We start from the raw sequence: 56618 nt of genomic DNA, 5'->3' as shown, positions 1-56618 counted from the left end.
CCAGGGCCCCAGGAACGCGGCGGCCCAGCGCAGTTCGGCGGCGACCGTGGGGCGGGCCGCCCGGTCGGGCGGCAGCGGGTGCGTCCAGGAGTCGTCGCTGCCCGGCAGGCCGAGGGCGTGCGCGAGCGAGGCGGCGATCCGCTCGTGACCGAGCGGACTGGCGTGCAGCCGGTCCGCGCTCCACAGCCGGGGGTCGGTGACCACGGGATGGTGTCCCGTCTCGACGACGACCGCTCCGTGGCGCCCGGCGGCCGTGCGGATCCGGTCGTTGAGGGCGCTCACGCGCGGGGCGAGCGGGCGGGCGAGCGGGGTGATCCGCGCGAGGTCCGGGAAGGTCAGCGTGAGGACCCGGGCGCCTTGGGCGGTGAGCGCGGCGAACATCGCCTCCAGGTGGCCGGCGACCTCGTCGGCGTCGAACCGCGGCCGCAGCACGTCGTTGACCCCGGCGACCACGGTGGCCAGGTCGGGGCGCAGGGCGAGCGCGGGGCCGAGCTGTTCGGCGCGGACCTGCCCGGCGAGCCGGCCGCGGACGGCGAGGTTGGCGTACCGGACGCCGGGGTCGTGGCGCGCGAGGTGCTCGGCGAGCCGGTCGGCCAGCCCCCGCAGGCCGGTGGTGTCGTCGCCGTCCCCGAGTCCCTCGGTCTGGCTGTCGCCGAGGGCGACGTACCGCTGGTACGGGTGCTCAGCGCGCGGCACGGGCCGCCTCCCGTTCCCGCAGGACCGCGATCGTGCGCTCGCACCAGTCGCGGTTGCCCTGCTCGAAGGCGAGACCGCGCAGGCAGGTCAGGTACGGGCCGATGCGCTCGCCGTGCCGCAGAAAGTCCTCCTCGGAGCGGTCGCGGCGCATGGTGCGCAGCAGGCCGCCGAACAGGTCGACCTTGGCCCGGGCGAAGGCGGCGCGCTCGGTGAGCTGCGCGACGAGCGTCGCGGTGTCGACGTGGTCGGCGGCCTGGACCTTGACGATGAGGTCGTCGCGGATGGAGGAGGGCTTGGTGGCGGAGGCGGTGAACCGCTCCAGCTCGGCGAGTCCGGCGCCGGTGACGGTGAACAGGCGCTTGTTGGGCCGGCTGTCCTGGACCACTTCCCGGCCCGTGATGAGGCCGTCCTGCTCCAGCCGGGTCAGCTCGGCGTAGAGCTGCTGCGGGAGCGCGTGCCAGAAGTTCGCGACGCCGAGGTCGAAGGCCTTCGCCAATTGGTACCCGCTCAGCTCCTCGTCCAGCAGCGCCGCCAGTACGGCGTGGCGCAAAGCCATCGGTTCTCCTCCTTCTCGCCCCTGTTTCCGGGGTCGCCCCTGTGCACGGACACCCTTCGCATGATACTCAAGAAACTGACTAATCACATTGATGAGTAGAAGACCCTCAGGGAGAAGCCGTGACCGCAGCAGACCGCTTCCGCGCCGCCGTCGACAGCCGTGACCTCGCCGCCCTGGAGGCCCTGTTCACCGAGGACGTGCGCCTGTACAGCCCCGTGAAGTTCACGCCGTTCGAGGGGCGGCCGATGGTGCTGGGGCTCTTCGGGGTGCTGCTGCGCACCTTCGAGGACTTCCACTACGTCGGGCAGTACGCCGGCAGCGCCGAGACGAGCGTCGACGGCTCCGTGGCCCCGTCGGAGGTCCTGCTGTTCCGGGCGACGGTGAACGGAAAGGCGATCCACGGCATCGACCTGCTGCACTTCGCCGACGACGGCCGGATCAAGGAGTTCACGGTGATGGTCAGGCCGCAGTCCGCGGTGCACGCCTTGGGCGAGGCGGTCCTCGCCGGGCTGGTCGCCGACGGTCTGGCCCCGGCTCCGGCCGGGGGGTCCGCCCCTCGTTAGGCTGCCGGGGCAGCCAGCGCCCGTGACGCACGCCCGGAGGAACCGGTGGACATCCGCTCGGCCCAGCAGCTCGCCTGGGACAACAAGCTCGCCAAGGGCTTCAACACCACCGACGTGCCGCTGGAGTTCGGGCTGCTGACGGCCGAGGTCGGCGAGGCCTTCACCGCCTGGCGCAGGAAACTGCCCGACTTCGGCGAGGAGCTCGCGGACGTGCTCCTGTACCTCGTGGCGCTCGCCGAGATGAACGGCATCGACCTGGAGTCCGAGGTGGAGCGGAAGCTGGCCAAGAACCGCGACCGCGTCTACGTACGGGACGAGCGGGGCGTCCTGCTGCGCGTCGAGACGCCGGGCGGCGCCGGCGGCACGGGCGAAGAGACGGGGAGTTGCTGATGACCGGCACGACGAGAGTGGCCCTGGCCACGTCGGCCCCGGGCCTGGCCTGGGACTCCGACCTGCCGCTGATGCTCGAAGCACTGCGCGCCCGCGGGGTCGACGCCGTGGCGGCGGCCTGGAACGACCCGGACTTCGACTGGTCGCGGTGCGCGGCGGTGGTCATCCGCTCCACCTGGGACTACGCCGCGCGCCGGGCGGAGTTCCTGGCCTGGGCCGACGCGGTGCAGGGCGCGACGCGGCTCGACAATCCGGCCGCTCTGGTGCGCTGGAACACCGACAAGCGGTACCTCGGGGAGCTCGCCGGCCGCGGCGTCCCCGTCGTGCCCACCCGGTTCATCGCCCCCGGCGAGGCCCTCGTCCTGCCCGGGGACGGCCAGTTCGTCGTCAAGCCGACCGTCTCGGCCGGCGCCCGCGACACCGCGCGGTACGCGGAGCACCACCACGAGGCGGCCGCCGGGCACGTCGCGGCGCTCCACGCGGCCGGATCGACCGCGATGGTGCAGCCGTACCTGACCCGGATCGACGAGGGCGAACGGGCGCTCGTCTTCCTCGGCGGCTCCTTCAGCCATGCGATCCGCAAGGGGCCGGTCCTGACCGACGTCGGGGGCGTCGACAACGACCGCGTGCCGCATCCGGACCTGGTGCCGCACCGGCCGTCCGCGGCCGAACTGGCCCTGGCCGAGGCCGCGCTGGCGGCCGCGCAGGGGGCGCGGGCCCTGCTGTACGCGCGGGTCGACATCGCGACGGCGGACGACGGGGCGCCGGTCGTGATGGAGCTGGAGCTGGTGGAGCCCAACCTCTTCCTGGGCCACGGCGAGCACGGGCTGCGGCGCTTCACCGACCTCGTCCACGAGCGCGCCACGTGATGTGAGCGGCGACGGGCAGGTGGTCGCTGCCCGTCGCGGGCAGCGACCGGATCCGTGTGACGGTCGCCGAGCGGGTCAGGACCTGGTCGATCCGGGCCACTGGCAGCGAGGCGGGCCAGCTGAACGCGAAGTCCCGGCTCGGCGGGTCCATGCGCGAGGTGACGGGTTCCAGTCCGCGGTCGTCCACGGTGCTGTTGAGGTCCCCGAGCAGGATCAGCGGGTCAGTCGGCTCGGCGGCGATCACGGCGCCGAGCAGTGCGGCGCTCTCGTCGCGGCGTGCGGAACCGAAGCCGTGCGCCGGGCTCAGGCGGACGGAGGGCAGGTGCGCCACGTACACGGCGACTTCGCCCCGCGGTGTGCGCGCGGTGGCGCGCAGCCCGCGGTTCCAGTCCTCCCCGAGGCCGGCCGGCCTGATGTCCACCGGCCGTACGTCCGCCAGCGGGTGCTTCGACCAGAGTCCGACCGTGCCCGACACCGCGTGGTACGGGTACCGCGTTGCCAGCACCGCCGCGTACGCCGGCTCGGCGGCGGGCGTCAGCTCCTCCAGCGCGAGGAGATCGGCGCCGGTACCGGCCAGGGCGCGGGCGGTGCCGGCCGGGTCGGGGTTCTCGTCGCTGACGTTGTGCTGGACGGCAAGGAGACCGGGTGCCCGGTCGTCGCCGGGGAGCAGGTGGCCGCCGAACAGGGCGAGCCAGGCGGCGGCGGGCAGCAGCGCCGCGAGCCCGGCCACGGCCGAGCGGCGCAGCAGTGCCAGGGCCGCGAGGACCGGCACGGCCAGGCCGAGCCAGGGCAGGAACGTTTCGAGCAGGCTGCCCGGACGGCCCGGCAGCGCATCGGGCACCGCGCCGTGGAAGACCAGCAGGCAGGCGAGGAGGACCGCGGCGCCCGCGAGGACCCGCCCCCGGCCGCGCCGCGACCGTGACCACGACCACGACCGCGGCCATGACCACGCCCCGGCCCCCCGACCCGCCCCCTGCTCGGCCACGCGCCCCGCTCCCTACCGGCTCCCCGTCCCAGGTCGCACGGCTACGACGACGCCCTGCGCCGTGATCCGGTTCCCGTACCCGGCGTGCGGCCGGGGACCGCGCTGACCCGGGCGAGGACCAGGACCGTGTCGTCGGTCGCCGCATCGGGCAGCAGATTGGCGAGGATCCGGTCGGCCCCCTCCTCCAGCGAACCCAGCGGCGCGCGCAGTTGATCGCGCAGGGCGTCGATCCCGGTGTCGATGTCCTGGCCGCGGGCCTCGACGAGACCGTCGGTGTACAGGGCCACGGTGGCACCCTCGGGAATCTCGACCTCGATCGCCCGGTACGGTACGCCGCCCACCCCGAGCGGCACCCCGAGCACGTCGCCGATGGCGTGCACGGTCCCGTCCCGGTGCCGTACCAGGGGCGGCGGGTGGCCGGCGTTGGCGATGCGGGCGCGGCCGGTGTGGGGGTCGTACAGGAGGTACAGGAAGGTCGCCCACTCGATGCCGGCCTCCTGCGCGCAGGCGTCGAGTTCCTGGAGCAGGGCGGCGGGTTCGGCGGTGTGCCGGGCGAGCGTCTTCGCGGTGATCCGCAGCCGGCCCATGGCCGCCGCGGCCGGTACGCCGTGTCCCATCACGTCGCCGACGACGAGGGCCACCCGGTCGTCGGACAGGGTGATCGCGTCGTACCAGTCGCCGCCGACCTCGGTGCCGCGGCTGCCGGGCAGGTAGCGGTGGCTGATGTCCACGTACGGGCCCGCCGCGGGGGCGCTGGGCAGCAGGGCCCGCTGCAGGGTGAGGGCGATGTCCCGGACCCTGCCGTACAGCCGGGCGTTGTCCAGGCACAGGGCGGCCCGGGAGGCCAGTTCGCCGGCGAGGCCGAGATCCTCCTCGGCGTAGGCCGGGCGGGCGGCGGAGCGGCCGAACATGGCGATGCCCTGCACCGTGCCGCGCGCGATGAGCGGTGCCATGAGGATGCAGGTGAGCCCGCTCTCCAGCAGCAGCTGCGCGCGCTCCTGGTGCACCACGGTCCGGGTGGCGAAGTCCTCGTCGACCGTGAAGCAGACGGGGCGGCCCGTGCTCAGCATCTGGTGGATATTGGATCCTGGCGGGTACGTGACCTCCTCCAGACCGCTGACGAGTTCGACGGCGGGTTCGGGGAGGGTGGTGCCGGAGGCGATCCGGCGGGTGGTCACGGGAAGCGCCGGGTCGAAGGCCTCGTTCTCGTCCATCCACTCCACGAGTTCGACGACGGAGGCGTCGCAGAACTCCGGGACGACCGCGCCGACCAGCTCGCGCGCGGTGGTGTTCAGGTCCAGGGTGGTGCCGATGCCCGCCGCCGCCCGGTCGAGCAGGGCCAGGCGCTGCCGGGCGGCCGTCGCCTCCAGGATCGCCTGCTCGCGGTCGGTGACGTCCAGCAGCAGTCCGCCCACTCCGCGCCGGGTGTCACCCGCGCCGGTGAGCGGGAAGAAGCTGACCGAGCGCACCTGGTCGCGGTCGGGGTGGCCCGGTGTGCGCAGGCCCACGAGGGTGCCGACGACGGTCCGGCCCTCCTGCGCGACGGACCGCAGCATGCGCTGGTACTCCCCGCCGTCCGAGGTGATCATGACGTCCGCCATCCGGCGGCCCAGGTGCGCGTCGAGCGGGATCCCGTCCATGTCGGCCAGGGCCTGGTTGAGGTGGACGTAGCGCAGCTCCTCGTCCAGCATGACCAGGCCGATCGGGCAGGTCTCGAAGAGGGAGTCGAGGAAGGACAGGTTGGTCTTGACCCGGTCCAGCTCGTCGCCCCGGCTCGCCAGTCCGATGACCACGGAGGCTCCGGAGGCCCCGGTCATCGGGAAGACCCGGAAGCCGCAGTCGAACACGGAGCCGTCCCGGTGGAGCGCGGGCAGCCGTACGCGCCAGTAGCCGAGGGCCCGGGCGCGCTCCGCGAGGTGCGCGGCCGTGCCGGGGCCCTCGCCGGGGGCCGGCTCGGGGAAGAGGACGGCCGCGGGCCGGGTCAGCACCGACCCGGCCTCGTGGCCGAAGAGGTTCTGAGCTCCGGGACCCCAGTAGCAGACCCTGTCCTCGTCGTCGATGCCGAAGACCGCCACCACCACGTGTTCCAGCAAGGACCCCGGTTCGGACCGGATCGGGCCGGGGTCGTCCACGCCCCCCAGCCGGTCCGCTGGCATCGGCAGGCCCCCTTCTGCGCGCGTCTCGTCGCGCGTGGCTGACCGGCGCCCGCGCGGCGGACACGGGCTGCCCCCTCAATTCTGCCCGTCATCGGGGAGGACGACATCACGGCGCCGGACGGGAGCCGGCCGGTGACCACCGGTGACGGGTTGCCCTCGGTCCGGTGACCGGGCAGGTCAGGGAGGGTTTCCCGGCCGGGCCCGCCGATGGGCGACGGGAAACCCGTCGACCCCCGTGGGCCGCCGGGCAAGGCTGAAGACGTCAGCACGCCGGGACGTCGGGACGACACGACGTCCCCACGTCCCGACGTCAACACCGAGGCAACCCAACAGGGGGACATGATGCGCAAGATGATCCGCGGCGCCGCCGCGCTCGCCACCGCCGCGGCGGCCGTCGTGGCACTGAGCGGCTCGGCCGACGCCAAGCCCGCCGACGACTGGGCCGGCTGTCCGTACGGGTCGGTCTGCATCTACCCGCAGGACCAGAACCCGGCCGTCAAGCCGAGCCACGTCTTCACCAGCTACGGAGCCCACAACCTGAGCAACCAGTACGGCCGCCACTGGGTCCTCAACAACCAGTACGGCGGGGCCACCGCGAGCCTGTGCACCGGCTACGACGGCAAGGGCTGCGGATCCCCCATCGCCCAGGGCACGGGGGTCTACGCCGACCTCGGGCCGATCAACTCGATCACCCTCAATCGCCCGTAACCGGGCACCTGTTCGTGGTCTTCCGGTGTCGCCGCTCCCCCGGCGCCACCGGAAGACCGCTGCACTGCGCGTTTTCCGCCACGCCGACGCGACGCGCGTTCCGCCGTCCGACCCCCGCGGTAGCCTGGGACGTTCCATCTCACGACCTGGGCGCGCTGTGCCATGGGGGATGCCGTGGGGGACCCGGACCGCGGACGCGACACCGATCACCACACCGATCACCAGCCCGATCCACCCGCAGCGGCCGCAGCCGCCGGATCCGCCGCGGCCTTTCCCGCCCAGCTGCGGCGGCTGCGGGTGCAGCGCGGTCTGTCGCTGGCCGACCTGGCCCGTCGTACGCACTACAGCAAGGGCTACCTGAGCAAGATCGAGACCGGCGCCAAGCGCGTCACCCACGACGTCGCGCTGCGCTGCGACCGGGTGCTGGAGGCGGGGGGCACCCTCCTCCAGCTGGTCCCGGAGGCCGAGGTGCCCAAACCCCGCACCGCCGCGCAAGCCGCGCAGTCGCAGTCGCAGTCGCAGTCGCAGTCGGCGGGCGAATGCCCCTACCGCGGCCTCGCCGCGTTCACCTCGCGCGACGCGGCCTGGTACTTCGGCCGCGACCGGGTGACCGCCGCCCTGGTCGAGCGGGTCTTCGAACGGATCGGCAGCGGCCCGCTGGTGCTCGTCGGCCGGTCGGGGGCCGGCAAGTCCTCCCTGCTCAGCGCGGGTCTCGTACCGGCCCTGCGGCGCCCCGGCGGGTTCCCGACGGCGGGCGCCGACGGGTGGCCGGTCGTACGGTTCACCCCGACCGCGCATCCGCTCCAGGAGCTGCTGGACAGCACCGCGAAGGTGCTGGGCGGCGATCTCGGCATCACCGTACGGGAGCTGCGCGACCGGCCGCAGCGGCTGCTCGAAGCCGTCCGCGCACGGGCGGACGACACCCCGGACGGGGCCGCGGAGGACCGGCCGCCCCCCGTACGGCCGGTATTGCTCGTCGACCAGTTCGAGGAACTCTTCACCCTCTGCTCCGACGAGGACGAGCGGCACGGCTTCGTCCGCGTCCTGTGCGCCCTGGCCACGGCCGGGCCGGAGCCGAGGGCGCCCGACCCGGCCGTCGTGGTGCTCGGCGTACGGGCCGACTTCACCGGCAGCTGCCTGGACCTGCCCGGACTGGCCGCGGCCTGCACCGAAGGGCTGTTCGTCCTCCCGCCCATGTCGGTGGCCGAGCTGCGCGAGTCGATCACCCGCCCGGCGGAGCTCGCCGGGCTCACCCTCGAACCGGGCCTGGTCCCCCTGCTGTTGCGCGACGCGGGCTTGCGGGAGGAGCCCGCGGCGGCCGCCGGCGCCGGGGCGGCCGCGCCCGGTGACACTCCGTCGGGTGCGCTGCCGCTGGTCTCCCACGCGCTGATGGCCACCTGGCAGCGGCGCGCCGGCGCCACCCTGACCGTCGCGGGGTACGAGGACACGGGCGGCATCCAGGGCGCGGTCGCGCACACCGCCGAGAGCGTGTTCGCCCGCCTGTACCCGGAAGAGCAGCGGACGATCCGCCGCATCCTGGTGGCACTGGTCCACGTCGCCGACGGCACGGGGGCGACACGGCGGCGCACGGCCCGTACCGAACTGATGGATCAGCTCGCCGGCGCGGACCGGGCCGCGGTGGCCCTCGACGCGTTCGTCCGGGCCCGGCTGATCACGATGGACAGCGACACCGTCGAGATCACCCACGAGGCCCTGCTGCACGCCTGGCCGCGGCTGCGCGGCTGGATCCACGCCGACCGGGACGGGCTGCTGCTCCACCGGCAGCTGGCCCACGCGGCCGAGGAGTGGGAGCGCGAGGGCCGCGATCCGTCCGTCCTGTACCGCGGGAGCCGGCTGGGCGCCGCCGTCACCTGGGCCGACGAACTCGACGGCGGGAGCCGGCTCGGTCCCCGGGAAGCGGACTTCCTGCGTGCGAGCCGGGCCGCCGAGGACGCGCGGCGGACGCAGGCCAGGCGCCAGGTGCGGCTGCGGCAGCGGATGCTGGCCCTGCTCGTCGTCCTGCTGGCCCTGGCCCTGACCGCCGGGGCGGTGGCGTACCGGCAACGGGCGGGCGCCCTCGATCAGGAGCGCACCGCCCGGGCGCAGGCCCTCGCCGGCCGGTCCACCTCCCTCGCCGCCGGCCGCCCCGAGGACTCGATGCGGCTCGCGGAGGAGGCGTACCGCACGGAGGCGAACCCCGAGTCGCGGGGCGCGCTGCTGAGCACGCAGTCCCAGCCGTTCCTCGCCCGGCTCGGGGGGCACGGCGGACCGGTCAACGCGGTGGCGTTCGCCCCGGGGAACCGGCTGCTGGCGAGCGCCGGTTCCGACGGGAAGGTGCTGCTGCGGCGGGTCGCGGACCGGCGGACGACGCTCACCCTGACCATGCCGGGCCGGGTCCGCGCGATCGCCTTCGGGCCCGACGGCCGAACCCTCGCGGCGACGTCCACGGAAGGGCCGGTCCGGGTGTGGGACACGGGCGGGCACGGCATCGCGGTGCTCCCCGCGCAGACGGCGGACGCCCGGGCCGTGGCCTTCGCGCCCGACGGGCACACGCTCGCCGTGGCGGGCGCCGACGGGACGGTCCGGCTGTGCGATCCCGCGGGCGGCGGAGCGGCCGTGACCGAACTGGCCGGGCACGCCGGGAGGGTCAACGCCCTGGCGTACGCGCCGGACGGCCGGACGCTGGTGTCGGCGGGCGCCGACCAGACCGTACGGCTGTGGGACCCGGTGGCGGGCCGTCAGATCGCCGTCCTCGCGGGGCACACCGGCGAGGTGCTGGGCGTGGCGTTCGCGCCGGACGGGCGGACGGTGGCCTCCGGGGGCGTCGACCGGACCCTGCGGCTGTGGGACGTGGCCGAACGCCGTACGACGATGGCGCTGACGGGGCACAACGACGACATCAACGCGGTCGCCTACACCCCGGACGCCGCCACGGTCGTCAGCGCGGGCGGCGACGGCACGACCCGGCTGTGGGACGTGCGCAGCGGCCGGCCGGTCTCGACGCTGGCCGGGCACACCGACTACGTGCTCGGGGTCGCGGTGGATACCGGCGGCGCGCTGCTGGCCACCGCTGCCTTCGACCAGTCGGTGGTGCTCTGGGACCTGCGGGGTGCGGTGCTGACCCCGCGCCCGTTCACCGAGGTCTGGCATGCGGCGTACAGCCCGGACGGGAGGCTGCTGGCCACCGCGGACGCCGATCACACGGTGCTGTTGTGGGAGGTGGCCGGGCGGCGGGTGGTCGGGACGCTCGCGGGCCACACCGGGACGGTGTTCTCGGTGGCCTTCTCGCCGGACGGCCGGCTGCTGGCCTCGGCGGGCTCCGACGGGACGGTCCGGCTCTGGGACACCGCCTCCCGTACGCCGTTGGGCACGTTGACCGGTCACGGCGGGATCGTGTACGCGGTGGCCTTCTCCCCGGACGGGCGGATGCTGGCCTCGGCCGGTTCCGACCGGACGGTCCGGCTCTGGGACGTGGCCTCCCGTACGGCCCTGGACACGCTCACCGGTCACACGGACTTCGCGAACGACGTGGCGTTCAGCCCGGACGGCCGCACGCTCGCGAGCGCCGGCGACGATCTGACCGTACGTCTGTGGGACGTGCCCGGGCGGCGGCCGCTGGCCACGCTGACCGGGCACGCGGGCGCGGTGCGGGCCGTCGCGTTCAGCCCGGACGGGCGGACGCTGGCGAGCAGCGGCAACGACGGCACCGTACGCCTGTGGGACGCCCGGCGGTGGGGGGCCGGGGCCGAAACCGTGCTGTCGGGTCACACGGGCTCCGTCCGCGCCATCGCCTTCTCCCCCGACGGCCACTGGCTGGTCAGCAGCGGCAACGACCGTACGGTGCGGCTGTGGGACCTGGCCGGGCGGCGACTGTGGGCCGCCCTGACGGGCCACACCAGCGCGGTGTGGGGCGTGGTCTTCTCCCCCGACGGGCGGACGGTGGCCAGCAGCAGCAACGACGGAACGGTGCGCCTGTGGGACCCGGATCCCGGCGCCCGGCTGGCGGCGATCTGCCGGCTGCGCGCGGGCACCGCGTGGCTGAAAAGCGCCCCTGCCTGCACGTTCTGAGGCGGCTGGTGCACGAGCCGTACCCGGGGGGCACGTACGATCACAGCCCGCGGACTTGACCGCCCCGCGGCGGCGAGTTCGCGCGCTGCGACAGCTAGAGCCTTTCCATGACCCGTAGTTGAGGAACACCGTGCGCCTGCCTTTCGACCGACGCCTGACTCTCAGTGCCGCCCTGCTCGCCGTCGTGGCCGCAGGGGTGCCGGCGACCGCCGCCCACGCGGCCGCGAACCCCTTCTCCGCCCCGGCGGCGCAGACCGCCGCCGCGGCGCCCGCCCCCGCGCCCGATATGGAGGCCGTGACGCAGGCGTTGAAGAACACCCTCGCGGTCGGTGCCCCCGGCGCCATGGTCCGCATCACCGGTTCCGGTGCGCCGCTGACCAGTGCGGTGGGCGTCCAGGACCGGACCACGGGCGCGGCCATGGACGTGAACGGCCGCTTCCGGATCGGCAGCGTCACCAAGTCGTTCTCCAGCGTCGTACTGCTCCAGCTGGTGGACGAGGGGAAGCTGAGCCTGGACGCCCCCGTCAACAAGTACCTGCCCGGGCTGCTGCCCGACGACCGGATCACGGTCCGTCACCTGCTCACGCACCGCAGCGGGTTGTCGGACTACACGAACGCGATGTTCGACAAGACCGTGCCGGGCTTCGAGGCCGTCCGCAACAAGGTCTTCACCTACCAGGAGCTGGTCGCCCTCTCGCTGCGCGAGCCGCGCACGACCGAGCCGGGCGTGTCGTACCAGTACTCCAACACCAACTTCGTGGTCGTCGGCATGCTCATCGAGAAGGCCACCGGGCACGGCGTGGCCAAGGAGTACCAGAGCCGCATCATCAAGCCGCTGAAGCTGAAGAACACCTCGTACGTCCACCCCTCGACGGAGATCAAGGGCGCGCACCTGCACGGGTACCTGCACCCGGACGAGGCGGGGGCGCCGCTGGTCGACTCCACCGAGCAGACGGTGTCCTGGGCGCAGTCCGCCGGTGCGATGATCTCGAACGCGGCCGACCTGAACACCTTCACGTCCGCACTGCTCGGCGGCAAGCTGCTGAAGCCGGGCACGCTGGACGCCATGCTCACGATGACCCCGACGGACGCCGCGAAGACCCGCTTCTACGGGCTGGGCCTGCGCCGCTACGACCTGTCGTGCGGTACCTCGGTGTACGGGCACACGGGCACGGTGCAGGGCTTCTACACGTACGCCTTCTCCACCCGTGACGGGAAGCGCAGCCTGGCCGCGGTGGCGAACACCTCGAACAAGGGCGAGGCCAACACGGCCCTGGGCGGCACGCTCGAAGGCGCGTTCTGCGGGAAGAAGACCCCGGCGCCGGCTCCGGCCGCGGCTCCTTCTGCGGCCCCCGCCCAGCGCAGCTTCGCGCTGCTCCCGGCCCTGACCGCGACCGCGGCCCCGGCCGAGCAGGACCTGCCGGAGCACGGCTCGCGCTGACCCGGCGGCCCGACCCGGCCCGTGCCGCTCGGCGGATTTCCGCCGAGCGGCACGGGCCGGTGTTCAGGCGGTGACGCGGATCTTGGACTGTCCGTGGCCGAAGTGCTCCCAGTCCTCCATGAACCGGGCCTTGAGCCCGTGCCGGGACGCGAGGTCGACCAGGGTCTGGGTGCGGTAGTAGAAGTCCTCCCGCAGGACCTGGTGCTCGGTGCCCTCGGTGCGGTCGAAGGTGAAGTCGAAGAAGCCGCCCGGGGCCAGGATCCGGCCGACGTGGGCGAAGCACTCCTCGATGATCTCCATCGGCGAGTGGGAGAACACGCTGTGGGCGTGCACGACGTCGAAGTACGCGTCGGGCAGGAAGTCCAGCGTGAGGTCCTGGGTGAGCGTGAGGTGCGGCAGCTTGCCCTGCAGCTCCTGGCGGGCCAGCGTCTGCTTGGCGGATATGAGGATGTCGGGCGAGATGTCGATCCCGTAGTAGTGGCCGGGGTCGAGGTGCTCGATGAACCGCCATCCGGCGCGCAGGTTGCCGCAGCCGATGTCCAGCATCGTGTGGTGCGGGGCGAGCCCGTGCTCCGCGAGGTAGTCGAACTGCATCTTGCCGAGGGCCAGCCAGCGGTCGTGCGTCTGGCTGCCGACGGCGGCCTCGGGGTTGCGGGCGGTGTCGGAGGCCATGACCGCCCGGTAGTAGCCCACGTGGTCGGGGTGCTTGAGCCGCAGCCAGCTGTCGCGGGCGGCCCGGCGGACGTACGGGCCGATGCGGGCGGGGTTGCGGGCCGCGTAGCGGACCTTGTGGGTGAGGGTGGTGCGGTTGGCGACGAGGTTCTTCTTGGTTGCCATGGGAGGTTCCTCCGGAGGACGCGGTGGAAGGGGCCGGAACGTGGCGCTCAGCCGAGGCGGCGGCGGCGCAGCAGGGCGGCCGTCAAGGTGACGAGGGCCAAGGCGAGGAGCAGGTAGACCGTGGTGTCGATGCCCTGGAAGGTCCAGAAGTCGGAGCTGGGGTACACCTTGTGGACCCGGCCCGTGAACCCGTGCTCGTCCATGCACCGGCGCAGCTCCTCGCCCGAGAACAGGCAGTTCTCCAGCGGGTGCTGGGCTCCGTCGGGCGTGAGGTAGCGGTATCCCGCGGACCAGGCGCTGCCGATGAGCTGCTTCGGCGTCATCCCGGCGGTGACCCGGTCGACGGGGGTGACGAAGTCCCGGCGGAAGAAGGTCAGTACGGCGGCCGCGGCGAGGACCACGGCGAGGGTCAGGCCCATCGCGGGGAGCGTACGGCGGACCAGCAGGCCGATCGCGGTACCGGCGGCCAGGGCGAACAGGGCGCCGGCGACGGCGGAGGGGCCGGACGCGTTGAGGATGTACGGGTCGTGCCAGTACACGCCGTCGTACATGTTGGAGATCGGCGCCCACCACCAGGCGATGAGTCCGGCGACGGCGGTGGAGAGGGCGACGGCGCAGAGCGCGGCCAGGCCGAACCGGGCGGCGAACCAGCCGCGGGCGCCGGCGTCCTGGGTGAGGACGACCTTGATCGTTCCGCTCTCCAGCTCGCGGCCGATGAGCGGGGCTCCCCAGAACATGCCGATGGCCGCCGGGAGGGCCAGGCCGATGGCGCCCAGGGTACGGATCCCCCCGTTGCTCTCGGTCATGGCGTCGTAGGTCTCGGGCGGGCAGCTGCCGTTCCAGCCCTTGCACTGCGAGAGGTCGTAGCCGCTGATGGCCTCGATCAGGTCCGCCCGCCCCAGCGCGACCCAGACCGTGAGGCCGGTGACCAGCAGGGCTCCGGCGAGGATGAGCGGGCGCTGCTGGCGCCAGGCGAGCCACAGGGTGCCGGTCATGCCGCGGCCTCCGTTGCGTGTGCGGCGCTCTGGGGCGCGGAGCGCAGGTGGGCGAGCAGGAGCTCTTCGAGGGAGGGCGTGGCGGTGATCCAGCGCTCGTCGACCCCCGACGGGAGGGACGTGCCGGGCGCGTTGCGGACCAGCGCGGTCAACTGGCGGCCCGTGGTGGTGGCGTGGACGACGGCGCCGCGGTCGGCGCCGCGCGGCAGGCCGTCCGGGGTGTCGGGGTCGGCGCGGCCGGTGAGCCGGGTGTACGCCTCCCGCAGGTCCTGGGTGTCGCCGGCGAGCCGGATCCGTCCGCCCTGGAGCAGCAGGACGTGGTCGCAGACGTTCTCCAGCTCGGGCAGGACGTGTGAGGAGATCACGACGGTGATCCCGCGGTCGGCGACCTCGGCCATGAGCAGGCCCGTCATCTCGTGGCGCACCAGCGGGTCGAGGTCGGCGAGCGGTTCGTCCAGCAGGAGCAGGTCGGCCTGTTTGCCGAGGGCCAGGGCCAGTGCGACGCGGGTGCGCTTGCCTCCGGAGAGGGTGCCGATCCGGGTCTTCGGCGAGATCCCGCCCTCGCCGACGATGCGTTCGGCCTTCGCCTGGTCCCAGCGGCCGGGGCTGAGTCTGCGGCCCACGGTCAGCATGTCGGCGACGGTGAACTGCGGGTAGAGCGGCTTGTCCTGGCTGACGAAGGCCGTCCGGGTGCGGGCGGCCCGGGTGCCGGGGAAGGCGCCGAAGACGCGCATCTCTCCGCTGGTGGGCCGCAGCAGGCCGGTCATGAGGTGGAACAGCGTGCTCTTGCCGGCCCCGTTGGGGCCGACGAGCGCGGCGATCCGGCCCGCCGGCAGTTCGAAATCGCAGTCGTGCAGGGCCCGGTTCCCCCGGAAGTTCTGCCCTATCGCGGTTGCCCGGAGCGCCGGTTCGGCGGTCGGGTCGTTCACGTGGTGTCCTCTCGTGACGGTCGTTCCGTGCCGGCCCGCGCGGACCCCGCCGGACCCCGCGGCCGCGCCGCGGCCTCGGCCAGCGCCGCTTCGACGAGCGCCAGGACGTCCTCGCGCCCCAGCCCCGCGGCGTGTGCCCGGGTCACCCAGGCGACGAGGTCGGCGCGCAGCGGCGAATCGGCCGCGGCCTCGGGGCGGGAGAGCGAGCGGGTGACGAACGTGCCCTGCCCCGGGCGGGGTTCGACGAGGCCCTCGCGCTCCAGCTCGCGGTAGGCCTTCAGCACGGTGTTGGGGTTGATCGCGGTGGCCTCCACCACGGCCCTGGCGGTCGGCAGCCGGTCGCCGGGTTCCAGGACGCCCAGTCGCAGCGCCTGTTTCACCTGGTTGACGAGCTGCAGGTACGTGGCGACACCGCTGTGCCGGTCCACCTGAAACTCGATCATGCCTCTGCCTCATTCCACTAATGCCTTAGTGGAATGGTGCAGCGCGGGGTTACGGTCCGTCAAATCGTTGCCCGGCTCCTACCTGATCAAGTAGTCCGCAGGCGGGGCGGGAGGCGGGGCGGGGTGCGGGGTCCCGGCTTGGGCGGGCGGCTCGGTGCGGCCGTCAGATCGCGGATGCGGTCGGTGAAGTCCGGGTCGGGCAAGGGGAGTTCGAGATCGTCGTCGACGTAGCTGACGGCGGCCGACACGTAGTCCATGACGGCCTTGACGGTGCCGGTGCCGCGCCCGGTCCCGGCTCCGCCGGGCCGCAGCGCCCGTAGGACACGCAGGGTGGTGGGCAGGCTCGCATCGGCGGCGAGGTCGCGCTCCGCGCCGTCGAAGACCACCGTGGCCGCGTCCTGCGCGTCCGACGGGCCCAGGGCATCCGACGGGCCCGGGGCGTCCCGTACCTCCGCCGCCCGCCCCGTGGCGGTCGGCGCCGTCTGGCGGCGCCACCAGACCGCCTCGTGGTTCTCGCCGAGCGCGAGGTGGTGGAGGTAGAGGCAGTACGAGGCGATCGAGTCCCCGGCGCCGGCGGCGTACTGCCACCAGAAGCGGGCGGAGTCCTCGGCGTCGGTGAGCAGCAGGATGCAGCCGAGGACGCGGGCCCCGGAGGGCTGGGGCAGTTTGTGGGTGAGGAAGTCGCCGAGCGCGGTGACGGCCGTGCCCGTGACGGCCGTCTCGCACAGGGCCTGGAGGTCGCGGGCGGCTCCCCGCATGTCCTTCTGCGGTTCGCCGGCCGCCGCTCCGAGCGAGCGGGCGACCGCCCCGTGGTGGGGCGCGCCGCCGGTGTCCGCGATGTCGGCGGGTGCGCGGGAGGTGGTGTGGAGACGGGCGCGGGCCAGCAGTTGGTCAATGGTCGAGGTCACCGGAGACCTCCTCCTCGGTGGTGGTGTCCGGGTACAGGGCGGCGTGCAGATTGCGCTTGGCGTGCCGTGCGGTGGACCGTACGGAGGCCAGGGAGACGCCCAGTTCGTCCGCCGCCCGGGCCTCCTCCAGTCCGCACAGGTACAGCAGGACGATCACGTCCCGCTGCATCGGCGCGAGTTCCCCGACGGCACGGAACAGGGCCATCGACTCCTCGACCTGCCCGATCGGGTCCGGGGCGAAGCCGAGGGCGACCGTGTCGAAGGCGGCCTCGACGAGGGAGGGGCGGCCGTTCTCCTTCGGGGCGCGTTCGAGCACGGTCCGGCGCAGCAACGGCCACGCGAACCGCTCGGGGTTCTCGCTGGCGAGCGCGTCGTGCCACAGCATCAGCAGGAGCGTGAAGACGTCGTCGACCGCCTTCTCGACCAGGCCGCTCCGGCGCAGGAACGCCGAGGCGTAGCTGGTGTAGTGCGGGCGGTGCATCTGCTGGAAGGCCCGGAAGTCCAGCGGGGCCGAAGTGGTGGCGGTGCGGTGGCGGGCGCCGCCCTCGTGGAGGCAGTCCTTGATCCACGAGGTGCGCTTGCCGATGTCCTGGGCCGCGATCACCCAGCGCAGCCGCATGGTGTCGTACGGCAGGCCGGGCCGCTCCAGCGCGAGGAGCACCGTACGGACGAACACCCAGCGGGGGTAGCGTCCGACGGCCCGCAGCAGTTCGGAGATGTGCCCCTTGTCCCGGCCGGTGCGTGTCTGGAGCTCGTCCAGCGTCACTCCCCTGCCGTGGATGGCCTCGCGCAGCGGCTCCAGCCAGGCGCGGTGCGCCGGTCCGGTGCCGTCGGTGATGGGACCCAGCGGCCGGCCGGGCTTGCCGCGCCGGCCCGGGGGGAGGTCCTGGGGTGCCGAGTGGAGGTTCATCCCCGCGGCTCCTCGTCCCGGTCGGGGACCTGTGCGGCGGCCCGCTCGCGGCGGCCCTCGGCCACCCCGGTGCCCGCCTGCACGATCTGCTGCACTCCCAGTGCGACCGACGGGATCAGGGCGGTGACGGCCGCGACGGGCTGTCCCGCCACCACCATCACCACACTGAAAGCGAAGATCGCTAAGAGCGCCACCACGGTGACGATCATCCGGTTGTTCTTCATCGCGCCGTCCTCTGGCTGCTTTTGCGCCTGGTTGATGTCTGTCCGGGATGCGGCTCATGGCGTTGCCACGCCCCCCTTCAGGAGCCGAAGCAAGCATGGAGTGAACAGAGTTGGACAGGTGCGAAAAAAGCAGAACGGGGAACAATCAGAACCCGGTGTCCGCCCCGCTTCCATCAGGTTCCAGGGGGATCCTGGCCACCAGGCGGGCGCCGGCCGGCGCGTCCTCGACCCTGAGGGATCCGCCCAGGCGGGTGGCGATGTCGCGGGCTATGGCCAGGCCCAGGCCCGTGCCTCCCTCGTCGCGGCTGCGGGCGTCGTCGAGGCGGGTGAACCGCTCGAAGACCCGCTCCCGGTGCGCCGGCGCGATGCCCGGACCGTCGTCGCGGACCTCCAGTACGGCGGTGCGCCGGGGCCCGTCGACGCGCAGGACGAGCCGGACCCGCCGGTCGGCGTGGCGCTGGGCGTTGTCCAGCAGGTTGGTGACGAGCCGGGAGAGCCACAGCGTGCTGCCGCGTACGACGGCCTCGGGAGCGATCTCCATGTCGACGGGGATCCGGTCCCGCCGGCGCGAGCGGGCCGCCTCCCGGGCCACGTCCGCCAGGTCGACCGCGGCGTCCGGCGGCGCCTCCCCGGTGTCCAGGCGAGCCAGCAGGAGCAGGTCGGCGGCGAGGTCCTGCAGCCGTACGGTGTCCTCCAGGGCCCCGCTGACCAGCTCGCCCCACAGCGCCGGGTCGGGGTGGGCCTGGGCGACCTCCAGCTGGGTGCGGAGCACGGTGATCGGGCTGCGGAGCTCGTGCGAGGCGTCGGCGATGAACCGGCGCTGGCGGATCCCGGCGGCTTCCAGCCGGTCCAGCGTGGCGTTCATGGTGACGGCGAGCCGCGCGATCTCGTCCTGGCTCCGCGGCACCGGGACCCGCCGGTGCAGGTCGCGGTCGCTGATCGCGGCGACCTCCGCGCGGATCGCCTCGACGGGCCGCAGCGCCCAGCCGGTCACCCGCCAGGTGACCAGGGCCACGGTGAGCACGAGCAGCGGAACCACGACGGCGAGCACGCCGGTGATGACGTCGTCGGCGGTGTCGGCCTCCCGCAGGGAGGTCCCGGCGTACACGGTGACCAGCCCGTCCGCGGTGACGGTGGTGACCTGGACGACGCGGTGGCGGCGGTCGCCGCGCGCCGGGCCCTCCTTCCAGGTGTCGCGGACCGTGCCCGGTCTGCCCGGCCGGGCCGGGGAGAGGGCGGGGCGGCCGGCGAGGTTGGGGCTCGCCGCCAGGACCCGGCCCCGGGCGTCGACGACCTGGACGAAGTCGGCGCCGCGCCCGGGGGTCACCACGGTGTCGAACCGGCCGCCCGCGGCCACGAGACCGGCGGTGGAGAGGGCCTGGCGTTCGGCCGCGGCCTGGGCGTCGCTCATCAGGTTGCCGTCGAGGATCCCGAGCAGGGCGAAGGACGCCGCGCCGAGGGCCAGGGCGACCACCGCGGAGGCGCCGAGCGTGGCCCGGGCGCGGACGGACCGGGGCCGCAGACGCCGCGCGAGGCCGCGTACGGACTTCGGGCGCGGGCCGCGCGCGAGGTCGCGGATCCGGCCGGAGGCGCGCCGGGGAAGGCGGCCGGGGAAACGGGCGGCGGCGCTGCCGGCGCCGCGCTCAGCCACCGTCGGCCGCCAGCCGGTAGCCCGCTCCGCGGACGGTCTCCACGGCGGCCCGGCCGAAGGGTGCGTCGATCTTCCGGCGCAGGGCGCTGACGTGGACCTCGACGACGTTGAGGTCGCCCTCGTACGCCGCGTCCCAGACGTGCTCCAGTATCTCCCGCTTGGGGACGACCTCCCCGGCCCGCCGGGCCAGGTGGACGAGGACCGCGAACTCGCGCGAGGTCAGCCGGGCCTCGGTGCCGGCCCGCGTACACCGCTGCCGGGCCGGGTCGATCACCAGATCGCCGAACTCCATGACCTGCGGGCTGCGGCGGCCGGTGCGCCGGATGAGGGCGCGCAGCCGGGCGACGAGGACCACGTAGGAGAAGGGCTTGGACAGGAAGTCGTCCGCGCCGGTGTCGAGGGCCTCGGCCTCGTCGTACTCCCCGTCCTTGGCGGTGAGCATCAAGATCCCCGACTCGCAGCCGCTCGCGCGCAGCCGGGCGCAGACCCGGTAGCCGTTGAGTCCGGGCAGCATGATGTCGAGCACGATGGCGTCGTAGTCGTGCTCGCCCGCCAGCCACAGCCCCTGCGGGCCGTCGTGGGCCACGTCCACGGTGAAACCCTCGGCCCGCAGACCCCGCTGGAGGGCAGCGGCGAGCCGCCGTTCGTCCTCGACCACCAGTACGCGCATGGGGACAGGTTCTCAGGTCGCGTCGGCCGCTTGCTGAAGAGGTCTTCAGCCGGCTTCAGCAGAGCTTCAGCATCCGGCGCGCAGGATCTGGCGAGCCGGGCAGACGGCTCGGAGAACACGAGGAGCATGTCGATGACTCAGTCCAGTCCCCAGCCCACCGAGCCGCCCGCAGGCCAGGGCGAGGCCAAGACCGCGGCCGACGCGACCGGTGCGGCGGCGGGCCGCCGCGGCCGGCTGGTCCGGCTGGCCCGTGAGGGGCGTACCCGATGGGTGGCCCTCGGGGCGGTCGTCGTGATCGGCGGCGGGTTGGCGGCGGTGGCCGTGGCCGAACACGGTCACAAGGACCACATGCGGGGCGGTTTCGCCGCCAAGGTCCGTGCGCACGGGCCCGGGGAGAAGCCGATGAAGGGGTGGGAGGGCCCGATGCCGCGCAAGGGCGGCGAGCCCGAGGTCGTCGACGGCGACCGCGTCTTCCCGGGCGACCGCGGGCCGGCGGGCCGCGGTCCCGGGGGCCGGGCGGACGGCTCCGCCAAGGCCGCCCCGGTGCCGCTGCCCGCACTGACGGCGGCGCAGGCCGTGGAGAAGGCCACGGCCGCCGTCGAGGGCGGCAAGCTCGAATCGCTGCGGGCCGTGGCCCAGGAGGGCGGCGGCAGCGCCTGGCTGGCCGTCGTCCTCGGTCCGGACGGGGTCCGGCACGCCGTGACCCTGGCCGGCGCCGACGGCGCGGTCACCGGCAACACCGTCGCCGGCAAGGGGCCGGTCGGCCCCCGCTGACCGTGCCGGGGATCGACGGCCGGGCCGCGTACCGCCCGGCCGTCAGTCGTCGCGGCCCACGGAGTCCAGGACGGCGAGGTCCACGGCGGACAGCCGCAGGGAGGCCGCGGCCACGTTGGCGTTGAGGTGGTCCGGGTTCCCCGTACCGGGGATGGCCAGGACGTGCGGTCCGCGGTGCAGGGTCCACGCCAGCCGGATCTCGGCGGCGCCCACCCCGTGGGCGCGGGCGACGCGGAGCACCTCCGGGTGCTCGGCGCCGCTCGCGCCCGCTTCGCGTCCCGTGCCGGCGATCGAGTAGAACGGCACGTACGCGACCCCCTGCTCCCCGCAGGTGCGCAGGAACGCCTCCTCCTCGGGCCGGGCGCCGAGCCCGTACAGGTTCTGTACGCAGACCACCGGCGCGATGGCCCGGGCTTCGGCGAGGTGCTCGGGCTGGACGTTGGACAGGCCGAGGTGGCGGATGAGTCCCGCCTCGCGCAGGTCGGCCAGGGCGCCGAAGCGCTCGGCGATCGAATCGGTCCCGACGATGCGCAGGTTCACCACGTCCAGGTGGTCGCGGCCGAGCTGGCGCAGGTTCTCCTCGACCTGGCCGCGCAGCTGCCCGGGGGTGGCGTGCGGCAGGAACTCCCCCGACAGGGCCCGGCCGGGGCCGACCTTGGTGGTGATGACGAGGTCGTCCGGGTAGGGGGCGAGGGCCGCGTTGATCAGCTCGTTCGCGGAGCGCAGCGGGGAGAAGTAGAAGGCGGCGGTGTCGATGTGGTTCACGCCGAGCTCGACGGCGCGGCGCAGGACGGCGATCGCCCGGCCGCGGTCGGTGGGGGCGGCGCCGGGGGCGAACGCCGGGCCGTTCTGGGTCAGGCGCATCGCGCCGAAGCCGAGGCGGTTCACTTCGAGGTCGCCGAGCCGCCAGGTGCCGGAGGCGGCCGCGGTGACGGCCTGAGCGGGTGTGTCGGTCGTGGAGGTTGCGGAGGCCTCGGAGGTCGCGGAGGTCGTGGAGGCAGTGGAGGTCGTGGAGGTCATGCCGGAATGATCTGCGCGCGGTAGGGTCGGGGCCATTGATTCGGGCATGTGTGAATCCAAGGGGTGGTCCCGCTGGCGGAGTTGGCGTTCTCGGCGGGTGATCTGGCGCAGATGAGGTTCGCCGTCTCCCCGCTCTGGGAGGTGGTGACCAGCTTCCGGCGGCTGCTGAACGACGGGGCCCTGTCGCCCGTGTACCGGCCCTGGGCGGAGCAGGTGCGGCCCCGGCTGGCGGCCGCCGGGCTGGACCGGCGGTGGCTCGCCGAGCTGATCCCGTCCTCGAAGTACGTGCCCCACTTCCTCAACCCCGCGCCCGCCGGACCGGCCCCCGCCCTGGCGGCGGAGCTGGCCGAGCTGGTGGCGGCCCCCGCCGAGACGGTTCGGCGCAATCTCGACCACCTGCGCCACCACCAGGGTTCGCTCGGCCCCCGCGCACGGTCCCTGTACGCGGATCCGCCGGCCCGCCTGCCGCGGCTGGCGCAGGAGGTCGAGGCGTACTGGAAGCTGGCGCTCGCCCCCTACTGGGCGCGGATCCGCGCGGTGCTGGAGGCCGATGTCTTCCACCGGGCTCGGCAGGCCGCCGAGCAGGGCGCGGGCCGGGTCATCAACGAGCTGCACAGTGCCGTGCGTTGGGATGAGAACGCGCTGAGCCTGGTGCGCCGCACCCGGCCGCTGACCCGGGAGATGGCGGGCCGGGGGCTGCTGCTGGTGCCCTCGGCCTTCCTCGGGCCGGGACTGCTGACCCGGATGACTCCGCCGGATCCGCCGCAGATCGCCTACCCGGCGCGCGGGGTCGGCGCGCTGTGGGCGTCCCGGCCGCCGACCGCGAAGGCGGATGCCGTCGCCGCGGTGCTCGGCCGTTCCCGGACCCTGCTGCTGGCGGAGCTGGAGGCCCCGGCCTCCACCACCGAACTGGCCCGGCGTACGGGGCTGTCGGCGGCCGGGGTGTCCCAGAACCTGACCGCGCTGCGCGCCGCGGGCCTGGTCAGCGCGCACCGGGCGGGCCGCTCGGTGCTGTACGCCCGCACCGCCGTCGCCGAGACCCTGCTCGGCGCGGACACCCCCTAGGGGGTGTCGCCCGCCCACACGGTCGGCTTGCGCTCCGCCCAGGGGTCGGCCTTCTCCAGTTGCGCGGCGAGCCGGAAGAGCACGTCCTCGCGTCCGTAGCCGGCGGCGAACTGGACACCGATCGGCAGGCCGGTGACCGGGTCGGATCCGAGCGGCACCGACATGGCGGGCGTGCCGGCGACGTTGAAGGCGGCCGTGAACGGCGAGCGGTGGAACAGGTGCTCCACCCAGCCCGGCCCGTCGGCGTTCTCCGCCCCCTGTCCATAGGTGTTCAGGGCCACGGGCAGCTCGGGGAGCGTGGGTGTCAGCAGCAGGTCCCGGGCCTCGAAGTGGGCCCCGATCGAGCGGGCGACCCGGTTGCGCACGTCGAGGGCGTGCACGAACTCCGCGCCGCTCACCGTGAGTCCCCACGCGTAGCTCGCGAGCATCTCGGGCTCGACGGTGGACTCGTCCACGGGCCGGCCGAACGCCCCGGCGAAGCCGTCGATCCACTGCACCAGGTTCGCGCACCACAGGCGGGCGTTGGCGAGGACGAACTCCTCCCAGCTCACGCCGAGGTCCACGGTGGTGACGTCGACCTGGTGCCCGAGTGATTCCAGCAGCCGGGCGGCGGCCAGGGTGGCCCCGGTCACAGCCGGTTCCACGGCACGTCCGCTCCCGGGAGCGGTCACCAGGCCGACGCGCAGGCGGCCGGGTTCCCTGGTGATCTCTTCGAGGTACGGGCGACGGGGGCGCTCCGCGAAGTAGGGGTCGCCGGTTTCCGGGCCCTGGATCAGATCGAGCAGGGCGGCGCTGTCCCGCACGGTCCGGCTGAGTCCGCCGTGCACGGCGAGACCGTTGAAGACCTCGTCGGCGTCCGGCCCCATGGAGACCCGGCCCCGGGTGGGCTTGAGCCCGAACAGCCCGGTGCTGGCGGCCGGTACCCGGATCGATCCCGCGGCATCGGTGGCGTGCGCGAGGGGAGTCACGCCGGCGGCGACGGCCGCGGCCGACCCGCCGCTGGAGCCGCCCGGTGTCCGGGTGAGGTCCCAGGGGTTGCGGGCGGCTCCGTACAGGACCGGCTCCGTGGTCGTGCTGAAGGCGAATTCGGGCGTGCCCGTGCGGCCCACCGTCACCAGGCCGGCCCGGCGGAACCTCCGCATCAGGAAGGAGTCCTCCCCCGCCACGTTGCCGGCGGCGAGGCGGCTGCCCCACTCGACGCGCTTGCCCTTCATGGACACGGCCACGTCCTTGATGAGGAACGGCACGCCGGCGAGCGGGGTGCCGCCCGGGGCCGGGGCGTCCTCGGCGGGCCAGCTCTCCACGACGGCGTTGATCCGCGGATTCACCGCCGCCATCGCGGCCTGGGCCGCGTCGGTGAGCTCCGCCCGGGTCACCTCTCCCCGGGCCACGAGCCCGGCCAGTCCCACCGCGTCGTACCGGGTGTATTCGTGCAGCTCCACGGAGTCCCACCTCTGCTTCCGATCGGTCCCGTGCGATACCGATCGGTATCGTTTGGGGGCGGTCGGTAACGTAACATGGCCCGAGAGACGCCGGCCAGCGCGACCGAAGCGAGGCACACCATGACGAGCAGCACCCCGAGGCCGGGGCGGGACTCGAGGGTTCCCCGCCTCCCGCCGCGCGAGCGCATCCTCGACGCGGCCGAGGAACTGTTCCTGCGCGAGGGCGTCAGGGCCGTCGGAGTCCAGGCCATCGCCGAGCGGGCGAAGACCACGAAGATGGCGCTCTACCGTCACTTCGCCACCAAGGACGCGCTCATCGAGGAGTGGCTGAGGATCGTCGCGGCGGGGTACTCGACCGCCTTCGACCGGGTGGAGGCCGAGCATGCGGACGACGGCCGGGCCCAAGTGCTCGGTGTGGCACGTTTCGTCGCCGACGGGCTGCCGGACATCGTCCGGCGGGGCTGCCCGTTCGTGAACTCCATCGCCGGCCTGGGCGATCCCGGCCATCCGGCCCGCCTGCTGATCGAGACCCACAAGGCCGATCAGCGGCGCCGCCTCACGGCCATGTGCGAGCGGGCGGGCGCGCACGCGCCCGACGACGTCTCCGCGGAGATCACCTTCCTCCTGGAGGGCGCCCAGGTCAGCGCGCAGAACGGGAGCGTCGACCGTGCGGGCGAGAGGCTCGTGGCGGCGGTCACGGCAGTTCTGGACCGGGGGGCGGTGCGGGAGGAACGCCGATGAGTCCTGAAGGGAGCCCTCCAGGACTCATCGGCGTTCCTCCCGAGGGACTCGGCCCCCAGAAGGGTCGGATCCCTAGAAGGGCTTGGTGGGGAGGTACTTGCCGTCAAGGGTGATGACGGCGCGCTCTCCGCCCTCCGGGTCGGCGACCTTCTTGACGTCCAGCTTGAAGTTGATCGCGCTGATGATGCCGTCGCCCAGCTGCTCGTGGACCAGGGCCTTGAGGGTGGTGCCGTAGACCTGGAGCATCTCGTGGAAGCGGTAGATCGTCGGGTCGGTCGGGATGCCGCCGGGGATCGAGCCACGGGTCGGGATGGTCCGGAGGAGCCGCGCGGCGTCGGCGTCGAGGCCGAGGAGCTCGGCGACGGCCTCGGCGGAGGCCGCCGGCAGGGGGTGCTGGCCGAGCACCGCGGCGGTGACGAAGGCGACGGACAGGCCGGCCGCGTCGGCGATCTGCTGCCAGGAGAGGTCCTTGCGGGTCTTGGCGTCGACGGCGGCGACGGCCAGGGCCTGGCGGGCGGAGGGGTCGAACTGGGCGTGGATCATGCGAGGTTCCTTACGGGGTGGAGTGGTGGGTTCGGGGCGGTCGGCAGGGCGTTCAGGCCGCGAGGGCGGCGGACCGGCCGGCGGCCGGGGCGATCCGCTCGACCGTGCCGGTGGGGATGTCGTACACCCAGCCGTGCAGGGTGACGGTCCCGGCTGCCAGGGCGCGGGCCACCGCGGGGTGCGTGGCGAGGTTCGCGAGCTGCGCGGCGACGTTGGTGCGGATCAGGGCCCCGAGCTCGCGCGGCGGCGCGTCGGCCGAAGCGTCGACGGGTGCCCCGGCGGGGGCCGCGTAGCGCAGCCAGCGGGCGACGGCGGGCAGCTCCGCGAGGTCCTGCCCGGCGGCGAGCGCGGTCATGGCGCCGCAGGCGGAGTGTCCGCAGACCACGATGTCGCTCACGCCGAGGACGGCGACCGCGTACTCGATGCTGGCGGCGACGCCGTCACCGCCAGCATCGCCGTCGCCGCCGTCCACGACCTCCGCGTGGGCCGGTACGAGGTTCCCGGCGGTCCGGATGACGAACAGCTCGCCCGGCTCCCGCTGGGTGATCAGCTCCGGGACGACGCGGGCGTCGGAGCAGCCGATGAAGAGCGTCTGCGGCCGGTGGGTGGTCGCCAGGTGGGCGAAGAGCTCCGCCTTTGCCGGGAAGACGTCCTGTTGAAAGTGCGCGAGGCCCTCGCTGAGGTCGTGCACGGTCACTCCCTTCGGTGGTGCCGGCCCTGGTCGGGCTGACGAGATCCACCATGCATGACCTGTGTCTATAGTGTCCAAGACATGCTGAGCATGATCGCTATTGCTGCGATCTATACTCATGTCCATGCCTCTGGAACTGCGCCATCTCCGCTATCTGCTGGCCGTGGCCGAACACGGCAGCTTCACCCGCGCCGCCGAGGAGCTGCACATCTCGCAGCCCACGCTGTCGCAGCAGGTCAAGCAGTTGGAGCGGACCGTGGGCGTCCAGCTGCTGGACCGTACGGGGCGCGCCGTACGCCTGACCGACGCCGGCGCGACCTTCGTCCCGTACGCGCGCCGCGCACTCCAGGACCTGGCCACCGCCGAGCGGGCCGTACTCGACGTCGCGGACCTGTCCCGCGGCAGCCTGCGCCTCGCGATGACCCCGACCTTCACCGCGTACCTCCTGGGCCCGCTCGCCGCGGAACTCCACGCCCGCCACCCCGGAATCACCCTGAACGTCAAGGAGATGACGCAGGGCCGGCTGGAGTCGGCACTGCTGGCCGACTCCGTCGACCTCGGCATCGCCTTCTCGGGCGCGTACCTGCCCGGCATCGGCGCCACCGACCTGTTCACCGAGACCCTCGGCCTCGTCGTCGGCCCCGACCACCCGCACGCCGGCCGCACCGAACCCCTGCCGGTGTCCGAACTCCCTTTCTGTCCCCTCGCGTTGCTCAGCGAGGACTTCGCCACGCGGGCCCACATCGACGCGTACTTCCGCCGGCACGGCGTGGCACCGCGGATCGCGGTCGAGGCCAACTCCATCAGCGCCCTCACCGAGATCGTCCGGCGCACCGGGCTGGCCACGGTGCTCCCCGACGCCCTCACCCGCGACGACACCCCGCTGCACCCCGTCCCGCTCGCGCCCGCCCTCCCCGCGCGAACCGTGGTCCTGCTGCGCCGCGAGAGCGCGTATGAGAGCGCCGCCGCCCGGGCCTTCACCTCGCTCGCCCGGCAGTGGACGCACCCCTGAACCTGCCGGTCAGAGGGCGAACACCACCGACGCCTCGGCGGCGTACGCCCGCAGCTGCGGTTCCAGGACGGCCGGGGCCGCGGCGCCCGCGGGCAGCAGGCGGCCGGCCTCGTCCTCGGTGGCGTGGCTCAGCAGCCAGGCACGGGACCACACCGGGTCCGCGGACCGGTCCGCGCCGCGGATGCGGGCCCGCGCGGCGGCGTAGGCGGCGCCGGGCACCCGGCGGGCGATGACCGGGAGGACGTGCTCCTCCTCGGCTTCGATGTGCGCGGCGAGCAGGTCCCGCTGGTCGGCGAGGAGCCCGGCCAACCGCCCCGCGTGGCGGCCGGGTTCGGCGGCGAAGCGGGCGGCGGCCGCGTCGCAGTCGGCCTGGAGCGCGTCGAGCGCCTCGCGGTCGGCGACGAAGCGGACGATGCCGGCCACCGCCTCGGCCGCGTCGGGGACGGCGTCCAGGACGACCGGCCACAGGACCTCGTCCTCGCGGTGGTGGCCGCGTACGACGTCGTTGTAGCGGAGTACGTACCCGGCGATGGCCTCCGCGCGCTCGGGCGCAGCCGGTTCGGCGGCCGCGGCGAGAGCGGCGAGCAGCCCGGCGAGGCGCTCGATGTCGGCAAGGATCGCGCGGTGGGTGACCCGGACGCCGGTGAGGTCGGCAGCCGCCGGGCCGTAGGGCCTCGCGGGGGCGACGTGTTCGCTGTCCATACGGACGACTGTGCGCGCCCCGGCTCAGCATCGGGTCAACGTCCGATGAACGCCACCCGTCCACCGCGTCATAGGCTCGGGGTGCGTCCGGTCACCACCCCCGTCCGGTCACGATCCCGTCCGGTCATCACCTCCTCCGGAAACCACCCCTCCGGTAACCGCCCCGTCCAGTCACCAACCCGTCCAGTCACCACACCGTCCAGTCACCACACCGGGAGCACCCCCGCCATGCCGCCCACCGGTCCCCAGTCCGTCGACCGCGCGCTCGCGATCCTCGACGCCGTCGCCGACGCGCCCGGACCGGTCGGCGCCAAGGCCCTGGCGCGCCGGATGGAGTGTTCGCTGTCCACCGCGTACCACCTCCTGGCCCCGCTCACCGCACGCGGGTACCTCGTCCGCACCGCGCAGGGGTACGTGCTGGGACCCCGGATCCCCGGGCTGCACCGGAGCCTGCTGCGCCATCTGGAGCCCGCGCCGCGCATGGCCGATCTGCTGACCCGGCTGCGCCGGACCACCGGCGCGGAGGCGTACTACACCGCCTACCGGGGCGGCCTGATCACGGTCGTCGACACCACCGCCCCGGTCACGGACGCGGCGAATCCGTTCGCCCCCGGGCGGGAGACCCGGGCGCACGCCACCGCGCACGGCAAGGCGCTGCTCGCCGAACTGCCCCGGCCACTGCGGCGGCGGTATCTGGCCGAGCACGGGATGGCCCGCCTGACCGGGGCCACCATCACCAGCGCCGGGCTGCTGGAGGCGGAACTGTCCCGGGTCCGCGGGCAGGGCTTCGCCGTGTCGGTCGGCGAGGCCGATCCCGCGTACACCTGCCTGGCCGTCGCCCTGCCGCGCGGCCGGGACCACGACGGCGACGCGGTCCACGCCCTGTCGGTGTCGCTGCCGACCGAGGACTTCCGGCGGCGCCCGCGGGAGATCCGCACGGCGCTCGGTCAAGCGGCGGCGGAGTGCGCCTGAGCCCGCCCGGCGCGCGGTTTTCCGACGCTGCCGGAAATACGGCGCGATGGGGATGCGCGGGGCCCGGCGGGGTGCCAGGCTGGTCGGCATGATCTTCATCGCCGTCAGGTTCGACGTCCGTCCGGAGCACAGCGACAACTGGCTCACGCTCGTCGACGACTTCACCAAGGCCACCCGCAACGAGCCGGGCAACCTCTTCTACGACTGGTCGCGCAGCGTCGACGACCCCACCAAGTACACGCTCCTGGAAGCCTTCACCGACGCCGAGGCGGGCGCCGCGCACGTGGCGTCCGACCACTTCAAGGCCGGCATGGAGACCCTCGCCGGCGCCATCGCCAGCACGCCGGAGATCATCCACGTCGAGGTGCCCGGCCAGGGCTGGAGCGCCATGGCCGAGCTGTCCCCCCGTAGCTGAACCGCCCGGGGCGGCGGCACCGCCGCTACGAGGAGAGCCCCAGCAGGCGGGCCGCCGTCTCGCGCATCTCGACCTTGCGGACCTTGCCGGTCACGGTCATCGGGAACTCCTCCACGACGTGCACGTACCGCGGGATCTTGAAGTGGGCCAGCCGTCCGTCGCAGTACGCGCGGACGGCCGCCGCGGTCAGCGGCCGCGCCCCCTCGCGCATCCGCACCCACGCCATCAGCTCCTCGCCGTACTTGGCGTCGGGGACACCGATGACCTGCACGTCCAGGACCTCCGGATGGCCGTGGAGGAACTCCTCGATCTCACGCGGGTACACGTTCTCCCCGCCCCGGATCACCATGTCCTTGATGCGGCCGGTGATGCTCAGGTAGCCGTCCCCGTCCATCACCGCCAGGTCCCCGGTGTGCATCCAGCGCGCCGCGTCGACGGCCTCGGCGGTGCGCTCCGGCTCGCCCCAGTAGCCGAGCATCACCGAGTAGCCGCGGGTGCACAGCTCCCCCGGCTCCCCGCGCGGCACGGTCCGCCCCGACTGCGGATCGACCACCTTGACCTCCAGGTGCGGTCCGACGCGGCCCACCGTGGACACCCGGCGCTCGACCGAGTCGTCGGCGCGGGTCTGGGTGGACACCGGCGAGGTCTCCGTCATCCCGTAGCAGATGGACACCTCGCGCATGCCCATCCGGTCGATGACCTCCTTCATCACCTCGACCGGGCAGGGCGAGCCCGCCATGATGCCCGTACGCAGGCTGGACAGGTCGTACGCGTCGAAGCCGGGCGCGGCGAGCTCGGCGATGAACATCGTGGGGACCCCGTACAGGGAGGTGCACGACTCGGCCTCGACCGCGGCGAGGGTGGCCGCCGGGTCGAACGCCGGCGCCGGGATGACCATCGCCGCGCCGTGACTGGTGCAGGCGAGGTTGCCCATCACCATGCCGAAGCAGTGGTAGAAGGGCACCGGGATGCAGACCCGGTCCAGCTCGGTGTAGTGGCACAACTCGCCGACGAAGAAGCCGTTGTTGAGGATGTTGTGGTGCGAGAGGGTCGCGCCCTTGGGGAAGCCCGTGGTCCCCGAGGTGTACTGGATGTTGACGGGGTCGTCCGGGCTCAGCTCCGCCGCCGCGCGGACCAGGTCCGCCGGGTCGCCGCGGCGGCCCCGCTCCAGGAGGGAGGTCCACCGCGGGCCCTCCAGCAGGACGGTGAACTCCAGATCCGGGCAGCGCGGCCCCACCTCCTCGATCATCCCGGCGTAGTCGGAGGACTTGAAGCGCTCCGCCGCGACGAGCAGCCGGATCCCGGCCTGGCGCAGGACGTACTCCACCTCGTGCGAGCGGTACGCCGGGTTGACGGTGACGAGGATCGCCCCGATCTTGGCGGTGGCGTACTGCACCAGCGTCCACTCGGCGCGGTTGGGGGCCCAGATACCGACCCGGTCGCCCTTGACGATGCCCAGGTCCAGCAGGCCCAGTGCGAGGGCGTCGACGTCGGCGGCGAGCTCCGCGTAGGTCCACCGAAGCCCGGCGGCGAGGTCGACGAGGGCGTCGCGGTCGGGGAACCGGCGGACGGTGCGGTCCAGGTTCTCGCCGATCGTGTCGCCCAGCAGCGGTACTTCGAAGACCCCGGACGCGTAACTCGACGACGCTGTGTTCGACGGCGCGGTGCTCGACGCGGCAGACACACGTACCTCCTGGACTCGGTGGCGGGGCGGGGCCCGGCGGGCCGGCGCCCCCTCATGATCCTCTTCGTCCCCGGCCCCGGCCACCCTCCGGACGCCGTTACCCCCGAGGGTGTGCACCGATCAGTCTTCCGTGTTCGGTCCTCAGCGCAGGCAGCCGACGATCCTGACGGAGGTCTCCGCGCTGCCGCTGAGTCCCGACGCCGGATCGGTGGCGGTGAACACCAGCTTGTACGTCCCGTCCGGCAGCAGGGGGACGAGGAAGCGGCCGGCCGCGCCCGCGCCCAGCGTCACCGGCCCGTTCGGCCCGTTGATCCGCCAGCTCGTGTACTGCGGGTCGGTGAGGGGCCGGTCACCCGGGCGGGTCCGGGCCGTTCCGGCGAACGGCTCCTCGCAGCCGCGCCGCAACTGACCGCCGCCGGACGGCTGCTGGATGGAGACCGCCGGGGCCTGCGGCTGCTGCCGGGTCGGCGAACCGCTCTGCGAGGGGGTGCCCGGCCGGGTCGGGCCGCTCCCGGTCGGGGTCCCGGGACGGTTGGGACCGCCGGGGGTCGCAGACGTACCCGGCGAGGCGGACGGGCCCGTCGTGGGCGAAGCGCCGGGCGCCGGGGCGGAGGGCGAGGACGAGGGCGGCGTGGCGCCCGTGCCGTCCGTCGGGGCCGGAGCCGGATCGAGGGCGTGCGGCAGATCCGGCTTGGTGACGGTGGGCGGGGAAGGCGCCTTCGCGGGCTCGGTGGCCTTGGCGTCGATCGTGGCGCAGACCGCGCTGGCGACCAGCTCCTGGCTGTCCGGCACCGGCGAGACGTGCAGCTCCTGGTCGTCCGGGCCGCGGCGGTGCGTGTCGAAGTAGCCGTTGCCGGTGAGCGTCTCCCGGTCGCTGTGCTCGACCCAGACCGAGTCGTAGTAGTCGAGACCGGCCTTCTGCTGGTTCCTGCCGGTGACGTGCCAGGCCGTCACCTTGTGGCCCGAGGGCTCACCGGCCGCCGGCGCGTCGGCCGGGGCGTACAGCCAGCCGTCGCCGAAGAAGCGCGTCGGGGCCTCCGAGGTGCCCTGCTCGTTGGCCGCGGGGAACTGGAAGCCGCCGCCGACCACCAGCTTCCCCTTGGGACAGGACACGGCCGCGTCCGTGCTGCCGCCCGCGGCCACCGCCACCTTGACGGTGGCCACGGACACGCTCCCCAGCCGAACGCAGATCGGGCGGACGGTGACCGCGTAGTTCGCCTCCGGTGGCTGCGGGTCCTCGATCCGGGTCTGGCGCGTGATGAAATCGGACGCGCGGACCGGGAACACGCCGCTGCTCAGCCGGCTGCCCGGGTTGAGCGTGACAGAGGGCACGGCCTTGGCCGCGCCGGAGAACGCCGACTTCGTGGTCAGGCTGTCGAGCGGGACCGGCGCGACCGCGCGGCCCGCCACGCTGCGGCCCGACCGGAACTCGGTGCCCAGCGAGGTGAAGTCGCCGGGGCAGGAGGGCGAGGCGGAGGCGTGCTTGACCGCGTCCACGAACGGCCCGTCGGTCGTGAGGTCGTGGATCGTCCCGCCACCGCTGGCACTGGTGATCTTGTTGCCCCGGTCGTGGAAGGCGTGCGCCTGCTCCGACCACGTGACGCCGCCCAGGAACTCCGGTTTCGCGTTGACGCACAGCGCGTACGAGGTGAGGGTGGCGGGCGCGGCGTCCGGGTTGTACGCGGCCACCAGCCAGGCGTCCCCCGCGAAGAGGCTGCTCGTGGCGAAGCCCGTACCGGTGACGGAGTACCCGCCGCCGAGCGCCCTCTCGTGGGGCAGGCAGGCGGCGACCGCGGACTGCTCCCCTCCCGGCGCGACCGATACGGAGGCGCTGCGCTGCACGACGGCCAGGTGCGGGCCGCCGCCCAGCGCCCATACCCCGGCCCCCACCGCGCCCGACACCACCAGGGCGCCCGCGGCGGCCACGGCGGCCGTTTTGACAGTGATCGCGCTCCCCAGCTTCGCGAAGACTCCAGAGCCCATCGTCGATGCCCCTCCCCCGGCCGCACGGCCCGCACCTCCCCGCAGCTGCGGGGCGTGGGCAATGTAGCGCTGCGTGCGACACACGTCACAGAGGCGTGAAGTATCGGTTCTGCCACAGACTTCCCGCCCCGAGGCAAAGCCCGCCGCACCGCCGCGCGGTGGCACTGGTACCACCCCGGATGCGGATGGCAGCGGTATCGAGCGCGCGGGGGCCGGCGCGGGACGATCACGGAGACCAAACGGATTCCAGGGGGAGTTCAGACATGCACGTGTTCAAGAAGCCCGGGCGTTGGCTCACGGCCGCCGCCTGCGCCCTGCTCGCCGCGGCGGCCCTGCCCGCCGGCCCGGCGAGCGCCGCGGGTCTCACGGCCCTCACCGGCCCTGTGAGCCTCACGGGCCCCGCGGGCCGCGCGGCAGCGGTCGGCGCGACACCGCCGGTGCCCGGCCGGTACCGGCAGCAGCAGCTCGACTGGCAGCCCTGTGCGGACGGTGCGGGCGGTGCGGGCGGTGCGGGCGGATCGCTGGAGTGCGCCTCGATGTCCGTGCCGCGGGACTGGTACCACCCGGACTCCGGACCGGACCTGACGATCGCGCTCTCCCGGCACCGCGCGGCCGATCCCGCCAAGCGCCGGGGCGTGCTCATGATGGCGGCCGGCGGCCCCGGGGCCTCCGGGCTCCCCCGCCCGGCCCGGCTCGCCTCGTACAGCCCGAAGCTGGCGGCCGCCTACGACATCGTCAGCTTCGACCAGCGGGGCGTGGGGGCGAGTACGAAGGTCGTCTGCTCGGACCAGGAGGAGGTCGACGCCATGTTCGGCGGCGCCGATCTGCGGGACCGCTCGGCGGCCGCCGTCCGGCGGACCTTCGACCGCGCGCGGGCGTTCGTCCGGGCCTGCGAGCGCAACTCGGGCGGGCTGCTGCCGTACATCACCACCGACCAGGCCGTCCACGACATGGACCTGTACCGGGAGTTGCTCGGCGCGGAGCAGATCTCGTACTACGGTCCCTCGTATGCCAGCTTCCTCGGCGCGTACTACGCGACCGAATTCCCCCGCCGCGTGGAGCGGGTCGTCCTCGACAGCAACGTCGACTTCACCGGGGACTGGCAGTCCTTCCTGACCGGGCAGCCGATGAGCTTCCAGCGCCGCTTCGAACAGGACTTCCTGCCGTGGCTGGCGGCCAACGACGCCACGTACCACCAGGGGCGCACCCCCGAGGAGGCCGAGGCCTCGTACGAGCGGGTACGGGCCGCCCTGCACGACCGGCCGCTGGACGTGGAGGGGACGGTCATCACGCCCAACCACCTCGACGCGGCGGCCACGAACGCCCTGTACAACGACCGCCAGTTCGCGGATCTCGCCTCGCTCATGGCCTTCCTGGAGCATCCGGAGGAGGCTCCGGCGCAGACGCGGAAGGCGGTCGCCGGAAAACTCAAGCACCTGATGGGCGCGGAGTTCGTCGCCGACTTCTTCGCGGTCACCTGTGGGGACACCCCGTGGAACCGCGACAGCCGGTACTGGGTGGAGGAGAGCGCCGAGGCCACGCGCACCCATCCGCTGGCCGGGGCGCGGGAGTTGACGTACGCGGCGGTCTGCGCGAACTGGCCGCGCTCCAAGGCGCCGCGCATCAAGGTCACCGGGGAGGGGCTGCCGCCGGTACTGATGCTCAACTCGAAGAACGACCCGGCGACGTACTACGAGGCCGCCGTGCGCGCCCACCGGGGGCTGGCCGGATCGCGGCTGATCACCGTCGAGGGCGGCGACCACGTCCAGTTCCAGAACGGGAACGCCTGCGTCGACGCCTACGTCGAGGGCCATCTGCTGGACGGCGCCCTGCCGGCGCAGGACACCGCGTGCCCGGCCGCGCGGCGGTGATCCGGCCGCGGGAGGGAGGACCCGCCGCCGGGTGACCGGTCCTCGCCCGCCGTCCGTACGGGGGCGCCGTCACTCCTCGATGGCGCCGCCCATCCGGCGGAGGTGGCGGCGGAAGGTGTACGAGGGGTCGGCCTCGCGCAGGACCAGGTAGTCGGCGAAGGCCGTCTGGCTGCGCAGGCTCTCGCCGGCGCGGATCCGGCGGGCCTGTTCGCGCTCGGTCTCCCGGATCGCGAGCGCGGTGTCCAGGACCTCCTCGACGCGGTCGGCGGGGACGAACACCACCCCGTCGGCGTCGCCGAAGACGAAGTCCCAGCCGCCGACGAGATGCGGCCCGAACCGGGCGGTGACCAGCGCCTCGGGCTCGCGTTCGTCCAGCCGTACCGGCCCGGGCGGGTGGCTTCCGTAGCTGAAGACGGGGAGGCCGATCTCCGCCAGCTCGGGCGTGTCGCGGTGCAGCCCCCACACCACGAGGCCCGACACGCCGGCGCTCTCGGCCTCCAGCGCGGCGAGGTCGCCGACGCAGGCCTCGTCCGTCCGGCCGCCGTTGTCGATGACCAGGACGTCGCCGGGTTCGGCGGATCCGTACGCCTCCATGAACATGTCGACGCTGCCGTAGTGGCGCACCGGCAGCGCGCGCCCCGCGACCCTGTGGCCGGGCAGCACCGTGCGGATGCCGGGCGGTGCCACGCGCACCGGCACGCCGCCGCGGACGCAGGCATCGGCCACGAGCGGCGTGGACAGGTCGGTGAAGGCCTTCAGCATGCCGTCTCCCCTTCTTCTCCCGAACGGACGGCTTGGGTCAGCCACCGCTCCCCATGGTGCCTTCCCGGTCGCCCGGGCGCGGGGGTTCGGGGGACGAAGTCAGGGGATGTCGGTGTCCGAGGGCTCGGCCTCGTAGGTGTGCGGCTCGTCGCCCTGCCATGCGACGAGCTCCGAGTCGCCGAGGACCACGTCGTCGGGGTCAGGTACGCCGACCCGGCGCAGGAACTCGATCACGTCGGCGTCGTTGAAGGCCAGGCCGAGGACGGTGTCCCGGCCCTCGGCGCGCAGGGAGACGCGGCGGCCGCCGGCCGGGGCGATCGGGTGGACGAGGATCGGCGCGTGCTGCATGGCCCCAGCCTCCGCCCGGACGCCCGGCGCCGCATCCGCGGGGGCGCGGGCTGCTCCGGTCGGGTGAGGGCGGCTCACTCGGCGGCGATGCGGCCGCCGAGCCATTCCAGTGCGGGCGGGATCTCCCGTCGCCACGTGTTGAAGCCGTGGCCGCCGCTGTCGAGCGTGATCGACGAGACGCGTGCCGGGGCCTTCACCTTCGCGATGAACTTCTGCGTGTCCTTGCGGTTCGGCTCGCCCTGCTCCGAGGTGGCGACCAGGAAGGAGGACTTGCCCTGCGGCAGGTTGTCCAGGCTCCACAGCAGGTCGGATCGTTTCTCTTCGGCGCTGTTCCCGTGGAAGAGATCACCGGAGTCCCGGTCCAGCTCCGGCTTGTAGTCCGTCGACAGGCCCACTCCGGCCGCGTAGTGCTCCGGGTGCTGCAACGCGGTCTTCAGTGCGCAGTATCCCCCGGTGGAGTCCCCCATGATGGCCCAGTTCGAGGGCGAGGTGCCGACGCGGTAGGCGCCGGAGACCGCCTTGGGCAGGTCCGTACCGAAGAAGGTCTCGCTGAGCGGGCCGCCCGGCACGTCGACGCACTGGCTGTTGCGGGTCGGTATCACCGAGGGCTGCATCATCACCATGATCATCGGCGGCATCTTCTTCTGCTTGGCGAGCCTCCACGCCGTCCTCGGGTAGTCCAGCCCCTTGAGCAGGTTCTCGGCCATCCCCGGGAAACCGGTGAGCACCACGGTGGCGGGGAACTTCCTGTTCTCGTTCCCCTTCTGGAAGTACTCGGGCGGCAGGTACACGTACGCCTGGACGACGGCCTTGGACCCCTCGCCCCGCACCGTGACCTTCTCGATCTGACCGCCGATGCGGGGCGTCGCGCCGCCGGGCACGTCCGTCGGCTTCCGGCCGAGGACGCGAACCGCCGAGCCTCCGGGCGCGTCCTGGCCCAGCGAGGGCGTCGGCCGCTCCGCCCCGGCGAGGTCCGCCCAGGAACCGTAGAGCAGGAAGGTCCGGTTGGCGGTGAGGCCGACGGAGGCGAGCAGCAGCACTTGGAGCGTGAGGACGACGCCGACCCGGCCGAGCGCCGGCAGACCGCCCCGGCGGGCGAGGCGTGGCCAGAGCCACACCGCCGCGGCGAAGGCCAGCACCGTGGCGAGTGCGACGAGGGTCAGGAGCGTGCTGCTGGTGAGACTCACGGATCAGGGGAACTCTCTGCGCTGGCCGGGTCGGCACGGACCTGCGGTCCGGCGGCGCCGCTCGTACCGGCGCACAGGACTAGACAGCAACGGGAATCGATCCGTTCCCCGCTTCGCAGGAGAAGAGGAAACCGCCCACGTGCTCGCGTACCTTTTGCGCCATCCCGGCCTGCGCCGGCGCTCGTTGGTCACGCCGTGCGCCCTCGCCCGTTCCGGCCCGGCCGGAACCCGCCGGCGCCGGCTCCCGGATCCAGGGCGAACTCCAGCCAATCGCTTGACATGGGCCTGACATTTCAAGGTCCCTGTGGGACGTTCCCTGGCGTGTCTCGAAAGCTCTCTCCCCCGGCCGGTACGGAACCGCCACCGTCGGGCCGGGCGCACGCCGGCGAGGCCCCCCAAGGCCCCGCTTCACACCCCACGAGGACGTGGCGAAGAGGAGCGACAGCATGAAGATCTCGACATGGCCGGGCGCGACCGTACTGGCAGCAGCGGTGATCGTCGGCGGAGCGACGTCGGCGACGGCCCTGGGCCCCAGCGCGGATCAGCGGCTCGACGGCGTCATCGTCGTCGCCGGCAACACCTGTACGTGGACCAACGCGCGCACCAGCGCCGACGCCCCGAGCGCGCTGACCGTCGACCGCACCACCATCAACGCACCCGGCGGCAACCTCGGCTGCAACGGCGGCATCACCGCCTCCCTCAACAACAACCCCGCGTTCACCTTCGACGACGCCGCCGGCCTCGCCAAGACGGACGCCATCGACATCACGGGCAAGCAGAGCTTCATCTCCTGCCGCTACAAGGCCACGAACATCACGTGGAACCGGGACGGCGCCACCCGCAAGTACGTCAACCAGGCCTTCACCGCGACCAAGACCTCGGGCAGTTTCCTGTGCCCCGGCTCGGTCACGACGGCGGCCGGCGACGCCTCGATGCTGTTCCACTGACCCGCATCCGCACGCGCCCCAGTTCTGCCGCAGCCCCGCCCGGGGCTGCGGCAGCGCTGTTCCGACGCGGGTCAGGCCCGGATCTCCAGGGTGCAGCACTTGACGCTGCCGCCGCCCTTGAGCAGTTCGGACAGGTCCATGCCGATGGGGCGGAACCCGCGCTCACGCAGTGGTGCGGCGAGCCCCTCGGCGGCCTCGGGGAGCACCACGTTCAGGCCGTCGCTGACGGCGTTCAGCCCGAAAACGGCGGCATCCTGCGCGGACACGAGCAGCGCGTCGGGGAAGAGCGTCTCCAGGAGGGCGCGGCTGCCGGGGGCGAAGGCCTCCGGGTGGTACATGATCTCGTCCCCGTCGAGCACGGCGAGCGCGGTGTCGAGGTGGTAATAGCGCGGGTCGACCAGCTCCAGGCCGATGACGGGCCGGCCGAAGAAGGCCTCCGCCTCCTGGTGGCCGCGCTCGTCGCTGCGGAAGCCGTGACCGGCCAGGACGACGCCGTCGGTGACCAGGAAGTCGCCCTCGCCCTCGTTGACGTACTCGGGGTCGTGCAGCTCGGTGAACCCGTTCTCGCGGAACCAGTCCAGGTACGCGGGGCCTTCGGCGACGCGCTCGGCGTTGCGGAAGCGGGCGCCGAGGACGCGGCCGTCGACGACGGTGGCCCCGTTGGCCGCGTACACCATGTCGGGCAGACCGGGCACCGGATCGATCAGCTCGACGGTGTGTCCGAGCTCGCGGTACAGCTCGCGCAGCCGCTCCCACTGGAGGACGGCGAGGTCGGCGTCGACCGGCTTCTCCGGGTCCATCCAGGGGTTGATCGCGTACACCACCTCGAAGTGGGAGGGGCGGCACATCAGGTACCGGCGCGGGCGCTGTTCGCGCGGCCGGGCGGACGGCGTCGGGGCAGAGGTCATGGTCGCTCCCGGGCGGGGCCACGGTGGTGGCCGAAATGAGGGGGGTCCTTCCCGGCCGAGCTTGCGCGCCCCGGGCGAACGACAGGTGAAGCCGGCACGGCCGCCGGGGGCGCACTGCACGAGCAACTCGACGCGGAGCCGCCCCCCGGCCGTGGCGGCCGGGGGGCGGCTCCGTACGGGCGCCGGGCGGGTGGTCAGGCCTGGCAGAGGGCGCGTTCGTGGTCGACCGTGGCCGTCGCGCGGGAGTACTGCCACTGCGGGGCCAGGAGCCCGGCGTTCAGCTGGGCGGCCGCCCCCGGGCTCTCCACCACGTAGCCGAAGTCCTGGAGCCACGCCGGGTACAGGTTCTTGGAGCCGATGTAGAAGGCCGAGTCGTCGACGGAGACCACCTTGTGGTGCTGCGCGTACGGGTGGCCGTCGGCCCAGGTCGGGCTCTGGGAGCTGCGGAAGGTGGCCAGCTGGAGGTTCGAGCACATCGTGGCCTTTGCGGCGCCCTGGTCGCCGGTCAGCAGGGCGAGGCGGTCGCGCAGGGTGTCACTGATCTCCGAGAGCGACTTGATCTGCGAGTAGCCGCCGCTGCCCACGGCGCCGCGGTTGGCGGGGTCGCTGACGACGATGCGGACCTTGACGCCGGCCGCCATCCGCGCGGCCAGGGCGTCGTAGACGCGGATGTCGTAGCGGGGAAGCGGCGGGCAGGTCGCGTTGACGTCCTGCTGGGAGATCTCGATGTGCGCCTTCGCGCTGGAGATCAGCGTCCGCAGCGCGCTCTCCTCCGGGTTGACCGTGTCGTAGTCGCGGTCGGCGTTGGTGTTGTCGTGCAGGCCGACGACGCACTTGGTGTCGGGTGCGGTGGGCAGCGCGGGACGGAACGCCGAGGACGGGTCGCTCCGCTTGATGCCGACGCCGAGGCCGCCGACGGCCACGGCCGGTACGTCGCCCGGGTTCGCCGGAGGGGTGGCGGGGGCGGTGTCCTTCGCCATCGAGGGCATGCACGCGGCGCCGTTGGAGGAGGCGAACCAGACGCTGGCGATGTTGCTCTTGTTCTGACAGGTCCAGGACCACAGTTCGTCCAGGTAACGTCCCGCGGACGCGGCGGCCGGCCCGCGCAGGGCGAGGTCGACGTCGGCGACCGGGTGGGCGGTCTCCAGGTAGTCGTCCTTCCAGTCGTTGATGCCGCCGGTGATCACGGACCGGCCGTCGACCACGAGGAGCTTCGAGTGGTTCCAGGAGAACGCCGTCTTCGAGGTCGTCATCGAGGCCACGTTGAGGTCGACGTTGCGGGCGTCGGCGCCGAGCTTGGCGACGAGCTCGTCCCGGTACTTCGACGGCAGCACGTTGAGGTGGTAGACCGGGGCGGCGCCGACCAGTACGCGCACCTTGAGCTTGTTGCCGCGCGCGGCCGAGGTCTTGAGGCCCGCGACGATCGCGTCCTGGAACGCGCCGTTGGGGAACGGCGCCAGGGTCGATATGTCGACGGTCCGCGTCGCCTGGGAGACGTTCTGCGTCATCTTCGCGAGCAGCTGCTCGGTCCCCGGGCGGGCGGTGCACTTGTCGTCGCCCCAGCAACCGGGGGTCTGCAGCAGCCAGTCGGCACCGCCGGGCGTCGAGGAGTCGAGGACGTTGCCGCCGGTGCGTTCCCACACCTGGCCTTCGAGGCCGGGGGAAACCTGGCGGAGCGTCTGCTCCACCGCGTCGAGGTGGGGTGCCGGGGCGGCGGTGCCGGGGCCGGCCGCGGGGGCGGCCGCGGCCGGAACGGCGGCGAACAGGGCCAGCAGGACCGCCGGGACCGCCGCGCGTGCGGCGAGGGCTGACGGACGGTGAGCGGACGGGCGGTGCAGGGTATGGCGGTGCACGGTGACTTCCTTGCGAGAGGGATCGCCGTCGCCGCGAGGGGGCGACCGGCAAGATCAACTCGCGGAAGTTACCACCGGGTCAGAAGGCCGTGGAATTCGCACATACCGGATTCGGCCACCAAGACGCCGCCGCCACACCAGGCTGACCGAAAAGAAGCCCATCTGGCCGGATTGGACAAGTGGTCGATGGAACGACCACGATGATGCGCGCTAGATCGCGGCAGCTCAGGGGGGCAAACCGGATACATGGTGATGTTCCTCCGATCCATCCGCTACGTCCCCGTTTCCGACACCGGAGAGTTTTCGCCATGAGCTTCGGCGACCCGAACAACCCGTACGGCCAGCAGCCCCCGCAGGGTCAGCCCGGCTACCCGCAGCAGGCTCCCCAGGGCGTGCCCCCGCAGTACGGCTACCCGCAGCAGCCCCCGCAGGGCGTCCCGCCGCAGTACGGCTACCCCCAGCAGGCCCCGCAGCAGACCCCGCCGCCGTACGGCGCCTACCCGCCGCCCGGCATGCCCGGCATGCCGGGTGCGGGCATGCCGCCGCTCGCCCACTGGGGTCAGCGCTTCGGTGCCTACCTGCTCGACGGCCTGATCATCGCGGGTCCGATGTACGCCCTCGGCTTCATCGACCTGGCCACCAGCAGCGACCCCGCGAACGCCGGCCCCGGCGTGTTCTTCGTCATCGGCTGGCTGTACGCGCTGGGCATGGCCATCTTCCAGCTCTACAAGGAAGGCACCACGGGCCAGACGATCGGCAAGAAGGTCGTGGGCATCAGCCTGCGCCGCGAGGCCGACGGCGCCTTCCTCGGGTTCGGCATGGCCTTCGTCCGCAAGCTGGCCCACGTCCTCGACGGACTCCCCTGCTACATCGGCTTCCTGTGGCCGCTGTGGGACGAGAAGAAGCAGACCTTCGCCGACAAGGTGTGCAACACGGTCGTCATCCAGGTCCCCAAGAACTGAGTGCCCCGAGCTGCATACCCAGGGCTGAGACCCCAGGGACGAGGCCGCCCCTCTCCCCCCTCTCCCCACCGCCCACCCGGCAGCGGAGCTCCTCCGCTGCCGGGTGGGCGCGTGTGCGGCCCCGTCTCGGCACGGCTCGGCTCGGCTCGGCTCGGCGAACGCGCTTCCTCCGGAGGGCTGGTCGGACGGCGACGCCGTCCACGGACGGACGAGGGGGCCGGAGTGGACGAGGCGGTGGCCGCGGCTGCGGCTGCGGCTGCGGCTGCGGCTGCGGCTGCGGGCGTGCCGTTCCGGCCGGTGACGCAGGCGCCGCACGGGCCGGCCCGGGAGGAGGAGTCCGTCCGGCGGTACGGGTTGCGTCCGTCCGTCGGCCCGTCACCTCCTCGCCCTTGCCGCGTTATCGGGCTGCCGCCCTGTGGGGACGCCGACCCGGGAGGACCCCCGATGCCACGATCCGACCGGCCCCGGCCCTCCCTCCGGGCCGGGCTGCTGGCCCTCCTCGCGCTGCCGGCCCTGGCGGCCGCCCCGGCCGGGGCCGCGGCCCTGCCCGCCCCCCGGCCGGCCGCCGCAGCCGAACCGGCCCCGGCCCCGGCCGCCACATCCACCGCATCCACCACATCCACCGAGTCGACGCGCACCCGTGTTCCCGCCGCCGAGGCCGCGCTCCGCCGGCTGCTGCCGCCGCGCCACGCCCTCCAGTTCACCCTCCTGTCCTGGCCCCGCGGCGCCGACGGCCAGGACCGCTTCACGGTGTCCGGCCGGGCGGGCGCCGTCGTCGTCCGGGGCAGTACGCCCGCGACCGTGCTGACCGGGGTCGGCTGGTACCTCCGGCACGTGGCCCAGGTGGACGTCGGCTGGCCCGGCGACAGCCTGGACGCCCTTCCCGACGTCCTGCCCGGCGTCCCGCAGCCCGTCACCCGCACCGCCCTCGTCCGCCACCGGTACGCCCTCAACGACACCGACGACGGGTACGCGGGCGCGTACCGCACCTGGGAGGAGCGCCGGCGGCAGATCGACCTGCTCGCCCTGCACGGCGTCAACGAGGTACTGGTCCAGGTCGGCGCGGAGTACCCGTATTACGCGGCCCTGCGGCGGCACGGGTACACGGCGGCGGAGCTGCGCGCGTGGATCCCGGGCCCCGCGCACCAGAGCTGGTGGCTGCTGCAGAACCTGAGCGGGTTCGGCGGGCCGGTCAGCGAGCAGCTGATCGAGGAGCGGGCCGCGCTCGGCGGGCGGGTCGCCGACGAGCTGCGCGCCCTCGGCATGACCCCGGTCCTGCCCGGCTACTTCGGCACCGTGCCGCCCGGCTTCGCCGACCGCAACCCCGGCGCCCGGGTCCACCCGCAGGGCACGTGGGACGGCTTCGCCCGCCCCGACTGGCTGGATCCGTCCGGTCCCGTCTTCGCCGCGCTCGCGGCCGACTACTACGCCGCCCAGCGCGCCCGGTTCGGCGACAGCGCGGTGTACCGGATGAGCCCGCTGCACGAGGGCGGCACGGCGGCCTCCGTCGACGTGAAGGCGGCCGCGGGCGCCGTACAGCGGGCCCTCGACGCGGCGCACCCGGGGGCGATCTGGGCCGTACTGGGCTGGCAGGACGATCCGACGAGAGAACTGCTCTCCGGGGTGGACACCTCCCGGATGCTGATCGTGGACGGAATGTCCGAGCGCTACGAGAACCTGGACCGCGAGACCTCCTGGGCGCACACCCCGTACGCGCTGGGCACGATCCACAACTTCGGCGGGCACACGACGATCGGCGCCAACACCGGCGCCTGGGTCGAGCGGTTCGACCAGTGGCGGGCCAAGCCGGACAGCGCGCTGGCCGGGATCGCGTACATGCCGGAGGCGGCCGGGGCCGACCCGGCGGCCTTCGCCCTCTTCACCGATCTGGCCTGGGAGCCGCGCCCCCTGGACCGGAAGGAGTGGTTCTCCGCCTACGCGCGCCGCCGCTACGGCGCCGAGGACGGGTACGCGGCGGCCGCCTGGGAGGCGTTGCGCAGCGGCCCCTACAGCACCGGGACGGACTCGGCGCAGCCCCAGGACGGCCTGTTCACGGCCCGCCCGAGCCTGACCGCGAACAAGGCGAGCACCTGGACGCCCGGGGGCATGCGCTATCCGGCGGCATCGGTGCGCACCGCGCTGGACGCGCTGCTGAAGGTCGCGCCCCGGCTGCGCCGTTCGAGCGCGTACCGCTACGACCTCGTGGACACGACCCGTCAGGCCCTCGCCAACCACTCCCGGGTGCTGCTGCCGCAGATCAAGGCCGCGTACGGGGCCAAGGACCTGGGCCGGTTCCGGCTGCTGGTCGGGGAGTGGCAGCGCGACGAGCGGCTGCTGGCGGCCGTCACCGGATCCGACCGGCACTTCCTGTTCGGGCGGTGGACGGCCGGCGCCCGGTCCTGGGGCGCGGACGAGGCGGAGCGCGACCGCTGCGAGTACGACGTCCGCTCCCTGCTGACCACCTGGGGCCCGCGTGCCGCCGCCGAGCCGCCCTCGTCGCTGCACGACTACGCGAACCGCGAGTGGGCCGGGCTGCTGGAGGAGTTCTACGCGCCGCGCTGGGCGCGGTACTTCGCCTCGCTGGACCGGGCCCTGCTCTCGGGAGCCGCGCCGGAGGCCATCGACTGGTACGCCGTCGAGGACGCCTGGGCGCACCGTACGACCGCCCATCCGACCGAGCCGAGCGGGGATCCTTACGCCCTGGCGCGCGCCGTCGCGGACGCGCTGCCGCCCGCGGGCGCCCGGACGTGAGCGGGGCCGGTCACTCCCCCGGCCTGGGCGGGGCGAGCCGTTCGACGACCTCGGCCAGGTCCTCGCACACCCGCTCGATCTCCTCGCGGATGTTGTTCTGCTCGGTGACCAGTGCGGACAGCAGCAGCGCGGTCAGGGCCGCCGAGCCGTTGAGCGCCTGGAGGTTGACCATGATCTCGAAGAGGGAGTGGCCGGCGAACGGTCCGACCTCGTCGGTCGCCGCCGAGATCGCGAGGACGGACACGAGCAGGACGCAGGGCGCGCTCCCGGCCAGTTGGAAGCGTACGGCCGACCAGATCAGCAGCGGGAAGACGAGGAAGAGCAGCGACAGCGAGCTCCGGGTGGCCACGAAGGCGACGGCCCCGGCGGCGACGGTCAGCCCGACCGCCTCGGCGACCCGGTAGGCGTCCTGCGGCATCCCCAGCCGGGGCACGACGAGCAGCAGCGGGGTCAGCACGAGCACCCCCATCGCGTCGCCAGCCCACCACGCCGACCACACCGGCCAGAACCCGCCGGGGGCCAGGTCCCCGGTGGCCACCAGCACCGCGGTGCCGATGGACGCGCTGATCATCATCGGCACCAGTCCGCCCAGGAAGACCAGGGCCAGGCCGTCCCGGAGCCGGTCGATCTCGACGCGGAAGCCCACGCGGCGCAGCAGCAGGTACGCGCAGAGCGGCGCGAGGGTGTTCCCCGCGATGATGCCGGCGTCGGCGAGCTGGAAGGTGGCGAGGTGTTCGATGGCGAAGAACGTCCCGAGGGCGATGCCCGGCCAGATCCGCGGCCCGAACCACAGCAGGGCGGCGACGGCGATGCCGGTGGGCAGCCACAGGGGCGTCACCACCGCGCCCTCGACCTCCACGCGCAGCAGGAGGCCGATCCGTCCTGAGGCGTAGTAGGCGGTGGCGACGATGAGGATCCCGAGAAGGGTTCCGCTGAAACGTCGCCATTCCTCGGTGCGCACCACAGCATCAGACAACAACCGCCGCCTCCGGACGGTCCGTGACACGCGCTACCCGGGCGGGGGTCCTGCGGCGTCGTGGCTGAGGACGAGCACCGCCGCGTCGTCGGCGTGGCCGGTGGAATCGGCCACCTTCATGATTTCGGCGGCGATCTCGTCGGGGTCGGAGCCCGCCGCCTCCCTGACCACACGGGCCACCCGGTCGAGTCCGACGTCGATCGGGAACGAGGGTCCCTCGACCACGCCGTCGGTGAGCAGGACGATGGAGCCCGCCCGGTCGAGCCGGCGCCGGGTCACCGCGTACCGGGCCCCGGGCTCCACTCCGAGGGGCGGGCCGCCCTCGTCGTCGGTGATCCCGTAGCGGCCGTCGACCGTGGCCCAGACGGAGGGCACGTGGCCGGCCCGGGCGCTTTCGAGCTCCCAGGTCTCGGGGTCGAAGCGGAGCAGGGTGCAGGTCGCGAAGAGCTCGCAGTCCATGGACAGCAGGACGTCGTTGGCCCGGCTCAGCACCTCGCCCGGGTCCACGACGACGGTCGACACCGCGCGCACGCCGACGCGGACCTGCCCCATGAAGGCGGCGGCCTCCACGTCGTGGCCCTGTACGTCGCCGATGGAGAAGGCGAGCCCGCCTCCGGACAGCCGGAAGCCGTCGTACCAGTCACCGCCGATGTCCAGGCCGTGCCGGGCGGGCGCGTAGCGGGCCGCGCTGCGCAGCCCGGGCAGCGCGGGCAGGGAGCCCGGCAGCATCTCGCGCTGGAGGGCCTCGGCGAGCTCCACCCTGGCCAGCTGCAGTTCCGCTCCCGCGCGGGCCCGGGCGGTGAGTCGTCCCAGGGTGCTCAGGAGGTCGGCGGCGCTCACCGACTTCGGGGGGCGGCGCCGGGTCATGGACCGCTCCCGGGTGCATCCATAGGTCCCTGCTCTCGGCACTCGGCTCTCGGCTTTGGCGGCGGGCGCTGCGCCGGAGATCCGAGGACATCATATTTCCGCCATCCGGCGGTCGCGAGAGATGCGCCCCCGGGCCCCGGCACCGGCCCGGCCCGACCACGGGGCGTGAGCTATGTTTGAAGACGAGTGACATGAGAGGGAGGCCCATCGGTGTCATCGGGGCAGCAGGCACGCGCACAGGCGGCTGCGATCACGCCGAGTGGGCAGGCGCCGCCGGGCCATGAGCGGGCCCCCGGCGACCGGGTCCGCGCCCTTTTCGACGGCCACCGGCTGTCTCCGGGGCAGCGGCGGATCGCCCAGTACCTCGTCGACCACCTCACCGAGGCCGCGTTCCTCTCGATCACCGAGCTCGCGGAGCGGGTGGGCGTCAGCCAGCCGTCGGTGACACGTTTCGCCACCTCCCTCGGGTTCAGCGGCTATCCGGCCCTGCGCGACGCCCTGCAGCCGATGGCGCTGAGCGCGGTCGCGGGCTCCCCGGAGAGCCGCGAGCAGTTCCGCCGCAACGAGCTCCAGGCGGCCGTGGACGCCGAGATCGCGAACCTGGAGAACGTACGGCGCCTGCTCGCCGACACCGACCAGGTGCTCGACATCGGCCGCGAGCTGGCCCGCTCCGTGCCGCTGACCGTCCTCGGCCTGCGGATCTCGGTCTCGCTCGCGGAGTACTTCGCGTACGCGGCACGGCGGATCCACCCCGATGTCCGGCTGGTGACACGTGGAGGCAGCGTCGCCTACGACGCCCTGCTCCAGTCCCGGGAGGCCGGCGGGACCTGGGCGCTGGCCTTCGCGATGCCGCGGCACGCCAAGGAGACCCTGTCGGCGCTGCGGGCGGCCCGCAGCGCGGGGCTGAAGATCGCGCTGATCACCGACACCACGCTGGGCCCGCTGGTGGACGAGGCGGACATGGCGCTGACCGCCGGGACGGGTGCGCGGCTGGTGTTCGACTCGTACGCGGCCCCGGGGATGCTGTCGGCAGCCCTGTTGCAGGCGATGGCGGACGCCGATCCCGAGCGGACGCAAGCGCGGCTCGAAGGGTACGAGCAGGTCGCCGACCAGCACGGATTCTTCCTGTAAGGCCGATTTTCAACCGGTCCGGGGCAGTCCACTTTCACGCCCCGTGGTCGTATGTAATTTTTCATTCTCTTGTCTACTCGACGGTATATATGTTTACTAAGCAGCGCGCCGGATCCACGGACGCCAAGGAGAGCGACCCCACGCCCTCCCAGAACGGACACCCGCGCGGGACGGCTCCTCCTCACGCCCCGCGCCGGGTGCCCGTTCCCGGCACCGGTATCCACCAGAGCGCTTGTGGCGGCCTCGGTCAACCCCTGGGCCGAGGCCGCCCACCAACGTCTCGATCAGAGTTCGACACCATTCGGAAGCGACGAGAATGCGCCAGACGGTCTCCACCACGCTCAGCCCGGACTGGCCCTGCCAGGTCAAGGCCCCCGGCACCCACGACTGGGAACGCACGGCCATGCGCTGGCTGCGCGATCTGCTCCCGGCCCGCTACGGCAGCTACTCGACGCTGACCCGCAGCCCCGCCCTCCTCACCCGGCACGCCCAGCTCCAGCTCCAGCACGAGATGCGCGCGGTCCGGGTCGCCCTGGAGACCAGCCGGGCCGAACTGCCCTCGATGGGCGTGGCCGAGATCGTCATCGAGAGCTCGATCCGGATGTACGCCGTCGAACTCCAGCAGCTGGGCCGCCTCTCCCGCGCGGTACGCCTCGTCGGCGACGCGCTGCGCGTCACACAGAGCTGACGCCTTTCCCGTCACGGGGCCAGCGGGACCGTCCCGTCCCATGACAGGCTCTCCCGTATGAAAATCCTGACAGTCGGTGCCGGCGCCGTGGGCGGCTGGTTCGGCGCCCGTCTCGCACACGCCGGGCAGGACGTCACCTTCCTGGTCCGCCGGGAGCGGGCCGCCGTGCTGCGCGAGCGCGGGCTGCGGGTGACGGGCCTCGGCGAAGACCTCACGCTCACTCCCGAGTTGGTGACCGCGGACGCGCTGTCGCGCCCGTACGACCTCGTCCTGCTGTCGGTGAAGTCCACGGCGCTCGACCGCGCCGCCAAGGACCTGGCCCCGGCGGTCGGGCCGGGGACCGCGATCGTGCCGCTGCTGAACGGCATGGCCCATCTCGAACACCTCACGGACCGCTTCGGCGGGGCGCCGGTCCTCGGCGGGGTCGCCAAGGTGGTCACCACCCTGAACGAGCACGGCGACATCGTGCGCATGGCCCCGCCGTCCGTCGTGGTCACCGGTGAGCTCGACGGCCGGCCCTCCGCCCGCGTGGACGCCGTGCGCGCCGTGCTGAGCGGGGCGGGCATCGACAGCCCCGAGACCGCGGACGTCGTCGGCTCGATGTGGCACAAGTGGGTGTTCATCAGCACCCTGGCGGCCGTCACCTGCCTGGGGCGCGGCTCCGTCGGCGAGGTCGGCGCCGTGCCCGGTGGGGCCGGGCTCGGGCGGGCGGTACTCGCCGAGGCGGCGGCCGTCTCGGCCGCGGCGGGCCATCCCGTGCCGGACGCCGAGCTCGCCTTCACGGCCCATACGGTGACCACGCCCGGCTCCCCGCTCACCCCGTCGATGTACCGGGACCTGGTCGCCGGCCTCCCCACGGAGGTGGAGCACGTGTTCGGCGACCTGACCGCCCGGGCCCGCGCGCTCGCCGTGCCCACCCCGCTGCTGGACCTCGCCACCCTGCAGCTGCGGGTACACCAACGGCGGGCATCCCCCGGGGCGTGACCTCGGGGGCGGTCCGTCGTTGAACACGGCGGTCAAGCGAAGTGCACCAGCGAAGTCCCGGGTCTCCCCGCGAGGCCCGGGACTTCGTGCGTTCGCGCGCGTGGACCCTCCCGCCGATCCGGCCGGCCGGGGCCCCTGGAACGGAACCCGCTGGTCAGGGGGGACGGCGGGTGACAGACTGAGACGGCTTCAGGTCGACCCAGGAGGACACATGGCACAAGAGTCGGACACCCCGCAGGACGAATCGCCGGCCGAGGAGGCCAAGCGCAAGTTCCGGGAGGCCCTTGACCGCAACGCCCGCAGTGCCCACGCACAGCAGGCTCACCAGAGCCGGGCGAAGATCCAGGGCGCCAGCGGTGGCGCGGGCGGCAAGAACAAGAAGACCCGCCGCAAGACGGGCTGACCGCCCGCGGTCGCCTCCACGGCGACGCCCTGAAGATGCCGGGGCCGTCTCCAGCTCACAGAGCCGGAGACGGCCCCTTTCGCATACCTGGTCACGGGGACGCGCTGGGCCACTCGGGTGACAGGCGATAACCAAGCGCGCGGATTGCAGTTGATCAGCTCGTCCCGCCGGGGGCAGCCATCCCATGCAACAGTGCGACAGAAGGAACCTCCTCATGCTCAAGAAGATCATGGCCACCACTGCGGTCACCGCCTCCGTGCTGGGCTTCGGTGCCGCGGTCGCCGCCCCGGCGATGGCGATCGGCAACGACAACGGCATCAACACGGTCAACGGCAACGACTCCGCGCAGATCTACGGCAACCAGGAGACCAAGGGCGCGATGAGCCCGCAGCTCAGCCTGGTCCAGGGCTCGCTCAACAAGCTCTGCGTCGGCCTGCCGGCGAAGGTCAACGCCCAGTCGCTGGTGGCCGTCCTCGCCAACATCGGCGTCCAGGACGTCAACGTCCTGTCCAACCCGATGAACCAGCAGTGCACCGAGAACTCCACCCAGGCCAAGGGCGACGAGTCGCTCTCCCACATCGTGGACAACATCCCGGTCCTCTCCGGCAACCTCTCCGCCGGCAGCTGACCGCTCCTGGGCGACCGGCAGGGCCCGTACGCGCGATGGCGCGTACGGGCCCTGCCCGTTTGCCGGAGCGGGCGCCCCGGATGTTGTCCGAAACGGATGAATGATGGTCTAGACCTTGACAGGTCCAGACCAGCTTCGCTTCAGTGGCCAGGAATGCCCCCCACGGCAATTCCCCCCACTGAAGGAGCAGTTACGTGATACGTGCGCTTCGCCGCCGAGCACTCGCCCTGGCCGCCGCCACTGCCGCCACCATCGGCCTCGCGGTCGCCCTCCCCTCCTCGCCCGCCGCCGCGGCCGCGGCCTGCGTCACCCCGTGGACCTCGTCCGCCGTCTACACGAACGGCATGAGCGCCTCGTACAGCGGGCACAACTGGCAGGCCAAGTGGTGGACGCAGGGCGAGACGCCCGGCACCACCGGGCAGTGGGGCGTCTGGTCCGACCTCGGCACCTGCGGCGGTGGCGGCGGCCAGGACCCGGATCCCGGCAACCCGTCCGGATTCGTGGTCTCCCAGGCCCAGTTCAACCAGATGTTCCCGAACCGGAACCCCTTCTACACCTACAACGGCCTGGTCGCGGCCCTGTCGGCGTACCCCGGCTTCGCCAACACCGGTGACGACACCGTCAAGCGGCGCGAGGCGGCGGCGTTCCTGGCGAACGTCTCGCACGAGACGGGCGGGCTCGTGTACATCGTGGAGCAGAACACCGCCAACTACCCCCACTACTGCGACGCGAGCCAGCCGTACGGCTGCCCCGCCGGCCAGGCCGCCTACTACGGCCGCGGCCCGATCCAGCTCAGCTGGAACTTCAACTACAAGGCCGCCGGTGACGCCCTCGGCATCAACCTGCTCGCCAACCCGTACCTCGTGGAGCAGGATCCGGCGGTCGCCATGAAGACCGCCCTCTGGTACTGGAACACCCAGAACGGCCCGGGCACGATGACCGCCCACGCCGCCATGGTCAACGGAGCCGGGTTCGGCGAGACGATCCGCTCCATCAACGGCTCCCTGGAGTGCAACGGCGGCAACCCCGCCCAGGTCCAGAGCCGGATCAACGCCTACCAGTCCTTCACGCAGATCCTGGGCGTGAGCCCGGGCGGCAACCTCGGCTGCTGAGGCCGCTCCCCGCCGGGGCCACCGCCCCGCGCTCCCTCAGCGGGTGCGCAGGGTGGTGGCCAGCTGGGCACGGGAGCGCACGTCGAGCTTCTGGTAGATCCGGGTCAGCCGGGCCTCGACGGTCTTGACGCTGACGAACAGCTTCGCGGCCGCCTCCTGGTTGCTGGCGCCCTCCGCCACGAGCAGGGCGAGACGGGTCTCCGCCTCGGTCAGCGCCGCCAGGGCCACGCCCGCGCCGCCGCGCGGGGCGGGTCCCGGCTCCGGGTTCTCCGCGGCGAGTTCGGCCCAGGGCTTCGCGCCGGCCGCGGTGAACACCTCGGCGGCGGCCCGCAGCGCGGCGCGGGCGGGGGCGCGCCGGCGCCGGCGCCGTTCCACCCGGGCCAGGGCGAGCAGCGTACGGCCGCGCTCCACCGGGAGTTCGAGCGCGGCAAACCGCCGCGCCGTGGCCTCCAGCAGGTCCACGGCAGCGTCGGCCTCGCCGTGCGCGGAGAGGCACAGGCCGCGGGCCCGGTCGAGCGCGGCGACCACGGCGGTGCGGCCGAGGCCGAGGGCCACCGTACGGACGGCGCCGAGCAGTTCGGCGGCCTCGTCGGGCGCGTCGGCGGCGACCAGCGCCTCGGCCAGCTCTCCGTGCCAGCGCAGGATCGAGGGGTCGACGACCTGCTGGGCCGCCTCCAGTTCGGCGACCCGGCGCAGGGTGGCCACGGCTCTGGCTGCCTCCCCGGTCGCCAGCTCGGTCAGGCCGAGCGCGTACAGGCTGCGCGAGAGGAACACCTGGTCGTGTTCCTCCTCGGAGGCCTGGATGCCGCGCCGGGCGTAACCGGCGGCGCGGGCGAAGCTGCCGCCCATGGCCTCGGCCATCGCGGAGGCGTACCAGGCGGGGCCGGGCGAGAGGCCCGCCTCGATGGTGAGTTCGAGGGCGCGGCGGGCGTGCGCGGACGCGGACGTGCACCGGCCGCGGCGCAGTTCCACCTCGGTGAGGCTGCGCAGGACCTCGAAGACGTCCTCCGCGGATCCGGTGCGCCGGACGACGGGGAGCAGGACGAGGAGCTGGCGGCGGGCGTCGTCGAGGCGGTCGTCGAACAGGGCGTGCCGTACGGCGAGGTACTGCGGCGCGTTGCGCATGCCGAGCGGTACCTCGGGGGCGGGCAGGGCCAGCGCTTCGGCCAGGATGTCCTCGGCGTCGGGGTCCCCGAGGATGCGGCCCATCCGGGCCCGCACGGTCAGGGCCATGGCCTCGGCGACCTGGTCGCCGCCGAGGGCGGCGAGCGCGCCGGCCTCGGCCGCTGCGTCGCGGGAGCGTACGGGGTCGCCGTCGCTGAGGTTGTACTTCGTGGCGATGCGCAGCTGTACGGCCGCCTGGAGGGCGGGGTCCCCGGCGGCGTCGTCCATGGCGTGCGCGAAGGTCTCGTCGAGGGCGGCGAGGGCCTGTCCCGCGGCGTCGATCACCGCGAGCCGGGCCCGTACCCGGTCGGCGGGCGAGGCGTCTCGGGCCAGTACGGCGCGGGTGGCGCGGCGGGCGAGGTCGGCGCGGCCGGCCCAGCCGGCGTCCTCGGCGGCGGCGACGAGGCGGGCGAGTTCGTCCCCGGGGCGGTTGGTCGGCGTACGTTCGGCGGCGAGCAGGCCGAGTTCGGCGGCCAGGGCGCGCTGGCCGCGTCTGCGGCAGGCCGCGGCGGCCTCGGTGATCTCGGCGGCGAGCCACTCGTCGGGGGTGTCCACGGCCAGGGCGCGGTGGCGTACGGCCTGGACGGGGTCGTCGACGGCGGCGGCGAGCGCGGAGTGTCCGGCGGCGCGTTCCGGCCATCCGGCGTCGGCGGCCAGGGCCATGGGCAGGGCCCCGGCGGTGAAGGCGACGGCGCCGTCCTCCCCCACGGTGACCAGTGCGGCCCGTTCGGCTTCGGCGAGTTCGGCCTCGGCGTCGGGGCGCCCGGCCCGGCGCAGCAGGGCGGTGGTCGGGCGGGCCGCGAGGGCGGCGAGCAGCAGGGTGCGGCGCGCGGGGGCCGGGGCTTCGGCGAGGAGCCGGCGGGCGACCTCGCGGGCCTGGCCGGACAGGGGCAGGGGGTCGGCGTGGTGGGCGCTGGCGTCGCGGGCCTCGGCGGCTTCGGCGAGGGAGTGGCCGAGGGCGAGGGCGAGGCGCGGGTTTCCGCCGCTGGCCTGGTGGATGCGGCCGGCGAGGCGGGCGGGGAGGCCGTGGCGGGCGAGGAGTTCGGCGACCTCGTCGGCGCCGAGCGCGGGGACGCGGATCGCGGGGGCGCCGGGGCCGCACAGGGGGCCGCCGACGGGGGCGCCGCCCTGGACGCATTCGGCCACGAGGACCCGTACCCGGGGCGGGGTCAGCCGCAGGGCGAACCGGAGCAGATCGGTGCTTTCCGCGTCCAGCCACTGGGCGTTGTCGAGGACGAGCAGGACGGGGGTGCGGGCGGCGAGGGTGCGCAGGACCTCGACGACGGCGAGGCGCAGCGCCACGTGGTCGCGGCCGGCGCGGGGTGCGTCGGTCTCCCGGCGCAGCAGGGCGATGGCGGTGCGCTGGGGTCCGGAGAGCCGTTCCAGCGCGGAACAGGGCACGGAGGCGAGGAGTGCGGCGGCGGAGGCTTCCGGTATCCACTGGTCGGCGGCCTCGGGGGCGAGGCGGAGCACGGTCTCGTGGCGGGCCGCGGCCGCGGCCGCGACGGCGCCTGCTACCTCGGTCTTGCCCGCGCCGGCGGGTCCGGTGAGGAAGGCCCGCCCGTGCGTGGTCAGCGCGCGTTCGACCTCCTTGATCAGTTCACCGTGTCCGACGGTCGTGTCAGCGTTCCCCGTCGCCGCCACCACGCACAGCCACCAGCCTCTCGTCCCCACTTCTGTGCATCTCCTGTGAGACGCGACAATACGAGGTCGGATGCCGGGTGGACCCGGATTGTGACGCAGAATTCAGTCAGCTGTCGGGAAACGGCTGCGGACCTGCCGATACGAGGTGTATCGGCAGGTCCGCGGGCTCATTGGTCCGTACGTGAGCGTCTGGCCGGTGCGGCCTGGGGGCCGCGACCGTCAGGTCCTCAGAAGCCGAGGCTCCAGGAGTCGATGAAGCCGGTGTCGCCGCCCGCGTTGTCGTTGACGCGGAGCTTCCAGGTGCCGTTGGCGACCTCGGAGGAGGCGTTCACGGTGTACTGCTGGTTGATGTTGGCGGTGCCGCCGCCCGCACGGTTGTGCAGGGTGTAGACGGAGCCGTCCGGGGCGACCAGGTCGACCTTCAGGTCACCGATGTACGTGTGCACGATGTTCACGTTCACCTTGAGCGCGGCCGGGGCGTTGCCCGCGACTCCGCTGACGGTGATCGGGCTCTCGACGGTGGTGTTGTCGAGGATGTTCACGTTCGTACCGTTCTCGAAGCCCGGGGCGGGCGCCGAGGTGACGGCGGTGATGGTCGCGGCCGCGTCGGCGATGCCGGTGCCGCAGCCGCCGGTGCAGGTGCCGGGCAGCGGGCGGGCGTTGGCCTTGATGGCCGACTCGACCTGCGCCGGGGTCAGCGAGGGCTTGGCGGCGACGACGAGCGCGGCGAGGCCCGCGATGTGCGGGGCGGCCATGCTGGTGCCCTGGTAGGGCTTGTAGATCTCGGAGCCCGGGGTGGTGGCGCCGTTGTTCAGCGTGGAGAGGATGCCGTTCTCGGGGGTGGTGACGGTGCCGGGCGTGTCGGTGGCGCGGCGGGTCTCACCGCCCGGCGCGGAGACGTCGACGCGGCTGCCGAAGTTCGAGTAGAACGAGCGGTCGCCGGTGCGGTTGGTGGCGGCCACGGAGACCACGTTGTTGCAGCTGGCGGGCGAGAAGCCGGACGCGTCCGCGTTGCTGTTGCCGGCGGCGACCACGACCGTGGTGCCGCGGGCGACGGCCGCGTTGATGGCGTTCTGGTAGCTGGAGGTGCAGGCGCCGGAGCCGCCGAGGCTCATGTTGATGACCTTGGCGGGGGTGGCGTTCGCCGGGACGCCCGCGACGGTGCCGCCGGAGGCCCAGGTGATGGCGTCGACGATGTCGGAGGTGGTGCCGCCGCACTTGCCGAGCACGCGGACGGGCTGGATCTTCGCGTTGTACGCGATGCCCGCGACGCCCTTGGCGTTGTTGGTGGCGGCGGCGATGGTGCCCGCGACGTGGGTGCCGTGCCAGGAGGAGCCGCTGGCCGGGGAGCCGGTGCCGCACTCGCCGGCCGCGCTCCAGTCGCCCGCGTCGGCGGGGTTGTTGTCGCGGCCGTTGCCGTCACGGGCGCCGGCGGCGTCGGAGATGAAGTCGTAGCCGGCGACGATGTTCGAGGCGACGTCGGAGTGGGCCACGTAGCCGGTGTCGATCACGGCGACGGTGACGCCGGAGCCGGTCGTCTTGTCCCAGGCGGCAGGAACGTTCATGCCGCCGGTGGGCTCGAAGAGGTCCCACTGCTTGGAGTACTCGGTGTCGTTCGGGGTGGCCATCGCGTAGGCGCGGGAGTCGGCCTCGACGTACGCGACGTCCGGGTCGGCACGGAACTGGGCCATCACGTCGGCCGCGGCGGCCGGGGCGACGGAGCCGCCCAGGTTGACGAGGGCGGCACCGGTGCCGAGACGGCGGTCGAACTTCGCCTTCTTGCCGGCCTTCTTGCCCTTGGCGGTCGCGTCGTCCGCGGCGGCCTTGTTGGAGCTGGCCTCGGTGGCCGAGGACTTGTAGCCGACGATCAGGTTCTGCACCGGAGCGGCGTCCGGAGCGGCCGGCGCCCCCGCGGCCGGCAGGGTGGAGGCGGCGGCCGGGGCCGGAGCGGGCTCCGAGCCGGCGAGGGCCACGGAAGCGGTGGCGGAGCCGGCGAGCAGGGTGACGGACATCGCCACCACGGATATGAGCCTGCTTCGTCTCGTTGCGTGCACGGTGTTCCCTTTCGCGGGCCGTTTCCGGGCAAGCCGGAGCGGGCGGTTGGAGCTGTGTGGGAGGTGAACCGGCGGCTACGGGGCCGGGGACGGGGCGGTCAATCCCGTCCCGGCCACCGCTGCTCGCCGCGTTGCCCCGGCCGCTTCGGCGGGGCTGGGGCAACGGCGGTGCGGGCGATCGGCCCGCCCGGACGGCTTCACACCATGTGGGGTTGGCGCGGGGTCCGTTCGGAGCGGGAGAGATCGCCGGTGGGCAGACAGTAGGCAACGCGAGGATGAACCCGATACAGGGAAAACCCTTGTCCCCACCCCTGCCGCCCCCCTGACACCTCCCC

Annotated in this window: 51 protein-coding genes (1 of these 51 running past the window's edge); 22 read left to right on the top strand and 29 right to left on the bottom strand. The window is 73.5% G+C overall.

Annotation, left to right across the window (positions count from 1 at the left end; translation table 11 throughout):
* Together ADK52_RS25945 and ADK52_RS25940 are read right to left on the bottom strand one after the other, a co-directional pair.
* Positions 1-696, bottom strand: the 5' portion of a protein-coding gene (locus tag ADK52_RS25945; protein ID WP_053692241.1) for an SGNH/GDSL hydrolase family protein. The gene continues 81 nt to the left of window position 1, outside the view; only the first 696 of its 777 coding nucleotides appear in the window; the start codon lies at positions 694-696; the stop codon falls past the left edge of the window.
* Positions 683-1252: a PadR family transcriptional regulator gene (locus ADK52_RS25940; RefSeq protein ID WP_053692240.1), complete on the bottom strand. Its 570-nt coding sequence runs from the start codon at positions 1250-1252 to the stop codon at positions 683-685. Before ADK52_RS25940 ends, ADK52_RS25945 begins: the two co-directional genes overlap by 14 nt.
* Before the next feature lie 119 nt (positions 1253-1371).
* Here ADK52_RS25940 and ADK52_RS25935 point away from each other — a divergent pair, with 119 nt between their 5' ends.
* Genes ADK52_RS25935 through ADK52_RS25925 form a run of 3 tightly spaced genes read left to right on the top strand, consistent with a single transcriptional unit; the run spans position 1372 to position 3074 of the window.
* A complete protein-coding gene (locus ADK52_RS25935; RefSeq protein ID WP_053692239.1) occupies positions 1372-1815 on the top strand; it encodes a nuclear transport factor 2 family protein in 444 nt (147 codons plus the stop codon).
* 45 nt (positions 1816-1860) lie between these two features.
* Positions 1861-2205 (top strand): MazG-like family protein, encoded by a 345-nt coding sequence (locus ADK52_RS25930; RefSeq protein ID WP_053692238.1) that lies wholly within the window; start codon positions 1861-1863, stop codon positions 2203-2205.
* Positions 2205-3074, top strand: coding sequence for an ATP-grasp domain-containing protein (locus tag ADK52_RS25925; RefSeq protein WP_053692237.1), 870 nt, complete (start codon positions 2205-2207; stop codon positions 3072-3074). Before ADK52_RS25930 ends, ADK52_RS25925 begins: the two co-directional genes overlap by 1 nt.
* Here ADK52_RS25925 and ADK52_RS25920 read toward each other — a convergent pair.
* Both ADK52_RS25920 and ADK52_RS25915 read right to left on the bottom strand, forming a co-directional pair.
* Entirely contained in the window at positions 3043-3936 is an 894-nt protein-coding gene (locus ADK52_RS25920) for an endonuclease/exonuclease/phosphatase family protein (protein ID WP_053692258.1), read from the bottom strand. The two genes, ADK52_RS25925 and ADK52_RS25920, sit on opposite strands and share 32 nt — an antisense overlap.
* A gap of 164 nt (positions 3937-4100) precedes the next feature.
* The gene (locus ADK52_RS25915) at positions 4101-6215 is read right to left on the bottom strand and encodes a SpoIIE family protein phosphatase (RefSeq protein ID WP_053692236.1); all 2115 of its coding nucleotides are present in this window, start codon (positions 6213-6215) and stop codon (positions 4101-4103) included.
* A gap of 339 nt (positions 6216-6554) precedes the next feature.
* Here ADK52_RS25915 and ADK52_RS25910 point away from each other — a divergent pair, with 339 nt between their 5' ends.
* From ADK52_RS25910 to ADK52_RS25900, 3 genes are all read left to right on the top strand, one after another.
* Positions 6555-6923 (top strand): hypothetical protein, encoded by a 369-nt coding sequence (locus tag ADK52_RS25910; RefSeq protein WP_324615942.1) that lies wholly within the window; start codon positions 6555-6557, stop codon positions 6921-6923.
* A gap of 174 nt (positions 6924-7097) precedes the next feature.
* On the top strand, positions 7098-10991 hold the full coding sequence (locus tag ADK52_RS25905) for a helix-turn-helix domain-containing protein (RefSeq protein WP_267887290.1): 3894 nt from the start codon (positions 7098-7100) through the stop codon (positions 10989-10991).
* A 130-nt stretch (positions 10992-11121) separates the two neighbouring features.
* Positions 11122-12432 carry a serine hydrolase domain-containing protein gene (locus tag ADK52_RS25900; protein WP_053692235.1) on the top strand — a complete coding sequence of 437 codons (1311 nt, stop codon included), beginning with the start codon at positions 11122-11124 and terminating at the stop codon, positions 12430-12432.
* 63 nt (positions 12433-12495) lie between these two features.
* Here the strand turns inward: ADK52_RS25900 and ADK52_RS25895 are convergent, their stop codons facing one another.
* The 9 genes from ADK52_RS25895 to ADK52_RS25855 all read right to left on the bottom strand — a co-directional run bounded on the left by ADK52_RS25895 (position 12496) and on the right by ADK52_RS25855 (position 19999).
* Positions 12496-13269, bottom strand: a complete 774-nt coding sequence (locus tag ADK52_RS25895) for a class I SAM-dependent methyltransferase (protein ID WP_053692234.1) — start codon at positions 13267-13269, stop codon at positions 12496-12498.
* Between the two features lie 47 nt (positions 13270-13316).
* Complete coding sequence (locus tag ADK52_RS25890) at positions 13317-14264, bottom strand: ABC transporter permease subunit (RefSeq protein ID WP_053692233.1); 948 nt, start codon at positions 14262-14264, stop codon at positions 13317-13319.
* Complete coding sequence (locus ADK52_RS25885; RefSeq protein ID WP_053692232.1) at positions 14261-15193, bottom strand: ABC transporter ATP-binding protein; 933 nt, start codon at positions 15191-15193, stop codon at positions 14261-14263. The genes ADK52_RS25890 and ADK52_RS25885 overlap by 4 nt, the downstream gene beginning before the upstream one ends.
* A complete protein-coding gene (locus ADK52_RS25880) occupies positions 15190-15636 on the bottom strand; it encodes a GntR family transcriptional regulator (protein WP_053692231.1) in 447 nt (148 codons plus the stop codon). The genes ADK52_RS25885 and ADK52_RS25880 overlap by 4 nt, the downstream gene beginning before the upstream one ends.
* Before the next feature lie 86 nt (positions 15637-15722).
* Positions 15723-16544, bottom strand: a complete 822-nt coding sequence (locus tag ADK52_RS25875; RefSeq protein WP_053692230.1) for a hypothetical protein — start codon at positions 16542-16544, stop codon at positions 15723-15725.
* Positions 16528-17454 carry a sigma-70 family RNA polymerase sigma factor gene (locus ADK52_RS25870; RefSeq protein WP_053692229.1) on the bottom strand — a complete coding sequence of 309 codons (927 nt, stop codon included), beginning with the start codon at positions 17452-17454 and terminating at the stop codon, positions 16528-16530. Before ADK52_RS25870 ends, ADK52_RS25875 begins: the two co-directional genes overlap by 17 nt.
* Positions 17451-17678, bottom strand: a complete 228-nt coding sequence (locus ADK52_RS25865) for a hypothetical protein (RefSeq protein ID WP_053692228.1) — start codon at positions 17676-17678, stop codon at positions 17451-17453. The genes ADK52_RS25870 and ADK52_RS25865 overlap by 4 nt, the downstream gene beginning before the upstream one ends.
* A 145-nt stretch (positions 17679-17823) precedes the next feature.
* Positions 17824-19200, bottom strand: a complete 1377-nt coding sequence (locus tag ADK52_RS25860; protein ID WP_053692255.1) for a sensor histidine kinase — start codon at positions 19198-19200, stop codon at positions 17824-17826.
* A 121-nt stretch (positions 19201-19321) separates the two neighbouring features.
* Positions 19322-19999, bottom strand: a complete 678-nt coding sequence (locus ADK52_RS25855; protein ID WP_053692227.1) for a response regulator transcription factor — start codon at positions 19997-19999, stop codon at positions 19322-19324.
* 132 nt (positions 20000-20131) lie between these two features.
* Between ADK52_RS25855 and ADK52_RS25850 the strand changes: the two genes are divergently transcribed.
* On the top strand, positions 20132-20773 hold the full coding sequence (locus tag ADK52_RS25850) for a hypothetical protein (protein WP_053692226.1): 642 nt from the start codon (positions 20132-20134) through the stop codon (positions 20771-20773).
* Positions 20774-20815: 42 nt separating this feature from the next.
* On the opposite strand, the gene ADK52_RS25845 is transcribed toward ADK52_RS25850, so the two are convergent.
* Positions 20816-21793 (bottom strand): aldo/keto reductase, encoded by a 978-nt coding sequence (locus ADK52_RS25845; RefSeq protein WP_078988594.1) that lies wholly within the window; start codon positions 21791-21793, stop codon positions 20816-20818.
* 111 nt (positions 21794-21904) lie between these two features.
* On the opposite strand from ADK52_RS25845, the gene ADK52_RS25840 reads away from it, so the two are divergent.
* Complete coding sequence (locus tag ADK52_RS25840; protein WP_182508721.1) at positions 21905-22858, top strand: ArsR/SmtB family transcription factor; 954 nt, start codon at positions 21905-21907, stop codon at positions 22856-22858.
* Here ADK52_RS25840 and ADK52_RS25835 read toward each other — a convergent pair.
* Entirely contained in the window at positions 22855-24300 is a 1446-nt protein-coding gene (locus ADK52_RS25835) for an amidase (protein WP_053692225.1), read from the bottom strand. The genes ADK52_RS25840 and ADK52_RS25835 overlap by 4 nt on opposite strands.
* A gap of 120 nt (positions 24301-24420) precedes the next feature.
* Between ADK52_RS25835 and ADK52_RS25830 the strand changes: the two genes are divergently transcribed.
* Complete coding sequence (locus ADK52_RS25830) at positions 24421-25041, top strand: TetR/AcrR family transcriptional regulator (RefSeq protein WP_053692224.1); 621 nt, start codon at positions 24421-24423, stop codon at positions 25039-25041.
* A gap of 72 nt (positions 25042-25113) precedes the next feature.
* On the opposite strand, the gene cynS is transcribed toward ADK52_RS25830, so the two are convergent.
* Positions 25114-25584 (bottom strand): cyanase, encoded by a 471-nt coding sequence (cynS, locus tag ADK52_RS25825; protein WP_053692223.1) that lies wholly within the window; start codon positions 25582-25584, stop codon positions 25114-25116.
* A 52-nt stretch (positions 25585-25636) separates the two neighbouring features.
* Positions 25637-26275: a carbonic anhydrase gene (locus ADK52_RS25820; protein WP_053692252.1), complete on the bottom strand. Its 639-nt coding sequence runs from the start codon at positions 26273-26275 to the stop codon at positions 25637-25639.
* A gap of 124 nt (positions 26276-26399) precedes the next feature.
* Between ADK52_RS25820 and cynR the strand changes: the two genes are divergently transcribed.
* The gene (cynR, locus tag ADK52_RS25815) at positions 26400-27287 is read left to right on the top strand and encodes a transcriptional regulator CynR (RefSeq protein ID WP_053692251.1); all 888 of its coding nucleotides are present in this window, start codon (positions 26400-26402) and stop codon (positions 27285-27287) included.
* Positions 27288-27296: 9 nt separating this feature from the next.
* Here cynR and ADK52_RS25810 read toward each other — a convergent pair whose 3' ends face one another.
* On the bottom strand, positions 27297-27989 hold the full coding sequence (locus tag ADK52_RS25810; protein WP_053692222.1) for a hemerythrin domain-containing protein: 693 nt from the start codon (positions 27987-27989) through the stop codon (positions 27297-27299).
* A gap of 228 nt (positions 27990-28217) precedes the next feature.
* Here ADK52_RS25810 and ADK52_RS25805 point away from each other — a divergent pair, with 228 nt between their 5' ends.
* Positions 28218-28961, top strand: coding sequence for an IclR family transcriptional regulator (locus ADK52_RS25805; RefSeq protein ID WP_053692221.1), 744 nt, complete (start codon positions 28218-28220; stop codon positions 28959-28961).
* Positions 28962-29049: 88 nt separating this feature from the next.
* The gene (locus ADK52_RS25800) at positions 29050-29376 is read left to right on the top strand and encodes a putative quinol monooxygenase (RefSeq protein ID WP_053692250.1); all 327 of its coding nucleotides are present in this window, start codon (positions 29050-29052) and stop codon (positions 29374-29376) included.
* Positions 29377-29401: 25 nt separating this feature from the next.
* On the opposite strand, the gene ADK52_RS25795 is transcribed toward ADK52_RS25800, so the two are convergent.
* Positions 29402-31060, bottom strand: coding sequence for an AMP-binding protein (locus tag ADK52_RS25795; protein WP_053692220.1), 1659 nt, complete (start codon positions 31058-31060; stop codon positions 29402-29404).
* A gap of 141 nt (positions 31061-31201) precedes the next feature.
* Positions 31202-33043, bottom strand: a complete 1842-nt coding sequence (locus ADK52_RS25790) for a hypothetical protein (RefSeq protein ID WP_053692219.1) — start codon at positions 33041-33043, stop codon at positions 31202-31204.
* A gap of 263 nt (positions 33044-33306) precedes the next feature.
* Here ADK52_RS25790 and ADK52_RS25785 point away from each other — a divergent pair, with 263 nt between their 5' ends.
* Positions 33307-34914, top strand: coding sequence for an alpha/beta hydrolase (locus tag ADK52_RS25785; RefSeq protein WP_078988593.1), 1608 nt, complete (start codon positions 33307-33309; stop codon positions 34912-34914).
* A 69-nt stretch (positions 34915-34983) separates the two neighbouring features.
* On the opposite strand, the gene ADK52_RS25780 is transcribed toward ADK52_RS25785, so the two are convergent.
* From ADK52_RS25780 to ADK52_RS25770, 3 genes are all read right to left on the bottom strand, one after another.
* The gene (locus tag ADK52_RS25780; protein ID WP_053692218.1) at positions 34984-35676 is read right to left on the bottom strand and encodes an RraA family protein; all 693 of its coding nucleotides are present in this window, start codon (positions 35674-35676) and stop codon (positions 34984-34986) included.
* Positions 35677-35775: 99 nt separating this feature from the next.
* Positions 35776-36024 carry a hypothetical protein gene (locus ADK52_RS25775; RefSeq protein ID WP_053692217.1) on the bottom strand — a complete coding sequence of 83 codons (249 nt, stop codon included), beginning with the start codon at positions 36022-36024 and terminating at the stop codon, positions 35776-35778.
* Between the two features lie 74 nt (positions 36025-36098).
* Positions 36099-37211 carry an alpha/beta hydrolase gene (locus tag ADK52_RS25770; protein WP_053692216.1) on the bottom strand — a complete coding sequence of 371 codons (1113 nt, stop codon included), beginning with the start codon at positions 37209-37211 and terminating at the stop codon, positions 36099-36101.
* Positions 37212-37657: 446 nt separating this feature from the next.
* Between ADK52_RS25770 and ADK52_RS25765 the strand changes: the two genes are divergently transcribed.
* Complete coding sequence (locus ADK52_RS25765; protein ID WP_053692215.1) at positions 37658-38158, top strand: hypothetical protein; 501 nt, start codon at positions 37658-37660, stop codon at positions 38156-38158.
* A 71-nt stretch (positions 38159-38229) separates the two neighbouring features.
* Here the strand turns inward: ADK52_RS25765 and ddaH are convergent, their stop codons facing one another.
* Both ddaH and ADK52_RS25755 read right to left on the bottom strand, forming a co-directional pair.
* Positions 38230-39066, bottom strand: coding sequence for a dimethylargininase (gene ddaH, locus ADK52_RS25760; protein WP_053692214.1), 837 nt, complete (start codon positions 39064-39066; stop codon positions 38230-38232).
* Positions 39067-39260: 194 nt separating this feature from the next.
* The gene (locus tag ADK52_RS25755) at positions 39261-40919 is read right to left on the bottom strand and encodes a phospholipase D-like domain-containing protein (protein WP_234344235.1); all 1659 of its coding nucleotides are present in this window, start codon (positions 40917-40919) and stop codon (positions 39261-39263) included.
* A 308-nt stretch (positions 40920-41227) separates the two neighbouring features.
* On the opposite strand from ADK52_RS25755, the gene ADK52_RS25750 reads away from it, so the two are divergent.
* Together ADK52_RS25750 and ADK52_RS25745 are read left to right on the top strand one after the other, a co-directional pair.
* The gene (locus ADK52_RS25750) at positions 41228-41881 is read left to right on the top strand and encodes an RDD family protein (protein WP_053692213.1); all 654 of its coding nucleotides are present in this window, start codon (positions 41228-41230) and stop codon (positions 41879-41881) included.
* Between the two features lie 444 nt (positions 41882-42325).
* Positions 42326-44632 (top strand): alpha-N-acetylglucosaminidase TIM-barrel domain-containing protein, encoded by a 2307-nt coding sequence (locus ADK52_RS25745; protein WP_053692212.1) that lies wholly within the window; start codon positions 42326-42328, stop codon positions 44630-44632.
* Positions 44633-44642: 10 nt separating this feature from the next.
* Here the strand turns inward: ADK52_RS25745 and ADK52_RS25740 are convergent, their stop codons facing one another.
* Both ADK52_RS25740 and ADK52_RS25735 read right to left on the bottom strand, forming a co-directional pair.
* Positions 44643-45596: an MASE1 domain-containing protein gene (locus ADK52_RS25740; RefSeq protein WP_053692211.1), complete on the bottom strand. Its 954-nt coding sequence runs from the start codon at positions 45594-45596 to the stop codon at positions 44643-44645.
* 45 nt (positions 45597-45641) lie between these two features.
* Positions 45642-46475, bottom strand: coding sequence for a PP2C family protein-serine/threonine phosphatase (locus ADK52_RS25735; protein ID WP_053692210.1), 834 nt, complete (start codon positions 46473-46475; stop codon positions 45642-45644).
* A gap of 210 nt (positions 46476-46685) precedes the next feature.
* Between ADK52_RS25735 and ADK52_RS25730 the strand changes: the two genes are divergently transcribed.
* The 6 genes from ADK52_RS25730 to ADK52_RS25705 all read left to right on the top strand — a co-directional run bounded on the left by ADK52_RS25730 (position 46686) and on the right by ADK52_RS25705 (position 51421).
* Positions 46686-47606, top strand: coding sequence for a MurR/RpiR family transcriptional regulator (locus ADK52_RS25730; protein WP_053692209.1), 921 nt, complete (start codon positions 46686-46688; stop codon positions 47604-47606).
* A gap of 316 nt (positions 47607-47922) precedes the next feature.
* On the top strand, positions 47923-48294 hold the full coding sequence (locus ADK52_RS25725) for a hypothetical protein (RefSeq protein WP_030160958.1): 372 nt from the start codon (positions 47923-47925) through the stop codon (positions 48292-48294).
* Positions 48295-48351: 57 nt separating this feature from the next.
* Positions 48352-49278, top strand: coding sequence for a ketopantoate reductase family protein (locus tag ADK52_RS25720; protein WP_053692208.1), 927 nt, complete (start codon positions 48352-48354; stop codon positions 49276-49278).
* Positions 49279-49489: 211 nt separating this feature from the next.
* On the top strand, positions 49490-49681 hold the full coding sequence (locus ADK52_RS25715; RefSeq protein WP_030160954.1) for a DUF5302 domain-containing protein: 192 nt from the start codon (positions 49490-49492) through the stop codon (positions 49679-49681).
* Positions 49682-49895: 214 nt separating this feature from the next.
* The gene (locus ADK52_RS25710) at positions 49896-50309 is read left to right on the top strand and encodes a rodlin (protein WP_053692207.1); all 414 of its coding nucleotides are present in this window, start codon (positions 49896-49898) and stop codon (positions 50307-50309) included.
* Positions 50310-50503: 194 nt separating this feature from the next.
* The gene (locus ADK52_RS25705; protein WP_053692206.1) at positions 50504-51421 is read left to right on the top strand and encodes a glycoside hydrolase family 19 protein; all 918 of its coding nucleotides are present in this window, start codon (positions 50504-50506) and stop codon (positions 51419-51421) included.
* Positions 51422-51457: 36 nt separating this feature from the next.
* Here the strand turns inward: ADK52_RS25705 and ADK52_RS25700 are convergent, their stop codons facing one another.
* Positions 51458-54259 carry a helix-turn-helix transcriptional regulator gene (locus tag ADK52_RS25700; protein ID WP_234344233.1) on the bottom strand — a complete coding sequence of 934 codons (2802 nt, stop codon included), beginning with the start codon at positions 54257-54259 and terminating at the stop codon, positions 51458-51460.
* Between the two features lie 197 nt (positions 54260-54456).
* A complete protein-coding gene (locus ADK52_RS25695; protein WP_053692204.1) occupies positions 54457-56241 on the bottom strand; it encodes a S8 family peptidase in 1785 nt (594 codons plus the stop codon).
* Positions 56242-56618 lie beyond the last annotated feature (377 nt).

The organism is Streptomyces sp. WM6372 (assembly GCF_001279655.1).
In the GTDB taxonomy this organism is placed as follows: Bacteria; Actinomycetota; Actinomycetes; order Streptomycetales; family Streptomycetaceae; genus Streptomyces.
The sequence above is the reverse complement of the archived record's forward strand: the minus strand, read 5'-3'. Positions and strand labels throughout refer to the sequence as shown.

Excerpts from the sequence above, each read along its gene's own strand:
- ADK52_RS25800 (WP_053692250.1), top strand. The coding sequence starts at position 29,050 with ATGATCTTCATCGCCGTCAGGTTCGACGTCCGTCCGGAGCACAGCGAC.
- ADK52_RS25695 (WP_053692204.1), bottom strand. The coding sequence starts at position 56,241 with ATGTCCGTCACCCTGCTCGCCGGCTCCGCCACCGCTTCCGTGGCCCTC.
- ADK52_RS25840 (WP_182508721.1), top strand. The coding sequence starts at position 21,905 with ATGAGGTTCGCCGTCTCCCCGCTCTGGGAGGTGGTGACCAGCTTCCGG.
- ADK52_RS25925 (WP_053692237.1), top strand. The coding sequence starts at position 2,205 with ATGACCGGCACGACGAGAGTGGCCCTGGCCACGTCGGCCCCGGGCCTG.
- ADK52_RS25710 (WP_053692207.1), top strand. The coding sequence starts at position 49,896 with ATGCTCAAGAAGATCATGGCCACCACTGCGGTCACCGCCTCCGTGCTG.
- ADK52_RS25735 (WP_053692210.1), bottom strand. The coding sequence starts at position 46,475 with ATGACCCGGCGCCGCCCCCCGAAGTCGGTGAGCGCCGCCGACCTCCTG.
- ADK52_RS25750 (WP_053692213.1), top strand. The coding sequence starts at position 41,228 with ATGAGCTTCGGCGACCCGAACAACCCGTACGGCCAGCAGCCCCCGCAG.
- ADK52_RS25805 (WP_053692221.1), top strand. The coding sequence starts at position 28,218 with ATGCCGCCCACCGGTCCCCAGTCCGTCGACCGCGCGCTCGCGATCCTC.
- ADK52_RS25720 (WP_053692208.1), top strand. The coding sequence starts at position 48,352 with ATGAAAATCCTGACAGTCGGTGCCGGCGCCGTGGGCGGCTGGTTCGGC.
- ADK52_RS25915 (WP_053692236.1), bottom strand. The coding sequence starts at position 6,215 with ATGCCAGCGGACCGGCTGGGGGGCGTGGACGACCCCGGCCCGATCCGG.
- ADK52_RS25870 (WP_053692229.1), bottom strand. The coding sequence starts at position 17,454 with ATGAACCTCCACTCGGCACCCCAGGACCTCCCCCCGGGCCGGCGCGGC.
- ADK52_RS25850 (WP_053692226.1), top strand. The coding sequence starts at position 20,132 with ATGACTCAGTCCAGTCCCCAGCCCACCGAGCCGCCCGCAGGCCAGGGC.
- ADK52_RS25780 (WP_053692218.1), bottom strand. The coding sequence starts at position 35,676 with ATGCTGAAGGCCTTCACCGACCTGTCCACGCCGCTCGTGGCCGATGCC.
- ADK52_RS25940 (WP_053692240.1), bottom strand. The coding sequence starts at position 1,252 with ATGGCTTTGCGCCACGCCGTACTGGCGGCGCTGCTGGACGAGGAGCTG.
- ADK52_RS25865 (WP_053692228.1), bottom strand. The coding sequence starts at position 17,678 with ATGAAGAACAACCGGATGATCGTCACCGTGGTGGCGCTCTTAGCGATC.
- ADK52_RS25890 (WP_053692233.1), bottom strand. The coding sequence starts at position 14,264 with ATGACCGGCACCCTGTGGCTCGCCTGGCGCCAGCAGCGCCCGCTCATC.
- ADK52_RS25725 (WP_030160958.1), top strand. The coding sequence starts at position 47,923 with ATGCGCCAGACGGTCTCCACCACGCTCAGCCCGGACTGGCCCTGCCAG.
- ADK52_RS25745 (WP_053692212.1), top strand. The coding sequence starts at position 42,326 with ATGCCACGATCCGACCGGCCCCGGCCCTCCCTCCGGGCCGGGCTGCTG.
- ADK52_RS25910 (WP_324615942.1), top strand. The coding sequence starts at position 6,555 with ATGATGCGCAAGATGATCCGCGGCGCCGCCGCGCTCGCCACCGCCGCG.
- ADK52_RS25845 (WP_078988594.1), bottom strand. The coding sequence starts at position 21,793 with ATGACCTCCACGACCTCCACTGCCTCCACGACCTCCGCGACCTCCGAG.
- ADK52_RS25880 (WP_053692231.1), bottom strand. The coding sequence starts at position 15,636 with ATGATCGAGTTTCAGGTGGACCGGCACAGCGGTGTCGCCACGTACCTG.
- ADK52_RS25810 (WP_053692222.1), bottom strand. The coding sequence starts at position 27,989 with ATGGACAGCGAACACGTCGCCCCCGCGAGGCCCTACGGCCCGGCGGCT.
- ADK52_RS25775 (WP_053692217.1), bottom strand. The coding sequence starts at position 36,024 with ATGCAGCACGCGCCGATCCTCGTCCACCCGATCGCCCCGGCCGGCGGC.
- ADK52_RS25715 (WP_030160954.1), top strand. The coding sequence starts at position 49,490 with ATGGCACAAGAGTCGGACACCCCGCAGGACGAATCGCCGGCCGAGGAG.
- ADK52_RS25785 (WP_078988593.1), top strand. The coding sequence starts at position 33,307 with ATGCACGTGTTCAAGAAGCCCGGGCGTTGGCTCACGGCCGCCGCCTGC.
- ADK52_RS25790 (WP_053692219.1), bottom strand. The coding sequence starts at position 33,043 with ATGGGCTCTGGAGTCTTCGCGAAGCTGGGGAGCGCGATCACTGTCAAA.
- cynS (WP_053692223.1), bottom strand. The coding sequence starts at position 25,584 with ATGATCCACGCCCAGTTCGACCCCTCCGCCCGCCAGGCCCTGGCCGTC.
- ADK52_RS25830 (WP_053692224.1), top strand. The coding sequence starts at position 24,421 with ATGACGAGCAGCACCCCGAGGCCGGGGCGGGACTCGAGGGTTCCCCGC.
- ddaH (WP_053692214.1), bottom strand. The coding sequence starts at position 39,066 with ATGACCTCTGCCCCGACGCCGTCCGCCCGGCCGCGCGAACAGCGCCCG.
- cynR (WP_053692251.1), top strand. The coding sequence starts at position 26,400 with ATGCCTCTGGAACTGCGCCATCTCCGCTATCTGCTGGCCGTGGCCGAA.
- ADK52_RS25895 (WP_053692234.1), bottom strand. The coding sequence starts at position 13,269 with ATGGCAACCAAGAAGAACCTCGTCGCCAACCGCACCACCCTCACCCAC.
- ADK52_RS25765 (WP_053692215.1), top strand. The coding sequence starts at position 37,658 with ATGAAGATCTCGACATGGCCGGGCGCGACCGTACTGGCAGCAGCGGTG.
- ADK52_RS25855 (WP_053692227.1), bottom strand. The coding sequence starts at position 19,999 with ATGCGCGTACTGGTGGTCGAGGACGAACGGCGGCTCGCCGCTGCCCTC.